Source organism: Streptomyces sp. NPDC041784 (genome assembly GCF_055591025.1).
This window is the reverse complement of sequence record NZ_JBVJAB010000001.1, coordinates 557,413-613,603: the sequence shown is the minus strand read 5'-3', so window position 1 is coordinate 613,603 and position 56,191 is coordinate 557,413. Positions and strand designations below refer to the sequence as shown.

At 72.0% G+C, this 56,191-nt stretch carries 52 protein-coding genes and 2 tRNA genes (2 of these 54 running past the window's edge); 19 read left to right on the top strand and 35 right to left on the bottom strand.

Going from position 1 to position 56,191, the window contains the following annotated elements; translation table 11 throughout:
* Positions 1-1,252: the 3' portion of a M6 family metalloprotease domain-containing protein gene (locus ACZ6D7_RS02675; protein ID WP_469482619.1), read on the top strand. The gene continues 20 nt to the left of window position 1, outside the view; 1,252 of the gene's 1,272 nt are visible here — the last part of the coding sequence; the start codon falls outside the window, past its left edge; the stop codon is at positions 1,250-1,252.
* Between the two features lie 167 nt (positions 1,253-1,419).
* Here the strand turns inward: ACZ6D7_RS02675 and ACZ6D7_RS02670 are convergent.
* From ACZ6D7_RS02670 to ACZ6D7_RS02640, 7 genes are all read right to left on the bottom strand, one after another.
* Positions 1,420-1,493, bottom strand: a tRNA-Lys gene (locus ACZ6D7_RS02670).
* On the bottom strand, positions 1,484-2,041 hold the full coding sequence (locus tag ACZ6D7_RS02665; protein ID WP_469482617.1) for a bifunctional DNA primase/polymerase: 558 nt from the start codon (positions 2,039-2,041) through the stop codon (positions 1,484-1,486). The genes ACZ6D7_RS02670 and ACZ6D7_RS02665 overlap by 10 nt, the downstream gene beginning before the upstream one ends.
* A gap of 172 nt (positions 2,042-2,213) precedes the next feature.
* Positions 2,214-2,582 carry a hypothetical protein gene (locus tag ACZ6D7_RS02660; protein ID WP_469482615.1) on the bottom strand — a complete coding sequence of 123 codons (369 nt, stop codon included), beginning with the start codon at positions 2,580-2,582 and terminating at the stop codon, positions 2,214-2,216.
* A 150-nt stretch (positions 2,583-2,732) separates the two neighbouring features.
* A complete protein-coding gene (locus ACZ6D7_RS02655) occupies positions 2,733-4,073 on the bottom strand; it encodes an AAA domain-containing protein (RefSeq protein WP_469482613.1) in 1,341 nt (446 codons plus the stop codon).
* The gene (locus tag ACZ6D7_RS02650; protein ID WP_469482611.1) at positions 4,070-5,659 is read right to left on the bottom strand and encodes a hypothetical protein; all 1,590 of its coding nucleotides are present in this window, start codon (positions 5,657-5,659) and stop codon (positions 4,070-4,072) included. The genes ACZ6D7_RS02655 and ACZ6D7_RS02650 overlap by 4 nt, the downstream gene beginning before the upstream one ends.
* Complete coding sequence (locus ACZ6D7_RS02645) at positions 5,650-6,774, bottom strand: hypothetical protein (protein WP_469482609.1); 1,125 nt, start codon at positions 6,772-6,774, stop codon at positions 5,650-5,652. Before ACZ6D7_RS02645 ends, ACZ6D7_RS02650 begins: the two co-directional genes overlap by 10 nt.
* Positions 6,725-7,690 (bottom strand): phosphatase PAP2 family protein, encoded by a 966-nt coding sequence (locus ACZ6D7_RS02640; protein ID WP_469482607.1) that lies wholly within the window; start codon positions 7,688-7,690, stop codon positions 6,725-6,727. The genes ACZ6D7_RS02645 and ACZ6D7_RS02640 overlap by 50 nt, the downstream gene beginning before the upstream one ends.
* A 211-nt stretch (positions 7,691-7,901) precedes the next feature.
* Between ACZ6D7_RS02640 and ACZ6D7_RS02635 the strand changes: the two genes are divergently transcribed.
* Positions 7,902-8,498, top strand: a complete 597-nt coding sequence (locus ACZ6D7_RS02635; RefSeq protein WP_469482605.1) for a histidine phosphatase family protein — start codon at positions 7,902-7,904, stop codon at positions 8,496-8,498.
* 10 nt (positions 8,499-8,508) lie between these two features.
* Here the strand turns inward: ACZ6D7_RS02635 and ACZ6D7_RS02630 are convergent, their stop codons facing one another.
* Positions 8,509-9,969, bottom strand: a complete 1,461-nt coding sequence (locus ACZ6D7_RS02630) for a hypothetical protein (protein ID WP_469482603.1) — start codon at positions 9,967-9,969, stop codon at positions 8,509-8,511.
* A 266-nt stretch (positions 9,970-10,235) separates the two neighbouring features.
* On the opposite strand from ACZ6D7_RS02630, the gene ACZ6D7_RS02625 reads away from it, so the two are divergent.
* Positions 10,236-10,622: a hypothetical protein gene (locus ACZ6D7_RS02625; protein WP_469482602.1), complete on the top strand. Its 387-nt coding sequence runs from the start codon at positions 10,236-10,238 to the stop codon at positions 10,620-10,622.
* A 556-nt stretch (positions 10,623-11,178) separates the two neighbouring features.
* A complete protein-coding gene (locus ACZ6D7_RS02620; protein WP_469482600.1) occupies positions 11,179-12,048 on the top strand; it encodes a spermidine synthase in 870 nt (289 codons plus the stop codon).
* Positions 12,049-12,057: 9 nt separating this feature from the next.
* Here ACZ6D7_RS02620 and ACZ6D7_RS02615 read toward each other — a convergent pair whose 3' ends face one another.
* Positions 12,058-12,579, bottom strand: a complete 522-nt coding sequence (locus ACZ6D7_RS02615; RefSeq protein WP_469482598.1) for a hypothetical protein — start codon at positions 12,577-12,579, stop codon at positions 12,058-12,060.
* A gap of 122 nt (positions 12,580-12,701) precedes the next feature.
* Here ACZ6D7_RS02615 and ACZ6D7_RS02610 point away from each other — a divergent pair, with 122 nt between their 5' ends.
* The 10 genes from ACZ6D7_RS02610 (at position 12,702) to ACZ6D7_RS02565 (ending at position 23,831) form a co-directional block, all read left to right on the top strand.
* A complete protein-coding gene (locus ACZ6D7_RS02610) occupies positions 12,702-13,409 on the top strand; it encodes a response regulator transcription factor (RefSeq protein ID WP_469482596.1) in 708 nt (235 codons plus the stop codon).
* Positions 13,406-14,776 (top strand): sensor histidine kinase, encoded by a 1,371-nt coding sequence (locus ACZ6D7_RS02605; protein WP_469482594.1) that lies wholly within the window; start codon positions 13,406-13,408, stop codon positions 14,774-14,776. Before ACZ6D7_RS02610 ends, ACZ6D7_RS02605 begins: the two co-directional genes overlap by 4 nt.
* A 163-nt stretch (positions 14,777-14,939) precedes the next feature.
* Complete coding sequence (locus ACZ6D7_RS02600; RefSeq protein ID WP_469482592.1) at positions 14,940-16,400, top strand: glycoside hydrolase family 18 protein; 1,461 nt, start codon at positions 14,940-14,942, stop codon at positions 16,398-16,400.
* A gap of 292 nt (positions 16,401-16,692) precedes the next feature.
* Entirely contained in the window at positions 16,693-18,009 is a 1,317-nt protein-coding gene (locus ACZ6D7_RS02595) for an ABC transporter substrate-binding protein (protein WP_469482590.1), read from the top strand.
* 4 nt (positions 18,010-18,013) lie between these two features.
* Positions 18,014-18,994 (top strand): carbohydrate ABC transporter permease, encoded by a 981-nt coding sequence (locus ACZ6D7_RS02590; RefSeq protein WP_469482588.1) that lies wholly within the window; start codon positions 18,014-18,016, stop codon positions 18,992-18,994.
* Positions 18,991-19,878: a carbohydrate ABC transporter permease gene (locus ACZ6D7_RS02585; RefSeq protein WP_469482587.1), complete on the top strand. Its 888-nt coding sequence runs from the start codon at positions 18,991-18,993 to the stop codon at positions 19,876-19,878. The genes ACZ6D7_RS02590 and ACZ6D7_RS02585 overlap by 4 nt, the downstream gene beginning before the upstream one ends.
* 36 nt (positions 19,879-19,914) lie before the next feature.
* Complete coding sequence (locus tag ACZ6D7_RS02580; RefSeq protein WP_469482584.1) at positions 19,915-21,927, top strand: beta-galactosidase; 2,013 nt, start codon at positions 19,915-19,917, stop codon at positions 21,925-21,927.
* A 366-nt stretch (positions 21,928-22,293) separates the two neighbouring features.
* Positions 22,294-22,926: a hypothetical protein gene (locus ACZ6D7_RS02575; protein ID WP_469482583.1), complete on the top strand. Its 633-nt coding sequence runs from the start codon at positions 22,294-22,296 to the stop codon at positions 22,924-22,926.
* A gap of 73 nt (positions 22,927-22,999) precedes the next feature.
* Positions 23,000-23,479, top strand: a complete 480-nt coding sequence (locus tag ACZ6D7_RS02570; RefSeq protein ID WP_469482581.1) for a hypothetical protein — start codon at positions 23,000-23,002, stop codon at positions 23,477-23,479.
* A 40-nt stretch (positions 23,480-23,519) separates the two neighbouring features.
* Entirely contained in the window at positions 23,520-23,831 is a 312-nt protein-coding gene (locus tag ACZ6D7_RS02565; protein ID WP_469482579.1) for a trypco2 family protein, read from the top strand.
* A gap of 16 nt (positions 23,832-23,847) precedes the next feature.
* Here the strand turns inward: ACZ6D7_RS02565 and ACZ6D7_RS02560 are convergent, their stop codons facing one another.
* Both ACZ6D7_RS02560 and ACZ6D7_RS02555 read right to left on the bottom strand, forming a co-directional pair.
* The gene (locus tag ACZ6D7_RS02560) at positions 23,848-24,039 is read right to left on the bottom strand and encodes a DUF397 domain-containing protein (RefSeq protein WP_469482577.1); all 192 of its coding nucleotides are present in this window, start codon (positions 24,037-24,039) and stop codon (positions 23,848-23,850) included.
* Between the two features lie 10 nt (positions 24,040-24,049).
* On the bottom strand, positions 24,050-24,931 hold the full coding sequence (locus ACZ6D7_RS02555) for a helix-turn-helix domain-containing protein (RefSeq protein ID WP_469482575.1): 882 nt from the start codon (positions 24,929-24,931) through the stop codon (positions 24,050-24,052).
* 220 nt (positions 24,932-25,151) lie between these two features.
* Between ACZ6D7_RS02555 and ACZ6D7_RS02550 the strand changes: the two genes are divergently transcribed.
* Positions 25,152-25,559 carry an ATP-binding protein gene (locus ACZ6D7_RS02550; protein ID WP_469482573.1) on the top strand — a complete coding sequence of 136 codons (408 nt, stop codon included), beginning with the start codon at positions 25,152-25,154 and terminating at the stop codon, positions 25,557-25,559.
* 35 nt (positions 25,560-25,594) lie between these two features.
* Positions 25,595-25,753 (top strand): type II toxin-antitoxin system VapB family antitoxin, encoded by a 159-nt coding sequence (locus ACZ6D7_RS02545; RefSeq protein WP_469482571.1) that lies wholly within the window; start codon positions 25,595-25,597, stop codon positions 25,751-25,753.
* Positions 25,754-25,890: 137 nt separating this feature from the next.
* Here ACZ6D7_RS02545 and ACZ6D7_RS02540 read toward each other — a convergent pair whose 3' ends face one another.
* The 4 genes from ACZ6D7_RS02540 to ACZ6D7_RS02525 form a co-directional block, all read right to left on the bottom strand.
* On the bottom strand, positions 25,891-27,336 hold the full coding sequence (locus ACZ6D7_RS02540; protein ID WP_469482569.1) for a GH1 family beta-glucosidase: 1,446 nt from the start codon (positions 27,334-27,336) through the stop codon (positions 25,891-25,893).
* A 132-nt stretch (positions 27,337-27,468) separates the two neighbouring features.
* The gene (locus ACZ6D7_RS02535; RefSeq protein WP_469482567.1) at positions 27,469-28,380 is read right to left on the bottom strand and encodes a carbohydrate ABC transporter permease; all 912 of its coding nucleotides are present in this window, start codon (positions 28,378-28,380) and stop codon (positions 27,469-27,471) included.
* 12 nt (positions 28,381-28,392) lie between these two features.
* The gene (locus ACZ6D7_RS02530) at positions 28,393-29,403 is read right to left on the bottom strand and encodes a carbohydrate ABC transporter permease (protein WP_469482565.1); all 1,011 of its coding nucleotides are present in this window, start codon (positions 29,401-29,403) and stop codon (positions 28,393-28,395) included.
* Positions 29,404-29,408: 5 nt separating this feature from the next.
* Positions 29,409-30,731, bottom strand: a complete 1,323-nt coding sequence (locus ACZ6D7_RS02525) for an ABC transporter substrate-binding protein (protein ID WP_469482563.1) — start codon at positions 30,729-30,731, stop codon at positions 29,409-29,411.
* A 372-nt stretch (positions 30,732-31,103) separates the two neighbouring features.
* Between ACZ6D7_RS02525 and ACZ6D7_RS02520 the strand changes: the two genes are divergently transcribed.
* The gene (locus ACZ6D7_RS02520; RefSeq protein ID WP_469482561.1) at positions 31,104-32,159 is read left to right on the top strand and encodes a LacI family DNA-binding transcriptional regulator; all 1,056 of its coding nucleotides are present in this window, start codon (positions 31,104-31,106) and stop codon (positions 32,157-32,159) included.
* A gap of 757 nt (positions 32,160-32,916) precedes the next feature.
* Here ACZ6D7_RS02520 and ACZ6D7_RS02515 read toward each other — a convergent pair.
* The 16 genes from ACZ6D7_RS02515 to ACZ6D7_RS02440 all read right to left on the bottom strand — a co-directional run bounded on the left by ACZ6D7_RS02515 (position 32,917) and on the right by ACZ6D7_RS02440 (position 49,193).
* The gene (locus ACZ6D7_RS02515; RefSeq protein ID WP_469482559.1) at positions 32,917-33,189 is read right to left on the bottom strand and encodes a chorismate mutase family protein; all 273 of its coding nucleotides are present in this window, start codon (positions 33,187-33,189) and stop codon (positions 32,917-32,919) included.
* Entirely contained in the window at positions 33,186-34,448 is a 1,263-nt protein-coding gene (locus tag ACZ6D7_RS02510; protein ID WP_469482557.1) for an ATP-grasp domain-containing protein, read from the bottom strand. The genes ACZ6D7_RS02515 and ACZ6D7_RS02510 overlap by 4 nt, the downstream gene beginning before the upstream one ends.
* A gap of 91 nt (positions 34,449-34,539) precedes the next feature.
* Positions 34,540-35,817, bottom strand: a complete 1,278-nt coding sequence (locus ACZ6D7_RS02505; RefSeq protein WP_469482554.1) for an ATP-grasp domain-containing protein — start codon at positions 35,815-35,817, stop codon at positions 34,540-34,542.
* A 58-nt stretch (positions 35,818-35,875) separates the two neighbouring features.
* Positions 35,876-37,135 carry an MFS transporter gene (locus tag ACZ6D7_RS02500; protein ID WP_469482552.1) on the bottom strand — a complete coding sequence of 420 codons (1,260 nt, stop codon included), beginning with the start codon at positions 37,133-37,135 and terminating at the stop codon, positions 35,876-35,878.
* A gap of 77 nt (positions 37,136-37,212) precedes the next feature.
* Positions 37,213-38,472, bottom strand: a complete 1,260-nt coding sequence (locus ACZ6D7_RS02495) for an aminotransferase class I/II-fold pyridoxal phosphate-dependent enzyme (protein WP_469482550.1) — start codon at positions 38,470-38,472, stop codon at positions 37,213-37,215.
* Positions 38,469-39,542 (bottom strand): prephenate dehydrogenase dimerization domain-containing protein, encoded by a 1,074-nt coding sequence (locus ACZ6D7_RS02490; protein WP_469482548.1) that lies wholly within the window; start codon positions 39,540-39,542, stop codon positions 38,469-38,471. The genes ACZ6D7_RS02495 and ACZ6D7_RS02490 overlap by 4 nt, the downstream gene beginning before the upstream one ends.
* A complete protein-coding gene (pabB, locus tag ACZ6D7_RS02485) occupies positions 39,539-41,638 on the bottom strand; it encodes an aminodeoxychorismate synthase component I (protein WP_469482546.1) in 2,100 nt (699 codons plus the stop codon). Before pabB ends, ACZ6D7_RS02490 begins: the two co-directional genes overlap by 4 nt.
* Complete coding sequence (locus ACZ6D7_RS02480) at positions 41,635-41,970, bottom strand: chorismate mutase family protein (RefSeq protein WP_469482545.1); 336 nt, start codon at positions 41,968-41,970, stop codon at positions 41,635-41,637. The genes pabB and ACZ6D7_RS02480 overlap by 4 nt, the downstream gene beginning before the upstream one ends.
* Positions 41,967-42,854, bottom strand: coding sequence for a N5-glutamine methyltransferase family protein (locus ACZ6D7_RS02475; RefSeq protein ID WP_469482544.1), 888 nt, complete (start codon positions 42,852-42,854; stop codon positions 41,967-41,969). Before ACZ6D7_RS02475 ends, ACZ6D7_RS02480 begins: the two co-directional genes overlap by 4 nt.
* Positions 42,855-42,963: 109 nt before the next feature.
* A complete protein-coding gene (locus ACZ6D7_RS02470) occupies positions 42,964-44,436 on the bottom strand; it encodes an NAD(P)/FAD-dependent oxidoreductase (RefSeq protein WP_469482542.1) in 1,473 nt (490 codons plus the stop codon).
* A gap of 174 nt (positions 44,437-44,610) precedes the next feature.
* Positions 44,611-45,552, bottom strand: coding sequence for an ArsR/SmtB family transcription factor (locus tag ACZ6D7_RS02465; RefSeq protein ID WP_469482539.1), 942 nt, complete (start codon positions 45,550-45,552; stop codon positions 44,611-44,613).
* 243 nt (positions 45,553-45,795) lie between these two features.
* Positions 45,796-46,299, bottom strand: a complete 504-nt coding sequence (locus ACZ6D7_RS02460) for a GNAT family N-acetyltransferase (protein ID WP_469482537.1) — start codon at positions 46,297-46,299, stop codon at positions 45,796-45,798.
* Between the two features lie 66 nt (positions 46,300-46,365).
* Positions 46,366-46,438: transfer RNA gene (locus tag ACZ6D7_RS02455), tRNA-His, on the bottom strand.
* Positions 46,439-46,521: 83 nt separating this feature from the next.
* On the bottom strand, positions 46,522-47,124 hold the full coding sequence (orn, locus tag ACZ6D7_RS02450) for an oligoribonuclease (RefSeq protein ID WP_469482535.1): 603 nt from the start codon (positions 47,122-47,124) through the stop codon (positions 46,522-46,524).
* Positions 47,125-47,265: 141 nt separating this feature from the next.
* On the bottom strand, positions 47,266-48,486 hold the full coding sequence (locus ACZ6D7_RS02445; protein ID WP_469482533.1) for a helix-turn-helix domain-containing protein: 1,221 nt from the start codon (positions 48,484-48,486) through the stop codon (positions 47,266-47,268).
* 377 nt (positions 48,487-48,863) lie between these two features.
* Entirely contained in the window at positions 48,864-49,193 is a 330-nt protein-coding gene (locus ACZ6D7_RS02440; protein ID WP_469482531.1) for a hypothetical protein, read from the bottom strand.
* A gap of 379 nt (positions 49,194-49,572) precedes the next feature.
* Between ACZ6D7_RS02440 and ACZ6D7_RS02435 the strand changes: the two genes are divergently transcribed.
* Both ACZ6D7_RS02435 and ACZ6D7_RS02430 read left to right on the top strand, forming a co-directional pair.
* Positions 49,573-50,100 (top strand): universal stress protein, encoded by a 528-nt coding sequence (locus ACZ6D7_RS02435; protein WP_469482529.1) that lies wholly within the window; start codon positions 49,573-49,575, stop codon positions 50,098-50,100.
* Positions 50,101-50,221: 121 nt separating this feature from the next.
* Entirely contained in the window at positions 50,222-50,785 is a 564-nt protein-coding gene (locus ACZ6D7_RS02430; protein ID WP_469482526.1) for a GPR1/FUN34/YaaH family transporter, read from the top strand.
* 100 nt (positions 50,786-50,885) lie between these two features.
* Here the strand turns inward: ACZ6D7_RS02430 and glmS are convergent, their stop codons facing one another.
* The 4 genes from glmS to ACZ6D7_RS02410 form a co-directional block, all read right to left on the bottom strand.
* Positions 50,886-52,703, bottom strand: coding sequence for a glutamine--fructose-6-phosphate transaminase (isomerizing) (gene glmS / locus ACZ6D7_RS02425; protein WP_469482522.1), 1,818 nt, complete (start codon positions 52,701-52,703; stop codon positions 50,886-50,888).
* 45 nt (positions 52,704-52,748) lie between these two features.
* Positions 52,749-53,006, bottom strand: a complete 258-nt coding sequence (locus ACZ6D7_RS02420; protein WP_469483002.1) for a hypothetical protein — start codon at positions 53,004-53,006, stop codon at positions 52,749-52,751.
* A gap of 535 nt (positions 53,007-53,541) precedes the next feature.
* Complete coding sequence (locus ACZ6D7_RS02415; RefSeq protein ID WP_469482519.1) at positions 53,542-54,420, bottom strand: DUF4429 domain-containing protein; 879 nt, start codon at positions 54,418-54,420, stop codon at positions 53,542-53,544.
* Positions 54,421-54,502: 82 nt separating this feature from the next.
* Positions 54,503-56,191, bottom strand: the 3' portion of a protein-coding gene (locus ACZ6D7_RS02410) for an IucA/IucC family protein (RefSeq protein ID WP_469482516.1). The gene runs 81 nt beyond the window's last position; 1,689 of the gene's 1,770 nt are visible here — the last part of the coding sequence; its start codon lies off the right edge, out of view; the stop codon is at positions 54,503-54,505.

The window sequence follows — 56,191 nt, the reverse complement described above, 5'->3', positions numbered from 1 at the left end:
CCCTCGACTGCGCAGCACCGCGGCCATGGCCACCACCCTGTCGGCGCTCGTCGCGACCTCCCTGGTCAGCGGCCCCTCCGTCGCCGAACCCTTCGCGACCACGCCCTGTGCCCTGAAGCGCACCATGGCCCACCACTCGGAGGGCCTCGACACCTGGAACACCGCCTACCCCCGGCCCGAGCGCACCCTCGACGCCGTGATGGTCTTCCTGTCCTTCCCGGACTGGGCCCCGATGGCCTCCCCCGCCGAACTGGCCGCCGACCACTTCCCCGCCACCAGCCGCTTCTTCCGCCAGGCGTCCTACGGCAGGTTCGCCCTGCGCGCGCACCCGCTGAAGCGCTGGATCCGCATGCCGAAGCCGTCCACCGCGTACGCCATACAGCGTGACTGGAGCCCCGGGCACCGCGCCGCCTACCTCCACGACGCGCTGGCCTCCGCCGATCCATGGGTCGACTTCTCCCGCTACGACATCGTCTACTTCGTCGCCGACCCCGACGCGCCCGGCGTGGACTCGGACGCCACGAAGGTCGTCAACCTGGACGCCCCGCTGCGGGCCGACGGCACGGACATCCGCCGGGTCGTCACGGTCTTCGAGAAGCACCCGCCGGACCGGCTGGTCCTCGCCCACGAGACCGGGCACGTCTTCGACCTGCCGGACCTCTACCGCCGCCCGGCGGACGGCAAGGGCGACTGGGACACGCATGTCGGCGACTGGGACCTGATGGGCAGCCAGTTCGGTCTCGCGCCGGATCTGTTCGGCTGGCACAAGTGGAAGCTGGGCTGGCTGGAACCCCGCCAGGTGGTGTGCGTACGGGGTCCCGGGCCGACCCGGCTGACCCTGGAGCCGCTGGGCGCCGGACCGGGCGTGCCGGTCACCCGGGTCTCCGGCTCGCCCGCCTTCGGCCTCGGCCACGGCACCAAGCTGGCGGTGGTCCGCACGGGGCCGCAGAGCGCGCTGGCCTTCGAGGCGCGCGGGCCCGTCGGCAACGACCGGGAGGTCTGCCGCGCCGGCATCCTCGTCTACCGCGTCAGCAGCGACGCCCAGTCCGGCCGGGGCCCGGTCGAGGTCGTCGACGCCCACCCCCGCACCGAGGCCTGCTGGGAGGCCTCCGTCTACCCGCCCCTGGCCGACGCCCCGGTCGCCGCGGGCGAGACCTTCACGGTCCCGGACGGTGAGGGCGTCCGCGTGGAGGTGGAGGGCCGCACGGCCTCGGGCGCGTGGACGGTACGGATCACGCCGGCGCATGTGTGAGGGCCCCGCTGATGACGCACGCGAAAGCCCCCCGCTTTTGCGAGGGGCCTTCGATCGTGTGGGGGTGTGGGTGGCGGAGCCCCCACAACGCGCGGCGGAGCCGCGCAGAAAAGACGAAGGCGAGACTGGTTCGCGCTTTCTGCGAACAAGCCTCGCCATCGACGTCGTGCGCCGCCAGGGACTCGAACCCCGGACCCGCTGATTAAGAGTCAGCTGCTCTAACCAACTGAGCTAGCGGCGCCTGCTGACGTCGTAGACCTTAGCATCCTGATCCTGGGGAGGAAAAATCGATATCCGCACGGCCGTGCGGGCCGCCCGCACGGCCGCCCAGAGCAGGATCTCGGGGCCCGGCAGCCACGGCCGGCGGTTGTCCGGGGCGACCACCCAGCGGCTGCCGGACGGGGTCGGGGCGGCGTCGTCGAGCACCGCCGGGACGGTCACCGCGTCGCCGGTGCCGTGGCACAGCAGTGGCGGGATCGCGCCCTTGCGGTCGTACTCCTCCCAGCGCAGCAGTGACGGCAGCCGCTGGGCCGTGCCCGGCGCGGCGAACAGCAGGGTCCGGCCCCGGAACGCGGCCACCGGCCCGGAGCCCGGCCCCTCGCCCCACAGCCGGTCCAGCATCAGCCGCCCGAACACCGCCGGCGCGCTGATGACGTCGAAGACGGAACCGCACGGCAGCACGACCGGGGAGTCAGGCCGCTCGTCCCAGAGGGCGAGGGTGCTGTGGGGAGACGTTCCGGCGGAGGCCAGCCAGGCGGCCCCGTCCGCGGTGACACAAGCGCTGCTCATGACGGACAGGTGTACCGGGTGTGAGCAGGTGATTCCTAAGAGTTGCGGAAAATCGGGACAAGGGAGTGGAGGAGGGGGTATCTTGCCCGCCCGGCATATGCCATGGGGGTCGGGCCGGTGGTGGGGGCGGTGGATGGGGACGGTGGCGGTGGTGTGTGTGGCGGCTGCCGGCCTACAGCGGGTCGATGTGCCCCCGGCCGTCGGCGTCCCCCCGCAGCAGGTCCCGTCCGAACTCGACCATCTTCTTCGCGTAGTCCTCGGTCCACTCGGCGCGCTCGGCGATGTCCGCCGGCGTCAGCCGGTCGAACCGGCGCGGGTCGGCGAGCTGCGCCGCGGCCATGGCCTGGAACTCCACCGCCCGGTCGGCCGCCGCCCGGAACGCCACCGTCAGCTCCGTCGCGCGGGACAGCAGCGCGCCGGGGTCGTCGATCGACTCCAGGTCGAAGAAGTGCTCCGGATCCCCGGCCGCCTCCGCCGGCTCGAAGAGCAGGGGCGCGGGGCGTAGCCGCGGTTCGTTCCGACGCGGCGTGGGCTCCGCCATGTCTTGTCCTCCTCGTGCGGTTCGGATGCGGACCACCTTCCATTGTCCCCCGGTGGCGCAAGAGGCCCTCGGCCCCGCAATCTCAAGGCCTCCGGGCCACCCGATGTTCCCGGAGACGCGCCGGTACGGCGTGAGGTGTCGGCGTACGTCTCACGGCCGCCACGGCACCCGGTGTTCCGCCAGATGCGCCAGCACGGCGTGGTTCGCCTCCCACCCGTCCGGGAACTTCACGAGCGTTCCCAGCTGGACCGGCTCCGTCGACGGGTAGTCGTCGAGGAGGTCGCCGACGCCCGCCCGGCACACCACCACGCACGCGTGCCGGTGCCGGGAGGCGAGGACGCACAGGCGGCCGGTCTCCAGGTGGAAGGCGGTGGCGTCTGGGCGGCCGGAGAGCGGGTGGAGGATCACCGTGACGTCGAACTCCATGCCCTGGAGCCGGTTCGCGGTGTCCACGGTCACGTCCGTCACACCCAGCTCGGCCAGCGCGGCACGGACCGCCGCCGCCTGGTCGCGGTGGGCGGTGCCGACGGCCACCCGGTCGGCGGTCAGGGGGCTCGGGTCCGGTGAGCGCTCGGACGTCGCCGCGCCGCCCCGGTCCAGCATGCGCCGTACGACGGTCGCCACCGCCCGGACCGCCTCCGGGTCGGTGCGCGGCGTGTGCCGGGCGGGCAGCTCCAGCAGGCCCCAGCCGGACTCCGCCGCCTCGTCGATCACCCGGTCCGGTCCGGAGCCGTCCGAGGGCACCGCGAAGGAGAGCCGGCGGTCGCCGTGTCCCGTGCCGCTGCGGAACGGGGTGTACGGGTAGAAGGCGTCGGAGACCAGCGGGGCCGCCGACGCCGGGAGCCGCCAGGACACCGGCAGCCGGTGCTGCGGCAGCTCGGGGTTGTGCGCCAGCAGCGTCGTCACCGCCGAGGCCGACGGGTCGTACGACAGGCCCGCCCACTGCTCGCTGCCCACGATCGCGAACGGGTCCAGCTGCCCCGGGTCGCCCACGAACAGCGCCCGTTCGAACAGCCCGGCCACGGCCAGCAGCCCGTCCGACCGCATCTGGTACGCCTCGTCCACGATCGCGTGCCGCCACGGCTCGTCGACCTTCACATGCGCCCACTTGGCCGCCGTGGAGATGACGACCGGCAGGCCGGCGAGATCCGCCGCCTTCGCCGACTTCCGTACGTGCTCCAGCGCGTCCAGCGCCTTGTCGTACGGGTCGGCGTCACTGCTGTGCAGCCGGCCCACCGGCAGCTCGGGGCTCTTCTCGGCGAGCCGCAGCACCAGGTCGTCCACCTGCGCGTTGGTCTGCGCGATCACCATCAAGGGTCGCCCCGCGTCGGCGAGTTCCAGCGCCGCGCGGACGACGAGCGTGGACTTCCCGGCACCGGGCGGGGAGTCCACGACCACCCCGCGCGCGGTGCCGTGCAGGGTGTCCCGCAGGATCGCGTCGGTGGCGCGGCCGGCGGCGGTACCGGGGTCGAAGACGGCCTCGGTGGTCACAGCACGTCCTCCTGGGTGACGGAGTCGGGGGCTTCGGGGGTCCGCTCCCCGGGCGGCCCGCCGTGCGTCCACGGCGTCTCCTCCGGGTCCGGCAGCTTCGCGCCGCCGCGCTGCTCGTGCTCGAACAGGGTGAAGCACAGCAGGTCGCCCTTCTCGGGCACCGACCCCCGCTCGGGCTCCTTGCCGCGGCCCATCTTGTCGACGATCCGCAGCACCAGCAGATCCTCCGCGGGCCGCTCCACGAACTCCGCCGCCTGCGGCTTCCCGCCCAGCGAGCGGTACACCTTCGTCCGCTCCCCGAGCTGCGGCCGGTCGTCCGTGCGGACGGTGACCAGCGGGCGCGGGCTCGGCCGCTTGCCCTCGCTGTAGGCCATGACGACGTCGACGACCTCGCCCGCGAACGCCTCCCCGGCCAGCCGCCGCCCCGCCATCACCAGCGGGTCGTCCAGCGCCTCCTGCGCCTCCAGCCGGGCCTGCTCCCGCTCGCGCGTGGCCAGCTTGTTCGCGGCCGTCACCGCGTCGTCCCGGCGCGGCTGCGGGGGCTCGCCGGCCACGACCCGGTCGCGGTGGCCGGTGAACGACCAGCGGTCGCGCGTCCACCGCTCCTCCACGTGCGCCCCCTCGGGCAGCGTCCGCAGCAGGTCGAGGCCCTCCCACACCCGCTGCCAGGTGGGCAGTGTCCGGCTGCGCACCAGCTCGTGGATCTCTCGCTCGGCGGCGGTCAGCGCGCCCAGCCGGTCGTCGGCCTCCAGGCCGTCCTCGGCGGCCGCGAGGGCGGTACGCGCGCGGTCGTAGCGCTCGATGGCCGGGGCGAGCAGCTTGTTGTCGAAGGCCGGGTCGGTGGCCGGGCCGGCCGGGGGGCACAGCAACTGCCCGTCGGCGTCCCGGGCCAGCTCCGCGCGCAGAGCGGCCTCGGCGCCCGACGTGCCGTCCGGCGGGGCGATCCAGGCCAGCAGTGCCCCCAGGTGCTGGTCCTCCAGGCTGGACTGCCCGGTCGCCCAGTGCCGGCCGAGCACCTCGGTGAGCGCGAGGAGCAGCGACGACCCGGGGACACGCGCCCGCTCCCCGAAGTGCGTCAGCCACCGCCCGAGCAGCGGCACGCGCGGCGGCGCGGGATGCGGTGTCTCCGGGTCCTGCTCCGCCGTCCGCCGAAAGCGCATGGAGCGGCCCAGGAGGCGCACCAGGTCGACGCCCGCGCGGCTCGGCACGATCAGCTGGGGCGCGTCGGCGCACAGCTCGACCTCGACCTTGACGCGCTTGCCCGTCTCGGGGTCGGTCTCGTTGCGCTCGGCGGCCTCCACCGCGTCCGCGTAGGAGTCGATGTACGGCAGGACCACATCGGCCAGTTCGGCCAGGAACGCGAACCTGAGGTCGCGGTCGCGCGGCTGCGGTACGACCAGCAGGCGCGGCGCGTCCCGGTCGGTGCCGACCAGCGCGCCGAGCGGGGCGCCGGCCTCACCGGCGGTGGTCAGCGGCACGAGGACCAGCGGGCGGTCGGAGAGATGCCGGTGCCGGACGGTGGCGGCGGGCTGGGCGCGGCCGGTGGTGACGGCCTCGAGGCGGGCGAGGGTGGAGATCAGCGACACATCGCCCCCAGCGCCTCGGTGCGCAGCCGTGCGGCCCGGCGCAGCGCGGCGACCGCCGGGTCCTCGGGGTCCCCGGCCGTGCCGCGGGCGGCCGCCAGGACGTCGTCGACCGTGGTCAGCCCGCCGAGGTCGGCGCGGACCGAACGGCCCAGGGTGGTCACCGCGCCGGCCGCGCGGGAGCGGTCCCGGCAGTGGAACGCCAGCTCGCACGCGGCCAGGCACTCGGGCGCGTACGTCGCCGGGACGGCCTCCACGGATGCCGTGAGCCGCTCGGCGGGCAGCTCGGGGGAGAAGCAGACGCCCTCGGGGAGGGCGTCGGCGATGTCCTGGATACGGGTGAGCCGGGCCAGCTGGCGGCTGGTGACCGCGCGCTGCTTGCGGATGTCCACGGCGGACGCGGTCGGCAGATTGGAGAAGTCCTTGGGGCAGACCAGGAGCACGCGGTGGCGGACCTTCGGCGCGGGGTCGAGCCGGGCGGCGACCTCCTCCAGGGCCAGCACGTAGACGGCCGCCTGCCGGGCGGCCGCGCCGACCTTCGCCGGGTCCGCCGAACCGTCCAGCATCGGGAAGGACTTGATCTCCACGACCGTCCACCCGCCGTCCGGGTGCACCACCACCGCGTCCGGCTCCAGGAACGCGGGGGAGCCGGCCACGTCCAGCGCGAGCATCGGGTGGTCGAGCAGGGTCCAGGTGCCGCGCGCCTGCTCGGTGGCCTCGCGCAGCGCCAGGGCCGTACGCGCGGTACGGCCCTCGGGGCCGGACGCGGTCAGGTCGGGGACGCTCGCGGAGGCCGGGGGTTCGGCGCCGGGGTCCAGCCGCTCGTGCACCAGCCGCAGCAGCTCCGCGCCGCCGTCCGCCTTCACCTTCGCCTCGAAGGCGTTGCCGCGCGTGAGGGCGAACTGCGACTGTCCGAAGGACGACGGCGAGCCCAGCGCGCCCGCCAGCGCCGCCTTGTTCACCCCCGCGCCGTCGAGGATCGCGCGCCGCCTGCAGCCGGGGTTCGCGGCGAGCGCCGCGAGGGCACGGGCGTCCAGCGCCTTGGCCGGGACGTCGGGGCCGCGCAGCTCAGCGAGCCGCTGCCGGAGCGCCGTCCCCCGCGTCCGAGGGGGAGGCACCCGGTTCGGTTCCGGGCCCGAACCGTGACTCGCGCTGCCGTGGAATTCGCTCACCCGTGGAAGTCTGGCATCCGCCACTGACAATCGAGGCCGCTGCGCCCGGGGAGTCCGCCGCGGCCGACGGGACGGGGGAGGCGGCACGGGAGGCGGCGGCCACCTTGATCCGGTCCACCGTGCGGGTCACGAGCGGGGCCAGCAGCAGGCCGGCGCCCATCACGGCCGCGCCCGCGGCCGCGTCGAGGAAGTAGTGGTTGGCGGTGCCCATCACCACGATCGTCGTCACGAGCGGGTACACGACACCGGCCGCCTTCGCCGTGCGCGTGCCGCCGTGGCGCCACAGCATCACACCGCACCACAGCGCCCAGCCCACGTGCAGACTCGGCATCGCCGCGTACTGGTTGGTCATGCCGCCCATCCCGCGCGGGGCGCTCGCCTCGCCGCCCCACCAGCCGTACGAGCTGTACTGGGCCATCGTGTCCACGAAGCCGTGGCTCGCCGACAGCAGCCGGGGCGGGCAGGTCGGCAACAGCGTGAAGCCGATCAGGCCGATGAAGGTGGACGTCATCAGCCAGGTGCGGGCCGCCCGGTAGACCTGGGAGCGCGAGCGGAACAGCCAGACCAGGATCGCGGGCGTGACCAGGTAGTGCAGCGAGGCGTACAGGAAGTCGGCCGGTACGCCGAGCCACGCCTCGCGCGTGAACAGGCGGTTCAGCGGGTGCTCGGCGTTGAGGTGGAGGGCCTTCTCGATCCGCAGGATCGCCAGGCCGTGGTCGACGGCGCTCGTGACGTCACCGCGCGCGAGGAGCCGGCCGGCCGAGTAGCAGGCGTACACCAGCACGATCAGCGGCAGTTCGGTCCACCAGCGCAGCCGGGTCCGCGGGGCCGCCTCGGTGCCCGGTGTTTCGGTCTGCGGCATCCGATTGCCTCCCCCTTCGTGTCGCACGGCGCCGACGGCGCGGGACGTGCCACTTTACGGCGTATGTGCGCGCCCGTACCGAGCGCCCCCGGCCCTCAAAGACGCTGAGATCGCCCACCGGGTTGCCCCTTCCCAGGGTGAGCGATGATGGAGGGGTTCCGCCCCCGATTTCTCCCCCGGTTCGCTGGGGGATGTCCCGGAAAGGTCCCCCATGGCACCGCGCATCCTGCTGGCCCGGCACGGACAGACCGAGTGGTCGTTGTCCGGCAAGCACACCGGCAGGACCGACGTACCGCTCCTGGAGGAGGGCCGCCGGGGCGCCAAACTGCTCGGCGAACGGCTGCACCGGGCACCGTTCGACGGTCTCGCCGACGTCGAGATACGCACCAGCCCGCTGGCACGCGCGCGCGAGACGTGCGAGATCGCCGGCTTCGGCGAGCGCGCCACCGGGTGGGACACCCTCATGGAGTGGGACTACGGCGCCTACGAGGGCATGACCCCCGCCGAGATCCAGGCGGTCCGCCCCGGCTGGCTCATCTGGCGCGACGGCGTCCCCGGGGGCGAGTCCCTCGCCGAGGTCACCGCCCGCGCGGACGAGGTCGTCGCCTGGGCGCGGTCCGCCGACCGGGACGTGCTGGTCTTCGCCCACGGGCACATCCTCCGGTCGATCGGAGCACGGTGGCTGGGGCTGCCGCTGGACTTCGCGGCACGGATCCGGCTGAACCCGACGTCACTGTCGGTCCTGGGCTGGGCCTACGGGGAGCCGGCCATCGAGAGCTGGAACGACCCGGGGCACCTGGCGGGCTGACCGCCCGCGGTCACGGCGTCCGGGGTGTCGACGCGTGCCGCTCCAGGAACACCGAGACCCCGCTGGCCCGCCGGTGCGGTGCCAGCACCCGTGCCGTCCCCGCGAGCATCCCCTGGACCCGCGAGGACTGGACCTGATCCAGCAGATCCAGGACGCGCAGCCCCGCCCTCGCCGCCTCGTCGGGGCGCCCCCCGCGCGCGAGATCGTCCGCCAGCTCGGCCGTGTACAGCGCGATGTTCCGGGTGAAGTGCGGATCCTGCAGCTCGGCCGCCCGCCCCGCGTGCCGGGCCGCCCGCCCCCAGTCGCCCAGCGTCGACCAGCACTGCGCCTCGAGACCCTCCAGCTCGGCCTCGCCGTAGAAGCTCATCCACTCGGGGTCGTTGTCGCGGGCACCGCGCCCGTAGAAGGTCTGGGCGCGGACCAGGGCCTGCTCGCAGCCGGCACGGTCGGCGAGCCCGGCCCAGCCGCCCGCCTCGCGCAGCGCCAGCAGCGACATCAGGCGGGGCGAGCCCAGGGGGCGCGCGACGCGCTGGGCGGCCTGCGCGGCGCGCACGGCCTCGCGGGGGCGCCCGGCGTCGCGCGCGAGGAACGCCGTGTTGCAGAAGGCGTGCGCCTCCAGTGCCTGGTCCCCGGTCATCCGGGCGGTGGCGAGGGCCTCCGCGTAGTGCGAGCGCGCGTCCTCGAAGCGGCCCGAGTCATGGGCCAGCCAGCCCACGGAGATCGCCAGCTCTCCGGCGCCCGAGTGCAGCCGCTCGGCGGTCGCCTGCCGGGTCACCGCGGCGTCCAGCAGCGCGTAGGCGGCACGCAGGGGTGCGGCCGCCCGCCGGTAGAGGCCGTCGGCGCCGTGCCGGTCGTCCAGCAGCCGGATCCTGCGGACCGCCTCTTCGAGGGCGCCCGCCTCCCGCGCTCCGACGTGGCGCACCCGGCGCTCCGTCGCGACGGCGTCGGTGGCGAACCCCAGCGGGCCCAGCGAGGCGGCGGCCACGGTGGCGCCTCCGCCCGTCATGAATGCGCGACGCAGCACGTCGCTCTCCTCGTCGTTGTGGTGCGTGTCGTACGGGTCCTGCGTGTCATACGGCTCGTGCGCCCCGCGTGTCTCACCCGTCTCCCGCGCCTCACCAGTGGTGAGCGCGGGGCTTGCGGTGTGAACGCAGGGCGCGTTCTCTGTGGCGCGCGCCCCGCGTCCGCGTACGGAGGCGCGGGGCGCGAACCCCAGGTCGGTGAGCGTGCGGCCGGGGAACATGTGCAGGAACACCCGTTCGTACGCGTAGTTGGGGCAGCGGATCTCCCCTGCCTCGACCCGCCCGATGTAGCGCGCGTCGCAGCTGACCCGCTCGCCGATCTCGTGCGCGGCCCGCCGCACGAGTGCGGCGAACTCGGCCGGCGAGCGTTGTCCGCGCAGCTGCCGGAAGGCGAGGTTGGGCCGTGGTGGCCGGTTGGGCCGGGGTGGGGTCACCGTTGACGACGCCATGGCCGGGTCCTCTCGTGCGAACCGTCGAACCATGCCGGGATCGGGGTGGGTTACCCGCTTTTCTGAGGTGATCACCCTGATGTCCGGCGGGCAAGAACGTACCTGCTGTGGTTGGGCCGCCATGCGGTGTTTGGCTACAAACCGGATATCTCATCCGGGATCTGCCATGAACTGCCATCCTTTGCGGCGGACTTCCGCCGTAGCCGTTGACGGCATGACGCGTTGAATGCTGTGGACTACAAGCGGGCTGCGCGGTGGAGGCCGGAATGGAGACCAGCCAGAGCAACGATCCTTGTACGTCGTCGGTGACGGCGTGCGACCTCGTGACGGTGCCGACCCGGCAGGGTCTGGAGGCGGTCGACATCCTGCGGCGGGGGACCGGGGAGGCGGTGGGGCCCGTCCTGCACGACGACGGGGACGACACGCTCGCCTTCCTCGTGCCGCCCGGCACCGCGGCCGCCTGGGACGTCCCCGGCAGCACCTGCACGAAGACCGACGGACACGGACTGAGACTCGCCCCCGAGCCCCCGCCGACGGGCTCGGACTGGCTCGTCCCGCCCGGCGAGGCGGACCTCGCGACGGATCCCGCGGTACTGCGCCGGGCACTCGGCGAGGCGGCCCGGATGATCGAGGCGGCGGACAGCTGCCAGTGACTCCGTCCGCCGACCGGAACCACGCGGCCGGCGCGCTCGACCGGTGGCCCGCCGACCGGTGACGGTACGCGGCCGCTGACCCCGACCGGCCCCTGACGGCGATCGGCTGCTGGCCCACGATCGGCCGCTGACCCACGACCGGCTGCCGAGGGCGACCGCCGGGTCCATCCCGCCCGTGCCCGCGTCCGTCCGGCGCCGCGGCCCACCCGGCCCGGCGCCGCGGCCCACCCGGCCCGGCGCCGCGGCCCACCCGGCCCGGCGCGGCGGCCCACCTGGCTCCCCGGTCGAGCGCGCGCCACGCGCGCCGGGCAGCGGGGCGGCCCGGAACCCCGGAACCCCGCGTGTGCGAGACGGCTTCGGCTCCCCCGGGCGCCGAGCGTGCGAGGCAGGCCGCCTCCCCCTCCCTCTCCCCCCCGGGCGCCGAGCGTGCGAGGCAGGCCTCAGCCCCCGGGCGCCGGGCGCGGCCCGCCCCCCGGAAAGCCGAGCCCCCGCCACGCCCCGCCCCGGCCGCACCGAGCGCGCGCGCACCGTCCCCGCAGCCTGCGAAAATGTGGTCATGGGAAAGTCCAGGAACACCCGGCGTGAGCGGGACGTCGACGGCGGCGTCGTGGAGGCCGTCGACGGCGGGCTGGCGCAGTTCGTGCCCGACCGGGACCGGGCGCGGGCCTGGACACTGCTGATCGACGGCGCGCCGCAGTCGCACGTCGACCTCGACGACCCGGAGTACCTCTCCTTCGAGTACCAGCGCCGCCTCGGTCATGTCATCGACCTCACCGCACCGCCCGGCCGGCCCCTGCACGTCGTCCACCTCGGCGGCGGCGCCCTCACCCTGGCCCGCTATGTCGCCGCCACCCGCCCCCGCTCCACCCAGCAGGTCGTCGAGCGGGACGCGGCCCTCGTCCACCTCGTGCGCAGGGAACTGCCGCTGGACCCCGGCGCGCGGATCAGGGTGCGGTCCATGGACGCGCGCGAGGGGCTCGGCAAGGTCGCGGACGGCTGGGCCGACCTCGTCATATCCGATGTGTTCAGCGGCGCCCGCACCCCCGCCCACCTCACCTCCGCCGAGTTCCTCGACGAGGTCCGCAGGGCGCTGAAGCCGGGCGGTCTCTACGCCGCCAACCTCGCGGACGGTCCGCCGCTCGCCCATCTGCGCGCACAGATCGCCACCGCCGCCGCCCGCTTCGCCGAGCTGGCGCTGGTCGCCGATCCGACGGTGCTGCGGGGCAAGCGGTTCGGCAACGCCGTACTCGTCGCGTCCGATCTGCCGCTGCCGGTCGCGGAGCTGACCCGCCGCGCCGCCTCCGACCCGCACCCGGGACGGGTCGAGCACGGCAGGGCGCTCACCGACTTCACCGGCGGGGCGGCACCGGTCACGGACGCGTCGGCGGTCGCCTCACCGGCGCCGCCGCCCTCGGTGTTCCGCTGACCCCTTCGGTCAGTACGTCTGCACCTCGACCCGCGGCGGGCCGTCGTGCCAGGTGCAGAAGACCGACACGCGGTCCGTGCCCGAGGCGAACTCCACCCGGATCCAGCTCTCCGTCTTCCACACCTGCATCGACCAGTCCGCGCCCGGCGTCGCCGAGACGAGCGTCGCGGAGGTCTTCCCGAGGTCGAAGACGACCCGGCCGCCTTCGGTGTCGTAGCTCTTGATCGTGCCGGAGGCGGCGGGGGAGGAGGAAGGGGCGGAGGCCGGGGGCGACACCGGGGAGGCGGGTGTGCGGCTCGGTGCGGGGCTCGTCGCGGACGGGCTGGGGGAGGGGGAGGCGCCGGTGTCGTCGGAGGGCAGCGGCCGCGACTCCTGGGTGGTCGAGGTCGCCTCGGCCGCGGTCAGCGGAAGGGCGCGCGGAGGGTCGTAGGCGGTGCCCGCCATCACGGTGTGGACGCCCCACCACGACAGCGTGACCGCCGCGCCCGTGGCGAGCAGCCAGGCCAGTACGTGTACGAGTCCTCTGCGCATCGCGGGCCATCTTGCCCCACCCGCCCCACGGGTGTCGCACGGGCGGGCCACCGGTTGTCCACAGAACGGGAGTTGTCCACAGGCTCGGACCGGGTTCGTCGGCATGGCGTACGGTGCGGCGCATGGCAAGTGTGCTCGTGGTCGAGGACGACCAGTTCGTACGCTCGGCGCTCATCCGGCAGCTGACCGACGCCTCGCACACCGTGCGCAGCGTCGGTACGGCACTGGAGGCGCTGCGCGAGGTCGCCCATTTCCGTTTCGACGTGGTCGTCCTGGACCTCGGACTGCCGGACCTGGACGGCTCCGAGGCCCTGAAGATGCTGCGTGGCATCACGGACGTGCCAGTCATCATCGCGACCGCGCGCGACGACGAGACGGAGATCGTCCGCCTGCTGAACGCGGGCGCGGACGACTACCTGACCAAGCCGTTCTCGGTGGAGCACCTGTCGGCCCGGATGGCGGCCGTCCTACGGCGGTCCCGGGCCGGCGCCGGGGAGGCCCCGCCCTCCCCGGTCATCCGGGTCGGCGGCCTGACCGTCGACCCGCTGCGCCGCCAGGCCGAGCTGGACGGCGCACGACTCGACCTCACCCGCCGCGAGTTCGACCTGCTGGCGTTCCTGGCCGGCCGGCCAGGGGTGGTCGTGCCGCGCCGGGAGTTGCTGGCCGAGGTGTGGCAGCAGTCCTACGGCGACGACCAGACCATCGACGTCCATCTGTCCTGGCTGCGGCGGAAGCTGGGCGAGACGGCGGCCCGGCCGCGCTATCTGCACACGCTGCGGGGTGTCGGGGTGAAGCTGGAGCCGCCGGCGGAAGCGGGGTGGGCGGGATGAGATGGGCCCTGGTCAAGGTCTGCCTGGCGGTCACCACGATGGTCGTGGTCGCCTTCGCGGTGCCGCTCGGTCTGGTCATCAAGGAGATGGCCCGCGACCGCGCGTTCTCCAACGCCGAGCGGGAGGCGGCGGTCGTGGTCCCGGCGCTGTCCATCACCACCGACCGGGACCAGTTGGAGCGGGTCGTCGCCTCGGCCGGCTCGGACGACGGGATGGCGCTGCACATCCCGGCGGGCGACGGCCGGGCCGCCGTCGACCTGGGCACCCAACGCGCCGCCGACACGGACATCGCCGCCGTACGGAAGCTGGGCCGGGTCTCCACCGCCGAGGTGCCCGGCGGGTCCGCGCTGCTCCAGCCGGTCGCGCTGAGCCTGGGGACCGTGGTGATCGAGGTGTACGTCCCCGAGTCCGAGGTGAGCAACGGCGTGGCCGCGGCCTGGGGGGTGCTCGCGGCGGTCGGGGCGGCCCTCGTGGTCGGCTCGGTCGCGGTCGCCGACCGGCTGGGCGTACGGATGGTGCAGCCCGCGCGGCGGCTGGTCGAGGGGGCGCACGAACTGGGGGAGGGGAAGCTGGGTGCGAGGGTGCCGGAGGAGGGGCCGAACGAACTGCGGCTGGCGGCCGTGGCGTTCAACTCGATGGCCGACCAGGTGGTCCAACTCCTGGCGAACGAACGGGAGCTGGCGGCGGATCTGTCCCACCGCCTGCGCACCCCCCTCACCGTGCTCCGGCTGAACGCGGCCTCCCTCGGCGACTCCCCGGCGGCCGAGCAGACCCGGACCGCGGTCGCCCAGCTGGAGCGCGAGGTCGACACGATCATCCGCACGGCCAGGGAGGCCAAGCCGCAGACGGCGGCGGCCGGTCCCGGCGCGGGGTGCGACGTGGCGGAGGTGGTCCGGGAGCGGATGGCGTTCTGGTCGGCGCTCGCGGAGGACGAGGGCCGCAAGGTGCGCACGGCCGGCGTCGACCGCCCGGTGCGCATACCCGTGGCGCGCGCCGATCTCGCCGCCGCCCTGGACGCCCTGCTCGGCAACGTCTTCCGGCACACCCCGGAGGGCACCGCCTTCGCCGTCGACGTCCACAACGGCGACGACGCGGTGATCGTCCTCGTCTCCGACGCGGGCCCCGGCATCCCCGACCCGGAGGCCGCGATGGCCCGCGGCCGGGGCTCGGGCGCCACCGGCTCCACCGGCCTCGGGCTGGACATCGTCCGCCGCCTCGCCGAGTCCACCGGCGGTGACGTCCGCATCGGCTCGTCGGTCCTCGGCGGCACGGAGATACGCCTCTGGATCCAGCTGGACGGCCGGGAACCCGTGCGCAGGGGACACCGGGGGGCGATGCGGAAGCGGAGACGGACCACCGTCGGATGACACCGGCCCGCCGCGCATCGGCCTCGACCTTTAACCGGCCCCGATGTGCTCCTTAAGCGCTCCCTAAGGCCGTCGACCCCCGTCCCTGTCAGGCGTTTTGCCCGTTTCGGGATCGCTAGCGTGCTGCCGCACCCCACCCGAGAACAGTGAAGGCAGGCAGGCGATGAGTACGCATCGGCGCAGGGTCAGTGGTCGGAGCCAGGTGATCGGCGGGGCGCTCGTCGCGGCGATGGTCGGCGGCGGGATCGTGTTCGTCACCGGGACCGCGCAGGCCGCCGGGGTCGGGGCGGCGTACACGAGGACCAGTGACTGGTCGACCGGGTACACCGCGCAGTACGTCGTCACCAACAACAGCGGCCGGGCCGGGGCGGGCTGGAAGCTGGAGTTCGATCTGCCGGCCGGGGCGAAGCTCGGCTCGCTGTGGAACGGGGAGTCGAGCGTCAGCGGGCGGCACGTCACCGTGACCCCGCCGGCATGGGACACCGACGGGCTCGCCGCCGGGGAGTCGGTCACCGTCGGGTTCGTCGTCGACGGCCGCGGGAACCCGGTCGGCTGTCTGGTCGACGGTGCCGCGTGCTCGGCGGACGGCGGTGCCACGCCCGAGCCGAGCGGGCGGCCCACGACGGCCCCCTCCCCGACGGCTTCGACCGCCCCGAGCGCCGGCCCGAGCACGAGCGCCGCCCCGAGCACGAGCCCGAGCACCGGCGCCACCGGCGGCACCGGCACGACCGCCTCCGCCGCCTTCGCCCCCTACGTCGACACCTCCCTGTACCCGGCCTTCGACCTGCTCGCGCACGCGGCGGCGACCGGGGTGAAGGACTACAACCTCGCCTTCGTCACCGACGGCGGCGGCTGCACGCCGAAGTGGGGCGGGGTGAGCGACCTCGCGAACGACGGCGTGGCCGCCCAGATCGGGGCGCTGAGGGCCGAGGGCGGTGACGTCCGGGTCTCCTTCGGCGGCGCCGCCGGCTCCGAGCTGGCCACCACCTGTTCCTCGGCCGACGCGCTGGCGGCGGCGTACGCGAAGGTCGTGGACGCCTACCGGCTGACCAAGGTCGACTTCGACGTGGAGGGCGGCGCGCTGCCGGACACGGCGGCGAACACCCGCCGCGCCACGGCGATCGCCGAGTTGCAGCGGCGGTACCCGGATCTGGACGTCTCCTTCACGCTCCCGGTCATGCCGGAGGGGCTGACCCAGGACGGCGTGAGTTTGCTCTCGAATGCGAAGGCCAACGGCGTGAGGATCGCCACTGTCAACGTCATGGCGATGGACTACGGTCCGGCGTACAGCGGTGACATGGGTACCTATGCGGAACAGGCCGCCACCGCGACTCAGGCACAGGTCAAGAGCGTGCTCGGGCTGAGCGACGGCGCGGCCTGGAAGGCCGTCGCGGTGACCCCGATGATCGGTGTGAACGATGTCGTCTCCGAGGTCTTCACGGTGGACGACGCCACCCAGCTGGTCGCGTTCGCGACGGCCAAGGGCCTTGGCGGGCTGTCGATGTGGTCGGCCACGCGGGACCGGCAGTGCCCGGGCGGCGCCAAGAACCAGGCGGACGCCACGTGCAGTTCGATCCTCCAGGGCGACTCCGCCTTCTCGAAGGCGTTCGCCGCCTACAAGTGATCTCCGGCAACTGATCTCCGTCCTCCATAAATGATCTTCCTCAGCCCTTGAGCGGCCTTCATCGGGCGCGAATGATCAAGGAATCCACCGGCGAAACGATCAAGGGAGTGGGCCGGAAGGCGATCAAGGTGTGTCGATTACGTTTCGACAAATGAAGCCAACGGCTCTTGACGCATGACTGGACATACGGCTGTTATTGCGCCACCAAGTGTTCGGTCAAGTTGATTTCTGGTCGATTAAGACCGGCTTTCAGTCAGACCCTCATGGCCGAACCTCGCGTCAGGAGCCGTTCATGCGCCACCTCTCCCCCTCCGGCAGCTTCTCCCTCCCCTCCCCCAGCCGTCGCACCCTGCTGCGCGGCATGGGCGGCGCCGCCGTTCTCGGCGCCGGCATACCCCTGCTGTCCGCGTGCGGCGGCAGCGGTGCCGCGGCCGACCCGAAGACCGTCACCCTCGGCTCCAACGCGTCCGACGCCGTCCCGAAGAACGCGTTCGCCACGATCTACGAGGCGTTCGGGAAGCAGTCCGGGATCACGGTCGACGTGAACACCAAGGACCACAACACGTTCCAGGAGCAGATCAACTCCTACCTCCAGGGCACCCCGGACGACGTGTTCAACTGGTTCGCCGGCTACCGCATGCAGTTCTTCGCGGCCAAGAAGCTCGCCACCCCGATCGACGAGGTCTGGGACACGATCGGCGGCAACTTCCCCGACGCGATGAAGGCGCTCAGCAAGGGCGAGGACGGCAAGTACTACTTCGTGCCGCTGTACACGTACCCCTGGGCCCTCTTCTACCGGAAGAGCGTCTTCCAGGAGCACGGCTACACCGTCCCCACCACCTGGGACCAGCTGGTCGCCCTGTGCAAGCAGATGAAGAAGGACGGCCTCGTGCCGATCGCGTTCGGCGACAAGGACGCCTGGCCCGCGCTCGGCACCTTCGACCAGATCAACTTCCGCACCAACGGCTACGACTTCCACGTCGAGCTGATGGCCGGAAAGGCCTCCTGGACCGACGCCAAGGTCAGGACCGCCTTCGACCACTGGGCCGAGATCCTCCCCTACCACCAGGAAGGCGCCGTCGGCCGCACCTGGCAGGACGCCGCCCAGACCCTCGTCTCCAAGAAGGCCGGCATGTACCTGCTGGGCACCTTCGTGGCGCAGCAGTTCACCAACCAGGCCGACCTCGACGACCTGGACTTCTTCGCCTTCCCGGAGATCAACGCCGAGTTCGGCCAGGACACCGTCGAGGCACCCACCGACGGCTTCATGCTCTCCAAGGCCCCGAAGAACAAGGACGGCGCCGTCAAGCTCCTGGAGTACCTGGGCACCCCGGAGGCCGAGGCGATCTACCTCAAGGCCGACCCGAGCGTGGTCGCCGCCTCCTCCAAGGCCGACACCTCCTCGTACACCGCGATCCAGAAGAAGGCGTACGAGATGATCAGCGGCGCCACGCACCTCACGCAGTTCATGGACCGCGACAGCCGGCCGGACTTCACCTCCACCGTGATGCAGCCGGCGCTCCAGAAGTTCGTCCGCGACCCCAAGGGCATCGACAGCCTGCTCAGCTCGATCGAGCGCCAGAAGAAGACGATCTTCGCGTCCAGCTGACCCGATGAGCACCGAGATCACCACGAAGACCCCGGAGGCGGCCGCCGAGCCGCCCCGGGGCACCGCGCCTTCGAAGAAGCGGGTTCCGCAGGGCCACCGCCGCCTGCTGACCCGCCGCGACCGGCTCACGCTCGGCCTGATGGCCGGCGTGCCGACGATCCTGCACCTGGCCCTCGTCTGGGTCACCGCCCTCGCCTCGATCGCCCTCGCCTTCACCACCTGGGACGGCATCGGCTTCGACTCGATCACCTGGGTCGGGCTGGACAACTTCAAGGAGCTGTTCACCACCAACCCGCAGTTCTGGCCCGCCGTCGAGCACAACGTCATCTGGTTCGTCGTGCTCATCCTGATCCCGACCCCGCTCGGGCTCTTCCTGGCGATCCAGCTGGACAAGAAGATCCGGTTCAGCCGGGTCTACCAGACGGCGTTCTTCCTGCCGGTCGTGGTCTCCATGGCCGTCATCGGATTCGTCTGGCAGCTCGTCTACAACCCGGACACCGGCCTGATCAACAGCCTGATCGGCGCCAACCGGCCGGGCCACTACATCGACTGGATCGGCGACCCGGACCTCAACCTCTGGGCGATCCTCGTCGCCGCGTCCTGGCGCCACACCGGCTACATGATGATCCTCTACCTGGCCGGCCTGAAGAGCGTCGACCCCGCCCTGCGCGAGGCCTCGGCGCTGGACGGCGCGAACGAGTGGCAGACCTTCAAGAACGTCATCTTCCCGACCCTGCGCCCGACCAACACGGTCGTCCTGGTCGTCACGATCATCGAGGCCCTGCGCGCCTTCGACCTGGTCTTCGTCTTCAACAAGGGCGCCGAGGGCACCGAACTGCTGTCGATCCTGGTCACCAACAACATCATCGGCGAGTCCAGCCGCATCGGATACGGCTCCGCGATCGCCGTCGTCCTCCTGGTGATCTCCCTGGCCGTGATCATCCCGTACCTGATCGCGACCTTCCGGAAGGAGCGGCGCGCATGAGCACCACCACCGGCGCCTTCAAGCGGCGCACCCCGGTCCGCCCCGCCCGGATCCTGCTGCACACCTTCCTCGTCGTCACGGCCCTGGCCTGGCTCGCACCCCTGCTGTGGGCGCTGTTCGCGGCCCTGCGGCCGTACGCGGAGACCAGCGCCAAGGGCTATGTCTCCTGGCCCGACAAGCTCAGCCTCGACAATTTCACCAACGCCTTCCAGCAGTCGGACATGCTCCACTACTTCGGGAACACGCTGCTGATCGCGGTCCCGGCCGTGCTGCTCACCCTGTTCCTGTCGTCGTGCGTGGCCTTCTACGTCAGCCGCTTCGACTTCCGGGTCAACCTCTTCCTGCTGCTGGTCTTCACGGCGGGCAACCTGCTCCCGCAGCAGGTGATCATCACCCCGCTGTACCGCCTGTACCTGCTGGTGGACCTCCCCGGCATCACCGTCAGCGGCAAGCTGTACGACTCCGCGCTCGGCCTGGTCCTGATCCATGTGGCGTTCCAGGCGGGCTTCTGCGCCTTCGTGCTCAGCAACTACATGCGCTCGCTGCCGCACGAGCTGACCGAGGCCGCCCTCGTCGACGGCGCCTCCGTCTGGCGCCTGTACTGGCAGATCGTGCTGCCCCTGTGCAAGCCGGCGATGGCCGCCCTGGCGACCCTGCTCTCCATCTGGATCTACAACGACTTCTTCTGGGCCATCGTGCTGATCTCCACCGGCGAGAACATGCCGATCACCTCGGCCCTGAACAACCTCTCCGGGCAGTACTTCACCGACCCGAACCTGGTCGCCGCCGGTGCCCTGCTCACCGCGATCCCCACGCTGATCGTGTACTTCGTGCTCCAGCGCCAGTTCGTCAGCGGTCTGACGCTGGGCGCCAACAAGGGCTGAGCCCGCTCCCCGGCCCGTCCCGTGAAAGAGATCCCCATGAAGCGTGCCCTCCACGTCCCCGGCATCGCCTACGGCGGCGACTACAACCCCGAGCAGTGGCCCGAGGAGGTCTGGGCCGAGGACATGCGCCTGATGCGCGAGGCCGGGGTGAACCTGGTCAGCGTCAACATCTTCTCCTGGGCGCGCCTCGAACCCGCCGAGGGCGTCCACGACTTCACGCGCCTCGACCGGATCCTCGACCTGCTGCACGCCCACGGCATCGCCGCCGACCTGGCCACCCCGACGGCGGCCCCGCCGGCCTGGTTCTTCACGGCCCACCCCGAGGCGCTCCCGGTGGACCGCGACGGCCGGACCCTGTCGTACGGCAGCCGTCAGACGTTCTGCCCGAGCAGCCCCGCCTACCGCGGCGCCGCGTTGCGGATCGCCCGGGCGCTGGGGGAGCGGTACGCAGAGCACCCGGCGGTGGTCATGTGGCACATCCACAACGAGTACGGCTGCCACAACGCGGAGTGCTACTGCGACACCAGCGCGGCGGCGTTCCGGAGCTGGCTGCGGGCCCGCTACGGCAACGACCTCGCGGCGCTGAACGACGCCTGGGGCACCACGTTCTGGAGCCAGTGGTACTACGACTGGGACGAGATCCTGCCGCCGAGGGCGACCGGCGCCGTACCCAACCCAGCCCACCGGCTGGACTGGCGCCGCTTCTGCAGCGACGAGCTGCTGTCGCTGTGCACGGCGGAGCGGGAGGAGTTGGTCCGGGCCGCCCCGGGCATTCCCGCCACCACCAACTTCATGGTGATGTACAACTTCGACGCCCTCGACTACTGGCGCTGGGCGCCGGAGCTGGACGTGGTCTCCAACGACCACTACCTCCGCTCGACCGACCCCGAGTCGGAGATCGACATCGCGCTCAGCGGCGACCTCGTGCGCTCCCTCGCGGGCGGCCCCTGGCTGCTGATGGAGCACTCGACCGGCGCGGTGAACTGGCAGCCGGTGAACCGGGCCAAGGGGCCCGGCGAGCTGCGCCGCAACGCGCTCGCCCATGTCGCCCGCGGCGCCGACGGCATCGCCTACTTCCAGTGGCGGGCGGCGAAGGCGGGCGCCGAACAGTGGCACTCGGCGATGCTGCCGCACGCCGGCACGGACAGCGCCATCTGGCGTGACGTGGTGGCGCTGGGCGCGGACCTGAAGGCGCTGGCCGAGGTGCGCGGCAGCACGGGCACCGCCGAGACGGCGATCGTGTGGGACTGGGACGCGAAGTGGGCGCTGGAACTGCCCTCGCAGCCCAGCGAGCGGGTCCGCTATCTGGAGCTGGTCCGCTCCTGGTACGAGCCGCTGTGGCGGGCGGGCGTCGCCGTGGACTTCGTCCGCCCGGACGCGGACCTGTCGGCGTACCGCCTGGTCCTGGCCCCCGGCCTGTACCTGGTGGACGACGCGGGCTCCGCGAACCTCACCGGGTTCGCGGAGCGCGGCGGCACGCTGGTGGTCGGCTTCCACAGCGGGGCGGTGGACCAGAACTGCCATGTGCGGCTGGGCGGATACCCGGGCGCGTTTCGCGAGGCGCTGGGGGTGCGGACCGACGAACTCTTCCCGCTGCTGCCCGGCGAGACGGTCGGCCTGGAGGGCGGCGGCACCGGTTCGCTGTGGTCGGAGCGGGTGCGGCCGGTCGGCGCGCAGGCCGTGTCGTCGTACACGGACGGTCCGCTCGCCGGTGTCCCGGCGATCACCCGGCACGGCTACGGCACGGGCGTCGGCTGGTACGTGGCCACGCTGCCCGACCCGGACACCCTGGCCGCGCTGCTGGAACGGGTGTGCTCGGAGGCCGGTGTCGCGCCGGTGCGCGCCGGCCTACCCCGGGGCGTCGAGGCCGTGGTGCGGCGGGGCACCGACGCCGACTACCTCTTCCTGATCGACCACACGGGGCGGGGCGCGGAGGTCCCGGTCGCGGCCGACGGCGTCGAACTGCTCGTCGGAAAGCCGGTCGACGGGGGGTCGGTGCAGGTGCCGCCCGGGGAGGTCGTGGTGGTGAGAGAGCCGCGTTCCGTATGAGTCGACGGTGAATTCGGGAAGCGATCTCGAAATTCCCCCTGTGTGTTACGGCCGCCCGCGGAATCAACCGCGATAGGCATGGTGCCCATGAAGCGCGCACGCACACGTCTGCTCCGTCTGTCCCTGGCCGGGGTGTCGGTATTGGCCCTGCTGGGCGCGGAGAGGGGATGTGAAAAGCCCGATGCCTCCGTCGCTTTCACGCCGACCTTCGTACCGGTCACCTTCGCTCTGGATTCCTCCGGAAAGCTGACTATCGCGACGGGAAGGACGCTCGTCACGCCCATCGGGGTCTTTGTCGTGCAGGCCGGTGTGGAACACCAGTTCACGATCAATCCAGAGGGATATCTCACCGCGATCTTCCGTTATGTGAAACCGCATATCGGGTTGGTCGAGGAGGGGTATCTCATCCGTACCGACCGTCGTGTCGCACCGGAACTCGACGGCCAGTCGCTCGCCGCCGCGCAGGGCGGCCTGCTCCGCGTCGACGCCACGGGGGCCGAGTCCGGCGAGGTGACCCGGCTGAAGATCTCCGACACCCCGCAGAACACGCCGGTCCCCACGGCCTCGGCGTCCGCGTGCCCGGCCGGCGCCAAGGAGGTGGAGCTGCCCGACGTGTCGGCGGGCGACTCCGTCGAGGACACTGTCGCCGAGCTGGCGGCGGCCTGCTTGAACGTCCAGTACGCCGCGGAGGTGGGGGAGGGCGACGAGGGCACGGTGTCCAAAGTGGTTGTCCCCACGACGGTGCCTCGCGGCCAGGTTCAGCTGCCGCAGGCCGACGACGGCGCTCCGGGGCCGGGCGACCGGGTGACCACCGACGAACGCCGGGTAGCGACGGTGTTCGTAGTGACGCCGCCCGAGGAGACGTCACCGTCACCGACCCCGACCGATACATCCGCCTCGCCCACGGACACTCCCTCACCCACGGACACCCCCTCACCCACCGACACCCCCTCACCCACCGACACGGCCTCCGCCACTGCCACCGCGTCCACCGGTTAGTCCCCCGTCCTCGGCACCGAACAGGCCCTCTTGTCGCCGGGGTGAGGGCCTCTTAACCTGCTCGGGAGCGGCGTTGGCCACCGTAGTACCGTCCGACGAAGAGATACTGCAGGCCGACGAACGGCACATGCCCCGGCACAAGAGCGCGCCGGCGCGGGCCGCCAAGTGCAAACGCTGCGACGGTGCGGACATGGCCTGCCCGAGCTGCTCCGGCGAGTGGAAGTGGAAGTGCCCGACCCGCAAGGGGAAGGGGCTCGCCCCCTGTGAAACCTGCAAGGGCGCGAAACGCCTCGGGTACGGGGAGTGCGGCGGCACCGGCCGCTTCACCGTCTGGACCGAGGGCGTCATCACCCACACCCCCGATCCCGACCAGCTGAAGCCCGTCTGTCCGCCCTTCAGCAAGCTGGAGACGGGCTACTGGCGCACGGCGGAGCTGACCAGCGCCGACGGCGAACTCCCGGACTTCCTGGAGGACGCGCACCTCAAGCAGGTCGCGCTCCTCCTGGCCGTGAAGGACCGGGAGGGCCGACGCCGGGTGACCTTCCTACGGTGACTTGTACCATCTGGGCACCGCAGGGCAGCGAGGGGGAGAAATGATCGAACTGGCCGACATGATCCGTGAGTTGAGGCAGCAGCTGAGCACCGCGTTGGCGGACGGCGAGGGCGAGGCCCTGCGCTTCGAGCTCGGCCCGGTCGAGGTCGAGGCGTCCGTCGCCGTCACCCGGGAGGCGGGCGGCGACGCGAAGGTACGGCTGTGGGTCGTCGACGCCGGCGCGAGCGGAAGGTACGGCCACGCCGAGACCCAGCGGGTCACGCTCACCCTGACGCCCAAGGTGGTACCGCCGGGCGGGGGTGTCCCGGACACGGCGTTGATCGCGGATGACGAGGCCGACGGCGAACGTTGAGCCCGCCCGCCCGGGTTCAGCGAGTGAAGCCGCCGGCCTGCAGAGCGTGCAGGAGGCTCGCGAGGGCCTGGGGCGCGAGGGTGGCTATCGTGTGCGGCCGGTCGCTCTCGCGGAGGTGCAGTCGAGAAGAGGCCGATGCGGCCAGCTCCACGCAGTTGCCTTCGCCGCCCGAGCTGAACGACGACTTCTGCCAGGTCAGTTGGGGCATGGGGGTCCTCTCACAGGGTGTACATCACGTGCTGGACGAGGCTCAGCGAGTCCCGTGACTCATGCGATTCCGGTGCTGACTCCGGGTCGATCGGAGCCAGTGCCAGTTCGGAGAGCCGTTCGAACATCTTCGCGTACTCGTCCAGTTGGTCTCCATCCCGCAGGAAGAGGGACTGCGTCGGATGTTCCAGGTAGACCGTGTCCAGTTCGGGGGCCGTGGCGCCGTAGACGACGAACGACTGGGTGTGTGCGGCGTAGTTCCCCGCTTCGAACGGGTACACCTGTACGGTCACGTTGGCCAGCCGGGAGACCTCAATCAACCGCAGGAGTTGCCTGCGCATGACCGCCGGGCCACCGACGCGGGTGTGGAGCGCGGCCTCATGGATGACCGCGTGACAGGTCACGGGAGGGTCGCCGGTGAGGACGCGCTGCCTGGCCAGGCGGAACTGGGCGTATCGAGCCGCGCGTTGCGGGTCCTGCTCGGTGGCTTCGAGTACGGCACGGGCGTAGTCCTCGGTCTGCAGCATTCCAGGGATGAGCAACGGCTCATGCGTCCGTAGCACGGTTGAACGGGCTTCGAGTTCGGCCAGGTCGCGGGCTGCCGGGCCGATCGTGTCACTAAACCCGCCCCACCAGCCCTTTCCGCTCTCATGGGCCATCTCCATCAGGGCCTCGAAGTAGGCGCCCTCGGTGCAACCGTAGGCGCGGAGCAACTTGTAGAGGCCGTTGCGCGGAACGTCGACCCGGCCGGACTCGATGTGGCTGATCCGGGTGCGTTCGGCCTCGATCACCGCAGCTGCGACGTCGCCCGAAAGCCCGGCTCGGACACGGAGTTTTCGCAGCTCCACGCCCAGACGTCGCTGGCGTTCACTGGGGTTCGTCCTCGGTGGCATGCGGCGCAGTGTCCCCCGGCGTCTGCGCAGGCGTCCACCTACTCGGAGGGTCGTCACTCTTGAGGAGGGAGGTCGCTGTACACGGTTGTACCTCTTCTACGTGTGGCCCTAGCGTCGGTATCCACCCACCCGGAAGTACCCCCACCCTCAAGCCAGTTGCAGAGGCCCGGGCCTGGTCACCGCGTGGACGCCACCGCACCACCCAACACAGGAGCCCCCCATGGATGACCCGCCCAGCGTCTCCCTCACCTTCCCGCCCCACCCCGCCTGGGTCCGTGCCGCCCGTGAAACCGTCCGCACCCTGCTCGCCGCCTCCCTCCACCCCGAACTCACCGACACCGCAGTCCTCCTCACCTCCGAGGCCGTCACCAACGCCATCAACGCCTGCGCCGACAAGGGATGCGCCACTCCCGTCACCCTCCACGCCGGCTGGATGGATCCCCACCGCCGGCTCCGTGTCCTCGTCCACGACGAGGCTCCGGGGCTGCCCGCCATCCGTACGCTCACCCCCGACGAGGAGGACGGCCGCGGAATGCACCTCATCTCGGCCGGCTCCGACGCCTGGGGCATCTGCACCCACGGCCCGGGCAGAGGCAAGGCCACCTGGTTCGAGCTGGGAAAGGGCTGATCGACATAGACGAGGAGCTGCCGCCCGAGGCGGCCATGGGGTTCGGGACAAAGACGAAGAAGGACACGGGCGACGCGGCGCTCAGGGAAGGCGTCGAGCGGAAGGAGCGCGCCCTCGCGCTGGCCCGGCTCGCGGCGCGGGCGGACGCGGGGTACTTCGACATGCTCCTGGAGGAGGAGAACTACCGTCGATGAGCGCGGCCGCCTACCTCGTCGGCCCCCGCCCCCGACGCCGACGGGGCGCGGCAAGCCCCCACAGCCTGCCGCGCCCCTCCCCCCGCCCCCGGGTCAGGTGGTCCTGCGGGTCATGTGAGTCACGCGATTCCTGCCCGTCACGCGGTCTCGACGTCCGGCAGGGTTCCCGTCCGGGCCGCCTGGCCGTACCACAGCGCGCTCGACTTCGGGGTGCGGGCCAGTGTCGCGTAGTCCACGTACACCGCGCCGAACCGCTTGTCATAGCCGTACGCCCACTCGAAGTTGTCCAGCAGGGACCACAGGTAGTAGCCGCGGACGTCCGCGCCGTCGGTGATCGCGCGGCGGACCGCCGACAGGTGGCCGTACAGGTACGCGACCCGCTCCGGGTCGTGCACGCGGCCGTCCGGGTCGGGCTTGTCGTCGTACGCCGCGCCGTTCTCGGTGATGTAGAGGGGCAGGCCCGGGGCCTCCCGCGTGTAGCGCATGATCAGCTCGTGCAGGCCCGTCGGGTCGATCGTCCAGCCCATCTCCGTGCGCTCGCCCGGTGTCTGGTGGAAGGCGACGTCGTCCGCGCCCGGCCAGGGCGAGTGCTCGCTCGCGCCGTGGCCGTCCGAACGAGGCCCCCGCACCGACTCCTCCGCCGCCGAGACCAGCGTCGGGGTGTAGTAGTTCAGGCCCAGCGCGTCCAGCGGCTGCTGGATCGTGCGCAGGTCGCCGTCCAGGACGTACGACCAGTCCGTCAGCGACGAGGTCGCGGCCAGCAGCGTCTCGGGGTAGACGCCCTTCAGCAGCGGGCCGTGGAACACGCCGTTCGCCAGGTCGTCGATCTTCTGGGCCGCCGCCAGGTCCGCCGGATCCTGCGAGAACGGCCGTACCACCGACGAGTTGAGGCTGATCGCCACCGAGTTGCGGGCCGGCATCGCCGCGCGCAGGGCGGACGTGCCCAGGCCGTGCGCCAGGTTCAGGTGATGGGCGGCCCGCAGGGACGCCACCGGGTCCGTGCGCCCCGGCGCGTGCACCCCGGAGGCGTAGCCCAGGAACGCGCTGCACCAGGGCTCGTTCAGCGTGATCCAGTTCTCCACGCGGTCGCCGAGCGCCTCCCCGACGATCTGCGCATACTCGGCGAACCGGAACGCCGTGTCCCGCTCCGGCCAGCCGCCCGCGTCCTCCAGCTCCTGCGGAAGGTCCCAGTGGTAGAGGGTGACGGCCGGCTTGATGTTCTTCGCGAGCAGCTCGTCCACCAGACGGCGGTAGAAGTCCAGGCCCACCTGCACCGCGGGGCCGCGGCCCGTCGGCTGCACCCGGGACCAGGAGATCGAGAAGCGGTACGCCGACAGGCCCAGCTCCGCCATCAGCGCCACGTCGTCGCGGTAGCGGTGGTAGTGGTCGACAGCGATGTCACCGGTCTCGCCACCGGACGTCCTGCCCGGCGTATGACTGAAGGTGTCCCAGATGGAGGGCGTACGGCCGTCCTCCCGCACCGCCCCCTCGATCTGGTACGCGGACGTCGCGGCGCCCCAGAGGAAGGCGGGGGGAAAGGTCACCGGGCTCACCGGGGTGGCCGGCTGTGCGGACTCAGACATGGAAGCGCTCCCATGGAAGGTCGTCGAGGTCGTCGAGACCGACCGACGAGGTTGGGGGGAAGAAGTGCGGAGGTGCGGGAAGGGGGCCGGGGCGGCTGTGACCCGGCCCCCGAAGTCACGGGGGCGCGGGCGTCAGCCCTTCACGGCGCCCTGCATGATGCCGCCCACGATCTGCTTGCCGAAGAGCGCGAAGACCAGCAGCAGCGGCAGCGTGCCCAGCAGCGCGCCCGCCATGATCAGCGACTGGTCGGGCGTGTACCCGCGGCCGAGGCCCGCGACCGCGACCTGCACCGTCGGGTTGCCGGTCTGGCTGAGCACCAGGAACGGCCACAGGAAGTCGTTCCACGTCTGCACGAACATCAGCATGCCGAGCACCGCCATCGCGGGGCGCGCCGCGGGAAACACCACATGCCACACCACCCGCCAGCTGCTCGCGCCGTCCACCCGGGCCGCCTCGATGATCTCGTCCGGCAGCGCCTGGATCAGGTACTGCCGCATGAAGAACACACCGAACGCGCTCACCAGCGACGGCAGGATCACCGCCTGGAGCTGGTCGGTCCACTCCAGCTTGGCCACCATCATGTACAGCGGGATGATGCTCAGCTGCGGCGGCACCATCATCGTGCCGATCACGATCAGCATCAGCGCGCCCCGGCCCCGGAACCGCAGCTTGGCGAAGGCGAAGCCGGCGATCGTCGACAGGAAGACGATCGTCGCCGCCGACGTCCCGGCCACGATCGTCGTGTTGACGAAGGCCTTGCCCAGATTGGCGTCGTTCCAGGCGATGTCCAGGTTCTTGAAGAGGTTCGAGCCGAACCAGAACGGCGGTGGCGTCTGCGCCAGCCGCTGGTTGTCACGGGACGCGGCGATCGCCGTCCACACCAGCGGGAACAGCGAGCCGAGGGTGAACAGGGCGAGGATCACGTACGCGATCGGCCCGGCGTGCATCTGGCCGCCGGCCCGCTCGGACTTCGGGCGGCGCACCCGGCGTGCCGCCGGCACCGCGTCCTTGGGCTCGGACTTGGTCACAGTCGTCGTCGTCACGGCTGCTCCTCCTTAACTGCTGGCGCGCAGCCGGCGCGAGATGACGTAGTTGACGATGCCGATCACGATCAGGATCAGGAACATCGTCCAGGCGATGGCGGAAGCCCGGCCCAGGTGCTGGTTCACCCAGCCCTGCTCGTACAGGTACAGGCCCAGCGTCTGGAACTGGTGCTCCGCACCGCCCGACGCGCCCTTGTTGGCGTCGAAGAGGAGCGGCTCACCGAAGACCTGGCTGGCGCCGATCGTGGAGACGACGACCGTGAAGAGGATCGTCGGCCGCAGCGACGGCAGGGTCACGTGGAGGAACTGCTGCCAGCGGCTGGCGCCGTCCAGCGCCGCCGACTCGTACAGGTCCTGCGGGATCGCCTGCATCGCCGCCAGATAGATCAGCGCGTTGTAGCCGGTCCACCGCCAGATGATGATCGACGACACCGCGATCTGCGACGGCCACTTGTCGTTCTGCCAGTCGACCGGGCTGATCCCGACCGCGTCCAGCGCCCAGTTGATCATGCCGTAGTCGCGCCCGAAGAGCAGCACGAACACGAGCGAGGCGGCGGCGATCGACGTCGCGTACGGCGCGAGCATCGCGACCCGGTAGAAGGTCGACGCGCGCAGCCTGTAGTTGAGGATGTGCGCCAGGCCCATCGCCATCAGCAGCTGCGGCACGGTCGAGATGATCCCGATCGTCAGCGTGTTCTTCGCCGCGTTCCAGAAGAAGTCGTCGTCGAAGATCCGCGTGTAGTTGCGCATCCCGACCCACTCCATGTCGGTGGGCGCGGTCATCTCCACCTGGTGCAGCGAAGCCCAGCCCGTGTAGATCAGCGGGAACAGGCCGAAGGCGAGGAACAGCAGGAAGAACGGCGAGACGAAGGCGTACGGGCTCCAGCGGATGTCCCGCTGCCAGCGGCGCGAGAGCCGGGCCCGGTGCCGCGCGTCGGCCTCCGTGGCGGCCGCGGGCGGGCGGCCCGGGGCCGCGCCCCCCTCCTTGGCGGGGGGCGCGGCGGTGTCGTGACGGGTGGACATACGGGTCACTTGTCCAGGTTGTTGTCGATGGTCTTGGTCGCCGTCTCCCAGGCTTCCTTCGCGGACTTGCCCTTCGTCACGAGGATGACGCCGTTGTCGGTCAGGCCCTGCTGGATGATCTGGTCCTTCGGGCCGATCACCTGGACCGGGGCGGACTTCGCGGCCTCCGCGAAGATCGCGCCGATGTTGGCGTCACCGGTCATGTCGTTCTTGGCGTCGGTGACTTCGGGCATGGTGTACGTGCTCGGCGCGCTCGGGAAGGAGCCCTGCACCTTGAACAGCTTCGCCTGCTGCTCGGGCGCGGTCAGCCAGGCGACCAGCTTCTCGGCCTCCTTCACGTTCTTGCCGCTGGAGGGCACGGTGAGGAAGGAACCGCCCCAGTTGGCGGACTTCGGCGCCACCGCGACGGCCCACTTGCCGAACGCCTCGGGCTTCGACTTGCCCTTCAGGGTGCCGAGCATCCACGGCGGGCAGGCGATGGTGGCGAACTTGTTGTTCGCGATCGTCTGGTCCCAGGCCGGCTGGAACTGGGTCTGCGCCTGGACCAGGCCCTTCTCCGCGGCCTCCGCGGTCAGGTCGAAGGCGGCCTTGACGGCCTGGTTCGACTTGTAGATGACCTCGCCGGAGGAGTCGTAGAACTTCTCCTCCTCACTGCCGAGGATCGCGTTGATCAGACCGCCGGGGGAGTCCATGAAGAAGGTGCCCTTGGGGGCCTTCGCCTTGAACTGCTCGCCGACCGAGACGAACTTCTTCCAGTCGCCCGCCCACAGCTTGCCGACCTCCGCGGGGTCGGTGGGCAGACCGGCCTGCTGGAAGAGGTCGGTGCGGTAGCACAGGGCCATCGGGCCGACATCGGTGCCGAGACCGATCGTCTTGCCGTCCTTGGTGGTGGCCTGCGCCCACTTCCAGTCCAGCCAGTTGCTCTTGTTCACGCCCGAAACCTTGGACATGTCCTGGAGCTTGGCGCTCTGGGTGGCGGTGACCTCGGCGATGTTGGCGACCTCGACGGCTTGGACGTCCTGCAGACCGCTGTTGGTGGTGAGGTGGTTGACGAGCGCCGGGTAGTAGTTCTCGTTCCGCTCGATGACGGTCTCGGCGATCTTGATGTTCGGGTTGAGCTTCTCGTACTCGGCGTAGAGGCCGGCCTCTTTGAAGCCCATCGTGCCGAAGAGACCCAGCGTGATCGTGGTCTTGCCCTTGCCGGACGACGAACCGTCGGAGCCCTCGTTGCCGCCGTCGTCGGCACAGCCGGCCAGCAGCCCGGCGCCCAGCGTTGCGACGGTCGCCAGGACCACCACCCGACGGGAGGTTCGGGTACGTGCGCGCATTGCGTCCTCCTGTTGCCCTGACGTGCCGACCCCCCGGCCAACTGCATTGTTGGGCCCGTTAGTTTCTCGCTGCGGCTCGGGCGGGGAACGTGCGGGATGTGTATGTGTCAGGTACCGTGGGAGCGCTCCCATCGGTGATGTGTTGAAGAGTCGTCGGTTCCGGCGGGGGTGTCAAGGGCGGGGACGCGAGGAGGTGCGTTCAGTTATCCGGCTGTTAGCTAACCCGGATCCACGATCGACATATGACCCAATCCGGCAGGGAACGGTCGCTCGGGCGGGGCCGGGTGCGGCAGTGGTCGGCGACGGCCGTCCGAGCAGCGAGGACTGTTAGATTCCAGGCCACGGTAAGACGACGGCGGGAAGGCGGGGCCCATGGCAACCCACGGAACGCGGGGCCGCAGCGGCGGCCGGCCCACCCTCGAAGAGGTGGCCGCCCGCGCCGGCGTAGGCCGCGGCACGGTCTCCCGGGTGATCAACGGCTCGCCCCGGGTCAGCGACGCGACCCGTGCGGCCGTGGAGGCGGCGGTCGCGGAACTCGGCTACGTGCCCAACACGGCCGCCCGCGCGCTCGCCGCCAACCGCACGGACGCGATCGCGCTCGTCGTCCCCGAGCCGGAGACCCGGTTCTTCGCGGAGCCGTACTTCTCGGACATGCTGCGGGGTGTGGGCGCCGAACTCGCCGACACCGAGATGCAGTTGCTGCTGATCTTCGCCGGTAGCGATCGCGAACGCCAGCGGCTGGCCCAGTACCTCGCGGCCCACCGGGTGGACGGCGTGCTGCTGGTCTCCGTCCACGCCGACGACCCGCTCCCGGACCTCCTGGCCCAGCTGGAGATCCCGGCGGTGATCAGCGGCCCGCGGTCCGCCGCGGAGACGCTGCCCTCGGTCGACTCCGACAACTACGGCGGCGGCCGCTCGGCGGTGGAGCACCTCCTCGCCAGGGGCCGCACCCGCATCGCCCACATCACCGGCCGCCTCGACGTGTACGGCGCCCAGCGCCGCGTCGACGGCTACCGCGACGCCCTGCGCGACGCGGGGTACGAGGTGCGCGAGGCCCTCATCGAGCCCGGCGACTTCACCGAGGAGGGCGGCCGGCGCGCGATGACCGAGCTGCTCGCCCGCGATCCGTCCCTCGACGCGGTGTTCGCGGGCTCCGACGTGATGGCGGCCGGCGCCCGCCAGGCGCTGCGCGAGGCGGGCCGCCGCATCCCGGAGGACGTGGCGCTGGTCGGCTACGACGACTCGGCCATCGCCCGCCACATGGAGCCGCCGCTGACCAGCGTTCGCCAGCCCATCGAGGAGATGGGCCGCCGCATGCTGGACCTCCTCCTCACCGAGATCGCGGACCGCCGCCCGGCGGTCTCCCGCGGCCTGGAACCCCGCCAGGTGGTGCTGGCAACAGAACTGGCGGCCAGGGCTTCGTCCTGAGACGGGTCTGGGGAGGGGACCTGGGCTTCCGGCTTCCGGCTTCCGGCTTCCGAGCCTCCGGCCACTGGCCCACCGGGCCTTCGGGCTCCCGAGCTTCCGGGCCCCAGGCCTCCGGCTCCTCCGCTTTCGGGTCACCGGGCTTCCCTCAATCGGGTCACCGGGCTCCCGGCTTCCGGGTTCCCGAGCCTCTGGCTTCCGGGTTCCCATACCTCTGGCCCCCGGATTCCGGGCCTCCGGCCCCCGGATTCCGGGCTCCGGGCCCCCGGCCCCCGGATTCCGGGCCCCGGGCTTCCGCCTTCCGGGCTCCGGGCCTCCGGCCTCCGGCCCCCGGGCTCCGGGCTCCGGGCTTCCGCCTTCCGGGCTCCTCCGTTTTCGGGCCGCGGGGCTCCCCGCCTCCGGGTTCCCGAGCCTCCGGACCTCCGGCCTCCGGGCCACCGGACTCCCGGCCTCCGGGCCTCCGCGTCCCGGGCATCCGGCCCCCCGGAGCCCCGGCCCCCCGGCCCCCCGGAGCCCCGGGCTCCCGACCCCAGGCCCCGGGCTGCCCTGGCCCCCGGCCCTCGGGCTCCGGACCCCCGCCCCCCAGCCCCCAGCCCCCAAGTCACCAAAGCGAAAAGCACAGGCGTCCATGCCTCCCCCTGTGTAGGCATGGACGCCTGGGCCCCTCCCCTGGGGGTGGCGGTCGCGTCTCCCCTTCCCCTGTTCGCGACGCGGCGCCTCGCCCCCCTCCCCCCGGGGATGGACTCCCGTTCCTCTCCCCTCAGTGCGGAGCGGGAGTCCTGGTCGGTGTGTCCTGGTCGGTGAGGGACAGGACCGCGCGGCCGATGTCGGTGCCGGGGCGGCCGAGGCCGGCGCCGTAGCGGGCCAGGACCCGGTTCTCCCAGGTCAGTTCCGAGGCGGGGAGTCCCGCCGCCCGGCGCTCCGAACGGTGACCCCGGGCCAGTTCGGCCCGGCGCAGCAGCAGCGCGATGATCTGGTCGTCCAGGCTGTCGAGCCCGGCGACCGGGCCGGGCGGCAGCGCCTCGCCGCTCACAGCAGCTCGCCCGGTTCCGCCGTCACCCTCACCCGGGTCAGGAAGGACAACCCGCCGATGGCCTCGCGGGCCAGCGTGAGGGCCTTCTCCGGGGTGTCCGCGTGGGCGCGGGCCTGGGCCGGGCGGGAGTCAGAGCTGTGCAGGCCGCTCAGCCGGGCCCCGGGCTTGACGAGGACGTCGACCGTGACACCGTCGGGATGCGGCCCCTCCGCACCGGTGATCTCGACCAGCTCCCCGGTGGCCGGCGCCGCGGCGAACCAGATCGCCTCGGCGCGCCGGGTCCGGCCGGAGTCGGCCAGCACGGCGCGGACGTCGTCCAGGACCCGCTCGCCGACGCACTGCCGCAGCTGGTACTCCACGAGGTCCACCCCGGTCGCGTCGGTCACCAGGTTCCAGATCTCGTCGCCGCCGACCCGCAGATGCGTCTCGATGAGCCGGGGACCGTCCGGGGTCAGCACCACCTCCGTGTGCGTGGGCCCGAACCGCACGCCCAGCGCGTCGAGCGCCGCGGTCACGTACGCCCGGATCTCCGTCTCGCGTACGTCGTCCAGCGGGGCCGGCATCACATGGCCCAGCTCGACCAGGCTCACCGGGTCGGAGTACTTGCGGGTGACCGCGACGACCACATGGGCGCCGTCCTCCGAGAACGCCTCCACGCTGTACTGGTCCCCGGTAAGGAACACCTCCGCCACCACCTCCGTGTCCTCCTCGGCACCCCGCGCGCGGGCGAACGCGGCCTCGGCCTCCGCGTCGGCACGGACGACCGAGACACCCGTACTGGCCGTGCCCCGGCGGGGTTTGACGACGACGGGGTAGCCGTGTGCCGCCGCGAACGCGCACAGCGCCGCGGGGTCGGTCACCTCGGTGGCCGGGGTGCTCTCCACGCCCGCCTCGGCGAGCCTGCGCCGCATCGCGAACTTGTCGAAGACCAGCCGTACCGTCTCCGGGTCGTGCGTGGGCACGCCCAGCGCCTTGCCCACCTCCGCGGCCGTCTCCTGGCACTGGTCGCCGAAGGTGCCGATCCGGGTCACCGGCTGCGCGGCGTGGATCGCCCGCGCGAGCGCGATCCACTCCTCGACCGGCGCGTCCGCGCGCACGGCGACGATCCGGGCGTGCCCGTCGGCCTCCTCCAGCTTGGCCAGATGGTCGGGCCGGCACAGCACGCTCGTGGTGAACGTACGGCCCCGGTCCGTGCCGCGGGCCCGGATCCGGCCCGGCATGTCGTAGCCGCTGCCGAAGACCAGGACGTGTTCAGACATGGTGCGCCGCTTTCTGCGAGGAGGGAGAGGAGGGAAGGGAGGAGGGAGAGGAGGGAGGGGAGGAGGGAGGGGGAGGGAAGGGCATCTGGGGTCATGTTCCGTCCGGGCCGGGGGGTGCCCCGTCCGGGTCCGGGGCGGTCGTGACCGTGATCTTCTCGGTGAGCCGCTCCGCCAGGGCGACCGCCGCCGTGGTGTCGTCGGCGGTGACCAGGACCTGGCCCACCCGGTCCCAGCTGGCGCTCAGCGGACGGACGACCCCGCCCACCGGCACGACGACGTCCAGCCCGATGACGCCCTCGTGCGCCCGCACCCCGTCCACGCCCTGGACGTCGGTGACCCGGCCCGGCTCGGCGGTCAGGAACCGGGTCGCGGCGGCGGCCCGGGCCACGGGCGCCCGTTCCGGAGCGGCCAGCACCCCGCCGGCCCAGCCGACCGTGAACGACTCGATGTCGAAGCCGTACGCCGCGTCCACCAGTTCCATGATCCGGTCGCCGCCGGGCCGCCCGTGGGACTCGATCACCCGGGGCCCGCCGGGCGTCAGCTTCACCTCGGTGTGCGCGGCGCCCTGCCGCAGCCCGACGGTGTCCAGGAACTCCGCGGCACACGCGCGTACGGCGCTCTCGTCGGCCGCGGCCAGCCGGGCCGGCAGGGCGTGGCCGGTCTCCACGAACGTGGTGTCCGTGGCCTTCTCGGTGACCGCGAGCAGCAGATGCCGTCCGTCGAAGGTGAACGACTCCACGCTGTACTCGGGCCCCTCCAGGTACTCCTCCATCAGGAAGTCCCCGACGGGGAAGTACGTGGCGAAGGGGTGCTCGGTGCTGCCGCGCAGCCGGACGATCGACTCCCAGGCGTCGTCGGCCGCCGCCGGCCCGTCGACCCGCCGCACCCCGAAGCTGGCGGCCGCGTCCACCGGCTTCACGATGAACGGATAGCCGTGCCGGGCCCCGAACGCGGTGAGGTCGGCGCGCTCCCCGGCCACGGCCGCCGCCACCGCCCCCGGCCGCCCGGCCAGATGCCGGCGCATCGTCGCCTTGTCGCGCATCAGCCGCGCGCAGTACGGGCTGTTGCCCGCCAGCCCGAGCGCCTCGGCGACCCGGGCGGCCGGTTCGACGCCGGGCTCGGTGATGGTGGCGACGCCGTCGAAGCCGTAGACCTGGTGCGCGGCCGTGACCAGCGGGCCCAGCACGGACCAGTCGGTGTAGTCGACGAGCAGGGCCGCCTCGACCAGTTCGGCGTGCTCGGGCCGGTACTCCTCCGGCCGCTGCACGTTGACGACCTTCAGCCCCAGCTCCCGGGCCTTGCGGACGGTCTCCACCCGGCCGCCGATCACCAGGACGGTACGGTCCCCCACGGGCGCGTTCTCATCCACGTGTTTCTCATCCACGTGCGTCTCTCCCACGTGTTTCTCATCCACGTGCGTCTCTCCCTCAGTCCAGCGCCGGCTGCTGTTCGGCGGCGGCCGGCGCCTCGGTCGCGGCGGTCGCGGCCAGCTGTCGCTCGCCCCACTTCACCGTCGGCACCATCGCGAGGCCCGCGGCGGCGAACAGCGCGCCGAGCAGGATCCAGCCGGGAGCGCCCCAGTAGACGAGCAGCCCGGTCAGCGCCAGCGGGCCGACGATCTCCGCGACGGTCAGGCCCGAGCCGAAGAACGCCTGGTACTGGCCGTGCCGTCCGTCGGGGGCCAGCCCGAAGCTGATCTCCCAGGTGCCGGCCATCTGCACCATCTCGCCGAGGGTCTGCACACCGGCCGCCGCCACCAGGAGCAGCACCGCCGACCACGCCGAGCCGCCGCTGCCCGAGAAGGCGAACACCACACAGCCGGCCGCGAGCAGCAGCCCGCCGCGCACCACGTACCGGGCGGCGCTCGCCAGGTCGGTCACCCCGCGGGCCACCCGGACCTGGAAGACCACGACGGCCAGCGTGTTGAGCACGAACATCAGCGACAGCACCCACTTGGGGGCCTCGGTGTGCCCGACGATCCACAGCGGCAGCGCCACGTCGATCAGCGGCACGTGCAGCACCAGGACCAGGTTGAGCAGGCTGACGGCGACATACGGGCGGTCCTGGAAGACCGACTGCGCCTTCTCGCCCTTCGCCGCCGCGGGGGTGGGCGCGACCGCCGGTGCCCGCAGCAGCACCAGGGAGGCCACCGCGAACGCCGACGCGTTGAGCGCGAAGGCCGCCAGGTACGCCTCGCGGGTGTCGAAGAGCAGCACGATGCCGCCCAGCGCGGCGCCCACCGACAGACCCGCGTTGTACGAGGCCTGGAGGAACGCGCGGACCTTCGTCAGCTGCTCCTTGGGCACCACGCCCGCCAGCAGCGCCTGCTGGGCCGCCGAACCGCTGCGCTGGCCGACCGCGTACAGGCTCGCCGCCAGCACGAACAGCGGGAAGGAGCGCACGACCAGGTACGAGCCGACGGCCGCCGCCGCGCAGAGGAAGAAGAAGGCGGCGGTGCCCCGGGCGCCCCGGCGGTCGGTGACATGGCCGAGCGGCACGCCGAGCACCAGCGCCACCGTCCAGGCGATGGTCAGCCCGAGCCCGAGCTGGGCCGCCGACAGACCGACGACCTGGGTGAAGAACAGGGCGGCGGTCACGTAGTACGCGCCGTCGCCGGTCCGGCTGATGAGCTGGGCCAGGGCGAGCGTGCGCGCGGGCCCGGGCGGGGGAACCAGGTCCTTGATCATGAGACTCCTCGCGGACCCGCGTTCCGTGCGGGCCGCCGTTCGGTGGTGGCTGCTGGTCAGGCTCCGGGGGGAGAGGGTCAGACAGGCCCCAGGGTGCCGAGCCCCTCCACCGCGGTTTCCAGGTGGGCGGGTTCGTGCGTCGCCGACAGCGCGAAGCGGATCAGTCCGGTGCCCTTGGCGACGGTCGGGAAGAACGCGGGCAGCACGAGGATCCCCGCCCGGCGCAGCCGCCGGGCCGCCTCGAACGCCGACGCCTCGGTGTCGAACAGGGCGCCCCGGATGGGGGAGCGCTGCCCGGCGTTGACGAGCCGGTCGTCAGTCAGCTTGTCGAACAGGGCGGCGTTGGCCCACAGCCGCTCCTGGAGCGCGGCCACCTCGCCGCTCAGGTGCAGCCGGGCGGCGGCCACGTCGGCGGCGAGCAGCGGCAGCATGATCGAGTGCCCGAAGACCAGCGGGTTGGCGAACTTGCGCAACACGCGTACGTCGTCCTGCCCGGGCAGCACCACGAAGCCGCCCGCGCCGCCGAACGCCTTGGACAGCGAGCCGACCAGCACCACGTTGTCCGGCAGCCCGGCCGGGCCGAACGCCTCGTAGGCGTAGCCGGCGCCGTACGGCCCGTCGATGGACACGCCGTGGGCGTCGTCGACGTACAGCAGCCCGCCCGCCTCGGCCAGGGACCGGGCGAGGGAGACGACGTCGATCAGGCCGCCCATCGAGCCCACGCCGTCGACCAGGGCGATCGGCGTGCGGCCGCTCGCCCGCGCCTCGGAGAGCCGGGCGTCGAGGGTCGCCGGGTCGGCCAGGTCGAAGCGGTGCACCGGGCCGATCTGCTCCAGGACGCCCCGCAGCACCTGCATCGAGGCGTGGGCGGTCTTCTCGACGAGGAACACGGGGCCTTGCGCGGAGACCGGCCAGCCGGGCAGCGCCGAGGTGCCGAGCAGCGGCAGCACGCCGAGGTGCACCGTGCCGACCGAGGTGAACGGCACGACCGGGCGGCCGCCGTAGATCTCGCCCAGCAGCTCCTCCAGCTGTCCCAGGTACATCGGGCGCATCCGGTTGCGGGACGAGGAGAAGTGCGCGCCGAACCGGCCGAGCGCCTCCTGCGCGGCCGAGACCAGCGCGGGGTGCTGCTCCAGGCCCAGGTAGGAGCAGGAGACGAACTCCACGGCACGGCTGCCGTCCTCCAGCTCCACCTCCTTGCCGTCCCGCCCGGTGATGACATGCCCGGTCAGCCCCTCGTCGAAGGCGCGGTCCAGGGAGTCGGTGGTCTTCCCGATGCGGGCAGCGACCCAGTTGGCGGGCCGGGCGGCGGCTTCCTGCTGCGCGTCGGCGGTCATGCGTGCTTCTCCTCGGATGCGGATGCGGATGCGGATGCGGATGCGGATGCGGATACGGGAACGGGGGCGGGGGCGGACGCGGGAACGGCGGCGGGCGTGGACCCGGGAACGGTTGGCGGGCCGGGCGTCGGCAGGTGCGCGAACATCTCGGCGCACAGGTCCCGGAAGTCCGGCAGCCGGGTGCTGGTGCCGGCGCCGGCGCCGGTGCCGAACACGTCGGACAGGTTGTGCAGATAGCGCTCGAAGTCCGCCTCGCCGCCGTCGGCGACGATCCTGCGCAGACCGTCCACGCCGTGCCCCAGCGCCTCCCGGGCCCGGTCGGCGAACGGATTGGCGGACTGGATGTCCCAGTACACCTCGGGGGTCCCGGAGGCGATCCGGGCGAGCAGCCCCAGCAGCGCCGCGTGCGGCGGCGGGGCGACGGCGGCCAGCTCGTCGATGTCCGCGCCGAGTTCGGCCAGCGCGTGGCCGAAGGCGAGCACGGTGGCATGGGTGAGGACCTGCGAGGCCGCGGCCAGCCGGTCGTGCCGCTCCGCGTCCATCTCCACCACCCGCCCGCCGCCGTCGGTGACCAGGCCGAGCAGATCCCGGGCCAGCGGACCGTCGTGCAGCACGACGGCGGCCACCGGCCGGCCCCGCAGCCCGAGGGAGGGGGCGAACATCGGGTTGAGACCGACCGTCTGACGGCGGCTCGGCAGCCTGCCGACGGCCGCCGCGATCCGGCCCTTCACGGACAGCGTGTCCGCCAGCAGCGCGCCCTCGGGGAGCACACCGTCCAGCACGGGCAGCGCGCCCAGCGCCACCGGCTCCGGTACGGCGAGCAGCAGCAGGTCGGTCCTGGCGAGTTCGGCGCGCAGGGCGCCGGAGGGCGCGGTGATGTCGCCCTCGATCCAGCGGACGCCGGGCGGCAGGGCGGCCGGGGCCAGGGGGTCGGCGACCCTGACCTCGGCGCCCGCCGCGGCGAGCAGCGCGGTGAACAGATCGCCCACCGCACCCGATCCACCGGCGACCACGGCGTGCCGGACGGTGCCCGCCGGTCTCGCCGGTCCCGGTTCCTGACGGCCGCTCATGCGCGCACCGCCCCGCGGGCCGTGAGGGTGGCCGCCATCGCCCGGGACTTCACCAGGGTCTCCTCGAACTCCTCCACCGGGTCGGACAGCGCGATCACCGCTCCGCCGACCCCGAACGACGAGCCCTCGGGCGTGGTCACCAGGGTCCGTATGACGATGCTCAGGTCCGCGGCGCCGGTCAGCGAGAACCAGCCGAGCGCCCCCGAGTACACGCCGCGCGGGCCCTCCTCCAGCCGGTCGATGATCTCCATGGTGCGCAGCTTCGGCGCGCCGGTCATCGAGCCGCCGGGGAAGCAGGCGCGCACACAGTCCACCGCCGACACGTCGCGGCGCAGCCGGCCGCGCACGGTGCTCACCAGCTGGTGGACCGGCGGATACGTCTCGACGTCGAAGAGCTTCGGCACATGGACCGACCCGACCTCGCACACGGTGTTGAGGTCGTTGCGGAGCAGGTCCACGATCATCAGGTTCTCGGCGCGGTCCTTCTCGCTGGCCCGCAGCCCCTCCCGCAGCGCCGCGTCCTCCTCGGCGTTCGCTCCGCGCGGTCGGGTCCCCTTGATCGGCTTGGACTCGGCGACCCCGTCGGTGCCGATGGTCAGGAACCGCTCCGGGGAGGCGCTGAGCACGGCCACCCCGGGGAAGTCGAGCAGCGCGCCGTACGGGACGGGGCTGATGCCGCGCAGCACCCGGTAGGCGGGCAGCGGGTCGAGGACGGTGTCCGTGGCGAAGCTGTTGGTGAGACAGATCTCGTACGACTCGCCGTTGCGGATCTCCTCCAGGCACTCCCCGATGCGCTCCAGGTACTGCTCCCGGCCGTGCCGCTGGGTGAGCGCGGCCTCGGCGAGCGAGGGCGCGGAGGTCAGCGGGCGGCGCCGGCGGGGTGTCTCGGCGGGCAGCAGCTCCAGCCGGGCGGCGGTGGCGTCCAGCCACTTCACCGCGTCCGGGTCGTCCACCGTCGTGCCCAGGGCCAGCAGGTACGTGGATCCTTCGGCGTGGTCGACGACGACGGCGCGGTCGGCGAACAGCAGCGCCGCGTCCGGCGTGGGCGAGGTGTGCGCGGCCGCGGCCCCCGCCTCGGCCTTCAACTCGTAGCCCAGGTACCCGACATAGCCGAGGGAGAAGGCGAACGGCAGGGTGTCGTCGACGGGCAGGGCGCGGGCGCGCAGCTGTGCGTCGAGGTAGTCGAAGAAGCCCTGCGCCAGCTCCTCGTCGGGCCGCCCGGCCCGCTCCACCCGCACGGTGCGGGTGTCCACCCGGTAGGTGACGTACTCGGCGTGGGGGCCCGAACCGTCGCCCAGCACGGAGAAGCGGGCGTCGCCGTCGGAGTGCGAGGCGCTGTCCAGCCAGAAGCCGTGCGGGCCCTGGGCGAACAGCTCGCCGTACGCGGCCTCGGTGTCCGGCGCGCACTCCAGCCGGCGCACGTGCAGCCGGTACGGCGAGGCGGCGGCCGAGGCGGCGGCCGGGGTGCGGACCGCGGCGCGCTCGCGGCGGGCGAGGCTCAGATCGCGGAAGTTGGCGAGCAGTTCGCGGCCGTACTCGCTGGAGATCGACTCGGGGTGGAACTGCACGCCCCACACCGGCTCGGTGCGGTGCCGCAGCCCCATCAGCACACCGTCCTCGGTCCAGGCGATGCCCTCCAGCTCGTCGGAGAGCGTGGTGACCGCGAGCGAGTGGTAGCGCACGACGGAGAACGGCGAGGGGATCCCGGCGAAGATGTCCTCGCCGGTGTGGCGGATCCGGGAGACCCGGCCGTGCATCGGCTCGGGCGCGTGCTCCACGGTGCCGCCGAACAGAGCGGCGATGCCCTGGTGGCCCAGGCACACCCCGAGGACGGGCAGCCCCAGGTCGCGGATCGCGCGGGCGCTGACGCCGAAGTCCCGTTCCCGGTCCGGGCGTCCGGGGCCCGGGGAGATCACGACGTTGTCGTAGTCCTGGGGGTGCAGGGCGGCCCAGTCGACGTCGTTGCGCACCACGGTCGGCGGCTGCCCGTTCACCTCGCCCAGCAGCTGGTGGAGGTTGTAGGTGAACGAGTCGTAGTTGTCGACGAGGAGCGTGCGCACGGGGCGCACCGCGTGGGGTACGGGGTTCTCGCTCATGCCTGTTCGTCCGCGCCCGTCCGCCGTCCGGTGGGCGCCCCGTCGATGACGAGATCCTCGACCCGGCAGGTCTCCTCGATGATCAGGTCGTAGAGCCGGCGCAGGAACGTCTGGTCGATGCCGTTCTCGGCGCCGAAGCGGGCCGCGCGCTCCTGGACCACGCCGATGCGGTGCGGCTGCATCATCGGCACCGCGTGCTCCCGTTTGTACTCGGCGATCCGCACACAGATCTCGATACGGTCCCTGAGGGCGTCCAGCAACCGCAGGTCCGTGCGGTCGAGTTCGTCGCGCATGCCGGCCAGACCGGCTTCGGCGGTCGAGGTCGTCGTCATGCCACTGCCTTCCTGAATGTCGTGGTGTATCGGGGGCGGTCCTCCTGGTCGCGGTGGCCCTCGGCGTCGTCGAAGGCGCCGGACGCGGCGAGCAGCACCGGGAGGACGTCGATCTGGGCGTCGCCGTGCTCGACCGCCAGGCCGCCCCCGGGCCGCAGCAGCCGGGCGGCGCAGCCGACGACCCGACGGATCACGTCGAGCCCGTCCGCTCCGCCGAAGATCGCCTGCTGGGGGTGGTGCTCGCCCCACTCCGGCAGCAGCACCGTGCCCACCGGCACGTACGGGGGGTTGGCGAGCACCAGGTCGGCCCGGCCGTCCAGGTGCGCGAGCAGCCTCGGGTCGCCGACGTCCCCCTCGTGCACGGTGACCGGGGAGTCACCGGCCGCCGCCCGGTCGGCGGCGTTGCCCCGGGCGCAGGCCAGCGCCGCCGGGTCCAGGTCGACGGCGTGCACCTCGGCGTCGGGCCGGGCGTGGGCCAGGGCCAGGGCGAGCGCCGCGGAGCCCGTGCACAGGTCGACCACGACCGGCGCCCGGGTGCCCTCCAGCGTCGACAGCCCCCAGGCCAGCAGGCGTTCGGTGGGGAAGCGCGGGACGAACACGTCCTCGGTCACCGTGACCTCGATGCCGCCGAGACGGGCCCGTCCGGTGAGGTGCCCGAGCGGGATCCGCGCGGCCCGCCGGGCGACCAGCGCGCGCAGCTCGCGCACGGCGCCGCCGGGCACCGCGCGGCCCGGGTCGAGGGAGCCCTCGGGCACCCCCAGGACATGGGCGGCGAGCGCCTCGGCGTCTGCCCGCGGACTCCACACCCCGCTCGCGGTCAGGGTGCGCTCCGATTCCTCGAGCAGGTCGTGGAGGGGGAGTTCTTCGAGTGGCTGTGCCACCACCGTGGGTCGGTCCTTTCGAACGCCACGCGGCCGGGGCGCACCGGGGTGGGGTGCGCGCCGTGCCGAGCGGGGGGTGTGGGGGTTTACGGGCGCCGTCGCGGGCGGACGGTCAGCCGGCCGCCGCGGCGTGGCTGGCCGCGTAGTAGTCGCGCAGCGCCTGCGCCAGCGACGGGTGGATGCGCGAGGAGGCCAGCAGCTCCGGCGGCGGGGTGAAGGTCGGGTCGAACTCGTCCGCGATCCGGGTGTACGCCACGCGCAGGTAGTGCTCGATGGTGAAGGGCCACTCCACCGGCACGGTCCAGTTCGACTCGTAGCCGGTCGCCAGCATGTGGGTGACGGTGGTCTCCACGACCTCGGCGCGGCTGAACGGCTGGATCGGGGCGCGCACCGGGGCGAACAGGTCCAGGGCGATCGAGGTCTCCTCGCCGAGCAGGGCCGCGGTCATCTCACGGGCCAGCAGCGGGGAGAGCGTCAGCCCGTCCCGGTAGGTGCCGGTCATCATCCACAGCCCGCCGAGGTCGGTCTCGCCGAGCAGCGGCATGCCGTCCAGCGCGACCGGCCGGTTGCCGACCTGGATGGTCCGCAGCCCGCTCTCGCCGAGGTTGCGGCGGATCTGGCGGTTGCCGCAGTTCAGCAGGAACAGCACGTCGGAGATGAGGGCGGTCTCCCGGGGCTCGGGGGAGATGATGTTCGTGGCGCCGACGTAGACCTGTCCGGCGCCGCGCGGCACGACGTGCAGACCGCAGGCGAAGGCCCGGTTGGGGGTGCGCAGGACGCTGCGCGGCGAGGTGCCGTCCTCGGTGTCGACCAGCGCCGAGACGCCGTAGCCGCTGATCAGCCGGGGGATCCGGTGGGCCAGCTCGGGCACGGTGTCCAGCACGGTCTGCGAGGCCGCGCCGGCCGCGAGCACCACCTGGCCGGCGCTCAGCACCGTCCCGGACTCCAGCTCGACACCGCGGACCCGGCCGCCGGCCTGGTCGACCCGCGTGGCCTGCTCGGCGATCAGCGTGCCGCCGGCCGCGAGGAACGCCCGCTCCAGGCGCACCAGCAGCTCATGGGCGTTCACCGCGTGCTCGTTCGGCAGGAACATCGCCTGGAGCGGACGGGCGGTCGGCTCTGCGTCCAGCCACTCGACGTCCTCGGGGTCGACGTCCTCGAACTTCTCGCCGTACTCCACGAGCGCGGAGCGGATCGCCTTGTAGTTCTGGGTGTCGATCTCCGGCAGGCCCACGCTGTTGAGCAGGACGACGGTGCCGTCGGCGGTCAGCAGATCGGTGCCGTCGCCGTCCGCGTCCGGGGCAAGTCCCGCCAGCCACTCGGGCCACAGCTTGCTGGCCTGGTAGGCCCAGTCGAGCTTGGTGCGTCCGTACTCGCTCTTCAGCAGGGTCGTGGTGACCTCGCCGAAGGTACCGATCATCGCGCCCGCGGCCGTCGAGGCGGCTCCCGGGCGGTGCGGGCGGCCGAGCACGGCGACGCGTATGCCGCGCCGGGCCAGGGTCAGGCCGAGGGACAGGCCGAGCGAGCCGTTTCCGACGACGACGACATCGTGCGGGCGGTTGTCCTCGGAGGGTGTTGCGGACACCAGGGTGTTCCCTTTCCGGATCGTGGGGGTGAAGACCGCGCGGCGAAGGGTGCGGTACGCGCAGGTGGCGGCGTACGGCGTCGCGCAGCGCGCACAGCCAAACACACCCCGTCGCCCGGTCCAATCGTTTTAGCTGGCGCTAAAGACGGGACGCGGCGCGGGGACGTTCCCTGGTCAGGCGGCGCGGCCCCACGGGGCGGCGGCACCCCGGACGAGGCCCTCGCCGGCCTCCGTCAGGGAGTGCTCGACACTGCGCCCGACCCGCTTGCTCGTGACGAGGTTGCAGTCGCGCAGGACGGCGATGTGCTGGCTGATGGCGCCCGGGGTGACGTTGACCTCGGCGGCGAGCCGGCTCGTGGAGGACGGCACCAGCAGCGCCTGGAGCACCGCGGCCCGGACCCCGCCCAGCAGCGCGGCCAGCGGGCTCGGCCGGTCCGAGCGCAGCCCGTTCCAGAACTCGGCCGCCTCCGGCCGGGGGTAGACGATCATCGGCTGGAGCGGCGGCAGCATGGTCAGCACCTCGGGCCCGCAGAAGACGCTCGGTACGAGGACCAGTCCCTCCCCGCCCAGTTGCTCCTGGAAGTCGTAGGCGCTGCGCACGGTGATCCGGTCGTTGCGCCAGCCGACCCGCTCGTGCAGGGAGGAGAACATCGGGGCCGCGCCGGAGCTCTCGATGACGTGCATCCGGGAGCGGATGTCGGACTGGAGCCCGCTGTGCAGATGCCGCCAGCACGGCTCCAGGGCCAGCTTCCAGTAGGCGTCGAGGAGTTGGGTGACCTTCGCGATCGCCCAGGCCGGCTCGTCGAGCATCCGGCGGTGCAGCGGAGCGGCCTCGCGGCGCCACTCGGCGGGCGTGCCGGGGTCGTTCGCCATCCAGGCGACCTCCCCGACGAAGTGCTCCAGCGGGGTCTCGCGCACCACGGCCAGTTCCTCGGCGACGTTCGCCGGGCCGGAGCCGGGGGCCGGGGTGAGGAAGTCGGGGACGTAACCGGTGGGCGGGATCACGGCCCGCAGCGGGCGGATGTCGAGGGTCTTCAGCCGGGCGCGCACATCGTCCACCCAGGGCTGGTGCTGACGCCTGCGCTCGGCCGAGGCGAGCATCCGAATGCTGTACACGCACTCCCCGAGGGGCGACAGCGAGAAACGGATCCTCGCGACGTCCTCGTGGGTCGGTATGTAACAGATCACTGATGCCGTTCCCCTCGACAGTCCTGGCGGATCCGCCGGTACCGGCGTACCGGTCGGGTGCCCCGCCGGTCGTGCGGTGGCGATCGTTCCGCTCAGCCTCAAGAGCCTAGGCGAAGGTGATCGGCTCCGGCAGTGGGCCGTGGACGGACGAGCCTCACGTTTACCTCGTGTTCACCCTGGCCCCAGCCGCCACCGGACCTCGCCGTCGTGGATCTCCCCGGTGGGCGCGAGCCCGGCGGCCCGGGCCACGGCGGCGGAGGCGTGGTGGCCGGGGTGCACATGCGCGACGACCGTACGCACGTCCCGCTCCCGCAGCCATCCGACCAGCCCGCGCGCCGCCTCGGACGCGAACCCGCGCCCCTGCCAGGGGGTGCCGACGACCCAGGCGATCTCGGCGCGCTCCCGGCCGGGCCCGTCGACGGTGGCCTGCACGGTGCCGACCGGCCGGCCGCCGCCGCGCGGCCGCAACACCCAGTTGCACCAGGAGACCGCGGGGTCGGGGGAGCCGGCGACGAGCCGGGCGTAGCGGGTGCGCAGGGCGTCGGCGGTGAGGGGGGAGCCGCCGATGAAGGTGTGCAGGGCGGGGTCGGACAGGACCTCGGCCATCTCCTCGGCGTGCTCGACGCGCAGGGGAAGGAGGTCGAGGCGGGTGGTACGGATCTCTTCGATGTGCACGACTGCTCCCGGAAACGCGATCAGGCGGTGACCTTTCTCTCGAAAGGTCACCGCCTGATCACTCAGGGTGAGTGACGGGACTTGAACCCGCGGCATCCTGGACCACAACCAGGTGCTCTACCAGCTGAGCTACACCCACCATGCCCGGTAGTTGGACTTTGTGGTCTCCCTACCGGCCGAGAAAAAGTGTACAGGGTCCGAAGGGGTGCTCGCGCACACCTTTTACTGGGCGGGCAGGACGTGCTTCGCGGCGATCGTGCGGGCGGTGTCCGAGTCGGGTCCGGGCTGCGCCACGAAGATGGCCTCGCGGTAGTAGCGCAGTTCCGCGATGGACTCGCGGATGTCGGCGAGGGCGCGGTGGTTGCCGTTCTTCTCGGGGCTGTTGAAGTACGCCCGCGGGTACCAGCGGCGGGCCAGCTCCTTGACCGAGGACACGTCCACGATCCGGTAGTGCAGGTAGCCCTCCAGGGACGCCATGTCCCGGGCGAGGAAACCGCGGTCGGTGCCGACGGAGTTGCCGCACAGCGGCGCCTTGCCGGGCTCCTTCACATGCTCCCGGACATAGGCCAGCACCTGCTCCTCGGCCTCGGCGAGCGTCGTGCCGCCGGCCAGCTCCTCCAGGAGCCCGGACGCGGTGTGCATCTGGCGCACCACGTCCGGCATCGTCTCCAGTGCCTTGGCCGGTGGCCGGATGACGATGTCCACCCCCTCGCCGAGGATGTTCAGCTCGGAGTCGGTGACGAGGGCGGCCACCTCGATGAGCGCGTCGTCGGACAGCGAGAGGCCGGTCATCTCGCAGTCGATCCACACCATGCGATCGTTCATGCGACCACCCTAAAGCTGACGTCCACCTTTCCGGGAGAACGGTCACGTCACCCGGTGGCACATCCGCTCCCGGCGGAGGGGACGAACAAGGGCGGTACGGGGCGCCTCGCCTGCCCCGTACCGCCCCCGGGCCCTGAAGCCCTACAGCCCGCTGCGCTGCCCCGGCACGCTCGCCCGGGCGGCATACGCCTCACGCGCGTGGTCCGCCGACAGGGCCGGTGAGGACCCCAGCGCACTCGTCGTCGCGGCCGTCCGCCGGATCTGCGGCGGCACCGGCCCCGGCGCCTCCGGATGCAGGCCCGCCGACGGCGGGGGCGGCTCCGGGTCGCTCACCCGCTCACTCTGCGGCCGCCGCGCCCGGTACGCCGCCCGGTACGCCGCCGGCGACGAGCCCAGCTGCCGCCGGAAGTGCCCCCGCAGCGCCACCGGCGAACGGAAGCCGCAACGCCCCGCGACCTCGTCCACCGAGTAGTCGGACGTCTCCAGCAGCCGCTGCGCCTGCAGCACCCGCTGCGTGATCAGCCACTGCAACGGAGCGCTGCCGGTCAGCGACCGGAAGCGGCGGTCGAACGTACGGCGGCTCATATAGGCGCGTGCCGCCAGCGTCTCCACGTCGAACTGCTCGTGGAGGTGTTCCAGCGCCCAGGCGACGACCTCGGCCAGCGGGTCGGCGCCGATCTCTTCGGGTAAAGACCGGTCGAGGTAGCGCTCCTGACCGCCCGACCGGCGCGGCGGGACCACCAGACGCCGGGCCAGCGCGCCCGCCGCCTCGTTGCCGTGGTCCGTCCGCACGATATGGAGACAGAGATCGATTCCGGCCGCCGTGCCCGCCGACGTCAGCACATCGCCGTCGTCGACGAACAGCTCGCGCGGATCCACGTGGACCGACGGGTAGCGCTTGGCCAGCGTCGGTGCGTACATCCAGTGCGTGGTGGCCGGGCGGCCGTCCAGCAGACCCGCGGCCGCCAGCACGAACGCGCCGGTGCACAGGCCCACGATGCGGGCTCCCTCTTCATGCGCCCGCCGCAGCGCGTCGAGCGCCTCCTCCGGTGGCGGAGAAGTGATCGAACGCCAGGCCGGCACGACGACCGTGCCCGCCCGCGAGATCGCTTCCAAGCCATGCGGTGCGGTGAGTTCCAGGCCCCCTGTGGTCCGCAGCGGGCCGTCCTCGCCGCCGCACACCAATAGTCGGTAGCGCGGCACGCCGGCGTCCTGGCGGTCAATCCCGAACACCGACAGCGGAATGGAACTCTCGAAGATGGGGCCGCCGCTGAACAGCAGCACCGCGACGATCTCCTTGCGGCGTCGCCCGGAAAGCTTCCGGGCCGCGGCTTCCGGCGCGGCAGTGGAGTCGTGGCTCATCCTGCTAAGCCCCCCTCGGTGGTCGCGGCTCCTCGGTTGTGTCGCTCCTGCACGTTTCCCCTCGGTCCTGCACGAGTCCCCCGCCGTAGACAGTCAAGATCGAATCTACTGTGTCGCGTGATGCCGGCGTGGCCAGTTCAGCACCCGGCAGATTGTCGACTTGGCAACTTGGCGTGAAGCATTCGATCACGAAGCGTTGCACTCGTGGGCCGTGCAGGGAAGTGCGCCTCGTCGTGGTGGCCAATCCCCGTAGGGTGCGCAGGGCACCTGAGGCCCTTTCCTCGCAGGTCGGACGGGGGGTGAGGGGTGGTTACGGCAAGAGATGCACAACGACCGGAAGTTGGCTGAAAACCAACGGGCGCGTGCGTGAAAACCGGTCAGCCGACCGGTGAGTTTCCCCCGGAGTGACGACCGCCACGGTGTGACCCCGTTCCGGTGCGCTGACGGCGCCCCCGGTGGGGTGCGGAGGCCGGGTGCTCCTCGGTGAGCAGGCGGGCCGCGCTCCGCTCGGACCGGCGCAGCAGCAGCCGGCAGACGGCCGTGACGGCGGCCAGACCGAGGGCGGTGCCGGTGGCCCCGGCCAGCGAGGTGCCGTACCAGAGGAGGACCACCGGGACGAGCACACAGCTGAAGGCCGCCCAGCGGATCAGGTCGGTGCACCGGTCGTCACCGGGGCGGCTCTCGGGATCGGTGAGGGACGAGGGCATGCGGCGGGCTCCTCCCCGGGGCGGCGGTGCACGGGGTTCAACGCCTGTTCGAGCGGTCGGTCACTCAGTGGCCTCCGCGAGTGATCGAAAGGGTGGGTGGAAGGGGGCGGAAGGGCGGGCGGGAGGGTGATCGGGAGCGCTGTCAGGACGGCGTAAGGGAACCCTGTGCAAACCGCCTGTACGGGGCAGCAACCATTGCGTTACGGGCGTCCGCTCGTGCATGCTCCCTGGAACCCCCACCGAGGGTGCTCGGGATATGGGCGTTGGAGGCGTGGCGCCGTACCCTTGGGGGTATGGGGTTGGGAAGACAATTCCCGGACACAGCTCCGCCGCTCAACTGCCGTCCAACCCACATAAGGATCGATTCGCCGAGACAGCCATGGCCGGTCACGAATTCTTCGAACCCGCGGACCGCAAGCGGCCCGTCGCCGACCCCACGGCGGCCGAGCCCCTGGCGGCGGAAGAGACACGCCCCACCTGCGATCCCGCCTTCAAGCACGGCGTGGTCGTCGGTTTCGACGGCTCCACCTCCAGTGAACGCGCTCTCGCGTACGCCATCGGCATGGCCCACCGCTCCCGCGCGGGCCTGATCATCGTCCATGTCGCCAACCGGCTGCCCACGACCGTGTGGGCGGGCTGCGAGCCGCCGGTCTTCGTCGACGTGCCCGATCACCGCACCGAGGTCCTCGGCCTGGAGCTGGCCTGCGCGGACTACCTCGCCGAGGTGCCCTGGATCCTGGTCGAGCGCGGCGGAGACATCTGCCACGAACTCGAAGAGGTGGGGCGGGAGTACGAGGCCGACGCGATCGTCGTCGGGTCGACCCACGGCATCGTGGGGCGCATTTTCGGCTCGGTCGCGGGGCGGCTCGCCAAGCGGGCCAAGCGCCCCGTCATCGTGATCCCCTGAGACTCGCTCAACTCCCTTGCGCGCGATGTGTGAATCCATTGCCGCGCGGAGGTGTTTGTGCCCTTGTGAAGGGCATATATCGGTCACCGCGCATCGCACAACCGCATGAAGGGAGCCCGCCGTGGACAACGACGTCTCTGCGGGAAGCACCACCACGATCGTCGGCCGACTCGCCCTGGGCATCACCCTGTTGGCGTTCGGACTCGGGTACACCGACCTGATAGACGGCGTGACGGCGGCGGACGCCGTGACCATCGCCCACTACGTCGGCGGCGTCGCGCTGTTCGTCGTCGGCCTGTTCGCCCTCCGCGACCACGACACGGCCGGCGGAACCGCGTTCACCGTCCTCGGCGCGTTCTGGTTCACCTGGGCCGTGTCGGCCGGGAACCAGGCCTCCGACAACGCGGCAGGGCTCTTCCTGCTGCTGTTCGCCCTCGTGGCGCTCTCCCTGACCGCGGCCGGCGGGGACCAACTCACCCGGGGCACCTACGGGTTGTTCCTCGTCGCGCTGGTGCTGCTCGCCGTGGCGCGACTGTCCGACACGGACTCAGCTGCCAAGGCGGGCGGCTGGTTCGCCGTCGCGGCCGGGGCGGTGGCCTGGTACGCGGCGACGGCTGCGATGGCCCACTGGCCCACGGCACTTCCCAGGCGGGCTGCCGGCCGTGGTGTGACGGCCACCGGCTGAAACCGGCAGCCGAGGCCGGGGAGTCGGGCTTCCCCGGTGATACGAGCGGACCCCCCGTGGCCGGTGGCGCCACGAGGGGTCCGCTCCGTTCTTCCGGGATCTACTCGACCGTCACCGACTTGGCGAGGTTCCTCGGCTTGTCGATGTCCCGGCCCAGGGCCTTCGCCGTGTAGTACGCGAGGAGCTGGAGCGGGATGCCCATGAGGATCGGGTCGAGCTCGTCCTCGTTCTTCGGGACGACGATCGTCTGGTCGGCCTTCTCCTGGCACTCGTGGGCCACCGCCAGGATCCGGCCGCTGCGGGCCTTGATCTCCTCCAGGGCCGCGCGGTTCTTCTCCAGCAGGTCGTCGTTCGGGACGATCGCGACCGTCGGCAGGGCGGGCTCGATGAGGGCCAGCGGGCCGTGCTTCAGCTCGGAGGCCGGGTACGCCTCGGCGTGGATGTAGGAGACCTCCTTGAGCTTCAGGGAGGCCTCACGGGCCACGGGGTAGCCCCGGACGCGGCCGATGAAGAGCATCGAGCGGGCCTCGGCGAACTCGTCGGCCAGCTTCTTGATCTCCTCCTCGTACGAGAGGATCTCGGCGATCTGGCCGGGCAGCTTGCGCAGCCCCTCGATGATCCGCTTGCCGTCGCGGACCGAGAGGTCGCGGGTGCGGCCGAGGTGCAGGGCGAGCAGGGCGAAGGCGACCGTGGTGTTGGTGAAGCACTTGGTCGAGACGACACACACCTCGGGACCGGCGTGCACGTAGATGCCGCCGTCCGCCTCGCGGGCGATCGCCGAGCCGACCACGTTCACCACACCGAGGACCCGGGCGCCCTTGCGCTTCAGCTCCTGGACGGCCGCCAGCACGTCGTACGTCTCACCGGACTGGGAGACGGCGATGTACAGGGTGTCGGGGTCGACGACCGCGTTGCGGTAGCGGAACTCGGACGCCGGCTCGGCGTCGGCGGGGATCCGGGCCAGCTCCTCGATCATCTGGGCGCCGATCATGCCCGCGTGGTACGAGGTGCCGCAGCCGAGGATCTTCACCCGGCGGATCTTGCGGGCTTCCCGGGCGTCCAGGTTCAGGCCGCCGAGGTGCACGGTGGAGAAGCGGTCGTCGATGCGGCCGCGCAGCACGCGGTCCACGGCGTCGGCCTGCTCGTGGATCTCCTTGTGCATGTAGGTGTCGTGGCCGCCCATGTCGTAGGAGGCGGCCTCCCACTCCACGGTGGTGGGCTCGGCCGTGGTGCGGGTGCCCTCCGTGGTGTAGGTGCGGAAGTCGTCGGCCTTGAGGGTGGCCATCTCGCCGTCGTCGAGCGTGACTATCTGGCGGGTGTGGGCGACCAGCGCGGCGATGTCCGAGGCGACGAACATCTCCTTCTCGCCGATGCCGAGGACGACCGGGGAGCCGTTGCGGGCGACGACGATCCGGTCCGAGAAGTCGGCGTGCATGACGGCGATGCCGTACGTGCCCTCGACCACGCGCAGCGCCTCGCGGACCCGGTCCTCCAGCTTCTCGGCCTGGGAGCGGGCGATCAGGTGGACGAGGACCTCGGTGTCGGTCTCGGAGAGGAACTCGACGCCGTCCGCCTCCAGCTTGCGGCGCAGGTCGGAGGCGTTGTCGATGATGCCGTTGTGGACGACGGCGACCTTGCTGTCGGCCGACATGTGCGGGTGGGCGTTCACGTCGGAGGGGGCGCCGTGGGTGGCCCAGCGGGTGTGGGCGATACCGGTGGTGCCCTTGAAGCGCGCCGGGACCTTGGCCTCCAGGTCACGGACCCGGCCCTTGGCCTTGACCATCTTCAGGCCGGCGGTCTTCGGGGAGGTGACGACTATGCCCGCGGAGTCGTAGCCGCGGTACTCCAGGCGCTGGAGCCCCTCGAGCAGCAGGGGCGCCACGTCACGCTTCCCGATGTATCCGACGATTCCGCACATATATATGTATCCCCAAGCTTTCTGGCCACCCGCGAGGGTGGTGGTTCACCCGTAGACGATGCGCCGCAGCTGCCTGAGTGACAGCTCCGGCGGGGCCACCGCACGGTATTTCAGGTCCGCCTCGATCTGTTCGAAGATCTCCGCGTTCACCAGGCCCTGGGCCTGGAGCTCGCGGTGGCGGCGACGGACGTAGTCCTCGGTCGTCTCGTCGAAAAAGGCGAGCACGTCCTGGATCACCCGCAGCGCCTCGCCCCGCTGGAGGGGTGAGGACCGCATCAGATGATCAACGAGTTCGTCGTGCACCCGGTAGATCCTGAGGTACTGGAGCCGGTTTCGCAAGAATCCTGCCCGGATTCGGGCAGGCGCCTGTTAAGGGCCCTTGAGAGAACGTTGAATCTGTTATGAGCCCGTGTTCGTGAACCGTGCATCCTGCGTCCCCGTGACTCGTCGCCTGAGGGGGCGAGTTTCAGACGCCGTGGACACTCCTCGCATGGGCGTACCGCTCCTGTGGCGGTCGGCCCGGGATCCGAGATGCTCCCCGGCCAGGCGCAGCACCCTCTCGTCCGCGACGGTCAGGCGCAGCCGGTCCCGGATATGGGCACCGCACGGGACGGCGACGGTGAACGGCGCGCTGATCGCACGCAGCCCACGCCCCTTCCCCCGCCTGCGTGCCACCGGCCAGTCCCCTCCTTCTGGTTCTGCGAACCCAGCTGCCACCGCCGAGCATGCGTTCCCCGTGCTCGCGTGATACGGGGAACCGGCCCCGTTCACCCGCACGGGCGAGATACCGGCCGCACGGCAGGGCGCACCCACGCCGGGCAGGCGGTCCGCGGGCGGATCACATGCGCCCCAGGACCGCCTGTTTGGCCATCGTGAACTCGTCGTCCGTCAGCACCCCGGCCCGGTGCAGCTCGCCCAGCTCCCGCAGCCGCCGCAGCAGCGCGTCGTGGTCGTCCCCGGACGGCGGCCGGTCCGCCGCGGGCGCGGGCAGCGGCCGTACGGCGTCCTCGGGCGGCGCGGCCGGATGCGGCAGCCGGGCCTGCACGGCCGCCGCGACCAGCGCCATCAGCGGGTCCTTCTTGAAGCCCCACAGCTCCACGGCGTGCGGGTCGTACTTCGGCGGGGCCTTGGTGGGCGCGTGCCGTACGGTGAAACGCAGGTGACCGTTCTCCAGGCCCACGGCCGGCTGCCACTCGACGGCCGTGATGTCCTCGACGCCGATCGTCCGGGCCCCGGCGGAGGCCTTCGCGTCCTCCGTCTTCCAGTTCCACTCCAGGCGCACCCGCTCGCCGTCGAAGCTCGCGGTGCCGTCCCCGGCGGAGCAGGACAGCGGCACGGACGGGCCGGGCAGCAGATACGCGTCCACCGGGCCGGCCGGCACCTGGTCCAGCGTCAGCGCCTGACGCACCTCGTCCACGACGTACTCGGCGACCCCGTACCGGTCGGACTCCACGATCAGCTGGTACGGGTCGTGCGCCTCGGCCAGCCGCCCGCCGGTGGCGTGCAGCAGCGGATCGGCGCCGTCGCGCAGGCGCAGCCTGAGCCGCCCGGTCTTCTTCCCCTGCTCGAACGAGACTCCCGCCAACGCCCCCAGGGGGACGACGAGTTCACCGAGCTCCCGGCGCAGCAGCCCGACGTTCTTGTCCCGCCCCGGCGTCAGCCGCAACGCGTCCCCGTCGAAGACCCAGGTGCCGTCCTTCTGGATAATCTCCGCCATGGGACGATTGTTCCAAAGACATCTGCCCACGAGCGACGACGGGCGCCCCGAGGACCGTACTCGGGGCGCCCGTCTGTCTTGATCAGAACCCTGCGACGGGATTCTTCAGGGTGCCGATCAGCTGGAGGGCGCCCGCCGGGTCCGAGAGGTCGACCATCTGCTCGTTGTTGCGCAGCTGGAGCCGGTTCAGACAGGACAGGGCGAACTCGGGGGCGAACAGGTCGTACTGGCGGAACTTCTCGGCCAGTTCGGGGTGGGCCTCCTGGTAGGAGCGGGAGACCTCGGCGACCGTGCGCCAGAAGTCGTCCTCCGCCAGGACCTCTTCACCGGCCAGGGCGGCCGCGAGGAACCGGAAGAAGCAGTCGAAGACGTCCGTGAAGATCGACAGCAGCTTCTTGTCCTCGGGGACCTCGACGCGGATCCGCCGGACCTCGGGCGGCAGCACCGCGTCCGGGTCCATGACGGCGATCTCCTCGGCGATGTCCTTGTAGATCGCCCGCCGCACGACCCCGTCCTCCAGCACGAGGATCGTGTTCTCGCCGTGCGGCATGAACACCAGGTCGTAGGCGTAGAAGCTGTGCAGCAGCGGCGTGTAGTACGCCTCGAGGTAGGCGCGCAGCCAGGCGTCCGGGGCCAGGCCCGACTGCTCGACCAGCGCTCCGGCCACCGACTTCCCCTCGTGGTCCAGATGGACCAGCGAGGCCATGGTCGCGAGCGCCTCGCCGTCCTGGAGGGACGGCACCGGGCTCTCCCGCCACAGCGCGGCCAGCATCTTGCGGTACGGCGAGTAGCGGTCCGTGGCCGCCTCGTACTCCAGGTGCCGGTAGCCCACGGCCGCCCGCTCCCGGATGATCGACAGACCGGACCCCTTCAGCACCGGATCGTTCTCGATCAGCTGGGCCAGCCAGTCGTTGATCGCCGGGGTCGCCTCCATGTACGCCGCCGACAGGCCGCGCATGAAGCCCATGTTGAGGACGGACAGGGCCGTCTTCACATAGTGCTTCTCCGGGTGGGACCGGTTGAAGAAGGTCCGGATCGACTGCTGGGCCAGGTACTCGTCGTCGCCCTCGCCCAGGCACACCAGGTTCCCGCGCGCGACCTCGGCGGCGAAGGTGACGGTGAGCTTGTTCCACCACTGCCAGGGGTGGACGGGGATGAGGAGGTAGTCGGCCGGGTCGAGGCCGCGTTCGCGCAGGACCGCGTCGAACCGCTCGACGGTCTCCTCGCCCAGCTCCTGCCGCACGAAGGACTCGTACTCGATGCCGACGCCCGCCGTGAAGGCCGCCCGCGACCGGTGCGCGGCCAGCCACACCAGCCGGACCGGGCTCGCCGTCTCCGGGGCGTACGCCAGGTACTCGTGCACACCGAAGCCGAGCCGGCCGTTGTTGGCGACGAAGCAGGGGTGGCCCTCGGTCATGCCGGTCTCGATGGCCTGGAAACCGCTCCGCACCAGCTCCGCCGAGGTGACCTGCGGCTTGGTGAGCTTGTAGCAGGTGCCGGAGAGGGTGGAGGAGATCTCCTCCAGATAGACCGGCAGGATCGCGTCGCTCAGACCGAGGGCCTGCTTCAGCTCGATGAAGAAGTCCAGCGCGGCGAGCGGGAGTGCGGCCCCGTCCCGGGTGCGGGTGATCGAGCCGGCGTCCACCTGCCAGTGGTCCAGGGCGCGGCGGACGGCGGTGAAGCGGTAGGCCGTCAGCCCGTCGTCGCTGCGGACGACGTACTCCTCGCCGTCCTTCTGCGGGGTGATCAGGCGTTCGTGGGCGAACTCCGC

Excerpts from the sequence above, each read along its gene's own strand:
- ACZ6D7_RS02665 (WP_469482617.1), bottom strand. The coding sequence starts at position 2,041 with ATGAGCAGCGCTTGTGTCACCGCGGACGGGGCCGCCTGGCTGGCCTCC.
- ACZ6D7_RS02660 (WP_469482615.1), bottom strand. The coding sequence starts at position 2,582 with ATGGCGGAGCCCACGCCGCGTCGGAACGAACCGCGGCTACGCCCCGCG.
- ACZ6D7_RS02640 (WP_469482607.1), bottom strand. The coding sequence starts at position 7,690 with ATGCCGCAGACCGAAACACCGGGCACCGAGGCGGCCCCGCGGACCCGG.
- ACZ6D7_RS02635 (WP_469482605.1), top strand. The coding sequence starts at position 7,902 with ATGGCACCGCGCATCCTGCTGGCCCGGCACGGACAGACCGAGTGGTCG.
- ACZ6D7_RS02630 (WP_469482603.1), bottom strand. The coding sequence starts at position 9,969 with ATGGCGTCGTCAACGGTGACCCCACCCCGGCCCAACCGGCCACCACGG.
- ACZ6D7_RS02625 (WP_469482602.1), top strand. The coding sequence starts at position 10,236 with ATGGAGACCAGCCAGAGCAACGATCCTTGTACGTCGTCGGTGACGGCG.
- ACZ6D7_RS02620 (WP_469482600.1), top strand. The coding sequence starts at position 11,179 with ATGGGAAAGTCCAGGAACACCCGGCGTGAGCGGGACGTCGACGGCGGC.
- ACZ6D7_RS02615 (WP_469482598.1), bottom strand. The coding sequence starts at position 12,579 with ATGCGCAGAGGACTCGTACACGTACTGGCCTGGCTGCTCGCCACGGGC.
- ACZ6D7_RS02610 (WP_469482596.1), top strand. The coding sequence starts at position 12,702 with ATGGCAAGTGTGCTCGTGGTCGAGGACGACCAGTTCGTACGCTCGGCG.
- ACZ6D7_RS02605 (WP_469482594.1), top strand. The coding sequence starts at position 13,406 with ATGAGATGGGCCCTGGTCAAGGTCTGCCTGGCGGTCACCACGATGGTC.
- ACZ6D7_RS02600 (WP_469482592.1), top strand. The coding sequence starts at position 14,940 with ATGAGTACGCATCGGCGCAGGGTCAGTGGTCGGAGCCAGGTGATCGGC.
- ACZ6D7_RS02595 (WP_469482590.1), top strand. The coding sequence starts at position 16,693 with ATGCGCCACCTCTCCCCCTCCGGCAGCTTCTCCCTCCCCTCCCCCAGC.
- ACZ6D7_RS02590 (WP_469482588.1), top strand. The coding sequence starts at position 18,014 with ATGAGCACCGAGATCACCACGAAGACCCCGGAGGCGGCCGCCGAGCCG.
- ACZ6D7_RS02585 (WP_469482587.1), top strand. The coding sequence starts at position 18,991 with ATGAGCACCACCACCGGCGCCTTCAAGCGGCGCACCCCGGTCCGCCCC.
- ACZ6D7_RS02580 (WP_469482584.1), top strand. The coding sequence starts at position 19,915 with ATGAAGCGTGCCCTCCACGTCCCCGGCATCGCCTACGGCGGCGACTAC.
- ACZ6D7_RS02565 (WP_469482579.1), top strand. The coding sequence starts at position 23,520 with ATGATCGAACTGGCCGACATGATCCGTGAGTTGAGGCAGCAGCTGAGC.
- ACZ6D7_RS02560 (WP_469482577.1), bottom strand. The coding sequence starts at position 24,039 with ATGCCCCAACTGACCTGGCAGAAGTCGTCGTTCAGCTCGGGCGGCGAA.
- ACZ6D7_RS02555 (WP_469482575.1), bottom strand. The coding sequence starts at position 24,931 with ATGCCACCGAGGACGAACCCCAGTGAACGCCAGCGACGTCTGGGCGTG.
- ACZ6D7_RS02550 (WP_469482573.1), top strand. The coding sequence starts at position 25,152 with ATGGATGACCCGCCCAGCGTCTCCCTCACCTTCCCGCCCCACCCCGCC.
- ACZ6D7_RS02545 (WP_469482571.1), top strand. The coding sequence starts at position 25,595 with ATGGGGTTCGGGACAAAGACGAAGAAGGACACGGGCGACGCGGCGCTC.
- ACZ6D7_RS02540 (WP_469482569.1), bottom strand. The coding sequence starts at position 27,336 with ATGTCTGAGTCCGCACAGCCGGCCACCCCGGTGAGCCCGGTGACCTTT.
- ACZ6D7_RS02530 (WP_469482565.1), bottom strand. The coding sequence starts at position 29,403 with ATGTCCACCCGTCACGACACCGCCGCGCCCCCCGCCAAGGAGGGGGGC.
- ACZ6D7_RS02525 (WP_469482563.1), bottom strand. The coding sequence starts at position 30,731 with ATGCGCGCACGTACCCGAACCTCCCGTCGGGTGGTGGTCCTGGCGACC.
- ACZ6D7_RS02520 (WP_469482561.1), top strand. The coding sequence starts at position 31,104 with ATGGCAACCCACGGAACGCGGGGCCGCAGCGGCGGCCGGCCCACCCTC.
- ACZ6D7_RS02510 (WP_469482557.1), bottom strand. The coding sequence starts at position 34,448 with ATGTCTGAACACGTCCTGGTCTTCGGCAGCGGCTACGACATGCCGGGC.
- ACZ6D7_RS02500 (WP_469482552.1), bottom strand. The coding sequence starts at position 37,135 with ATGATCAAGGACCTGGTTCCCCCGCCCGGGCCCGCGCGCACGCTCGCC.
- ACZ6D7_RS02495 (WP_469482550.1), bottom strand. The coding sequence starts at position 38,472 with ATGACCGCCGACGCGCAGCAGGAAGCCGCCGCCCGGCCCGCCAACTGG.
- ACZ6D7_RS02490 (WP_469482548.1), bottom strand. The coding sequence starts at position 39,542 with ATGAGCGGCCGTCAGGAACCGGGACCGGCGAGACCGGCGGGCACCGTC.
- pabB (WP_469482546.1), bottom strand. The coding sequence starts at position 41,638 with ATGAGCGAGAACCCCGTACCCCACGCGGTGCGCCCCGTGCGCACGCTC.
- ACZ6D7_RS02480 (WP_469482545.1), bottom strand. The coding sequence starts at position 41,970 with ATGACGACGACCTCGACCGCCGAAGCCGGTCTGGCCGGCATGCGCGAC.
- orn (WP_469482535.1), bottom strand. The coding sequence starts at position 47,124 with ATGAACGATCGCATGGTGTGGATCGACTGCGAGATGACCGGCCTCTCG.
- ACZ6D7_RS02445 (WP_469482533.1), bottom strand. The coding sequence starts at position 48,486 with ATGAGCCACGACTCCACTGCCGCGCCGGAAGCCGCGGCCCGGAAGCTT.
- ACZ6D7_RS02440 (WP_469482531.1), bottom strand. The coding sequence starts at position 49,193 with ATGCCCTCGTCCCTCACCGATCCCGAGAGCCGCCCCGGTGACGACCGG.
- ACZ6D7_RS02435 (WP_469482529.1), top strand. The coding sequence starts at position 49,573 with ATGGCCGGTCACGAATTCTTCGAACCCGCGGACCGCAAGCGGCCCGTC.
- glmS (WP_469482522.1), bottom strand. The coding sequence starts at position 52,703 with ATGTGCGGAATCGTCGGATACATCGGGAAGCGTGACGTGGCGCCCCTG.
- ACZ6D7_RS02415 (WP_469482519.1), bottom strand. The coding sequence starts at position 54,420 with ATGGCGGAGATTATCCAGAAGGACGGCACCTGGGTCTTCGACGGGGAC.